We start from the raw sequence: 56,984 nt of genomic DNA, 5'->3' as shown, positions 1-56,984 counted from the left end.
CACCACCTCGCGCGGCGAGACCCTGGTCCGCGGCTTCCGCCGGGTCCTCGGCACGGTGATCGGCATCGGCCTCGGCCTGCTCGTCGCCGTCCCGCTGCACGGCGCGGTGGTCCCGACGGCCGCGCTCCTCGCCGTCTGCGTCTTCGGCATCTTCTACACGGCCGCCGTGTCCTACACCTGGATGATGCTCAGCGTCACCGTGCTTGCCGAGCTCCTCTACGGTCTCCTCGGCGTCCTCGAACCCGCCCTGCTCGCGTTGCGGCTCGCGGAGACGGCCGTCGGCGCGATCGGCGCCGTGCTGGCCGTGCTGTTCGTGCTGCCCGTCACCACGCACGCCATCACCGACGCCTGGGTCCAGCGAGCCCTGCGCTGCGTCCACGCGGCCACCGCGGAGGCCGCGGCGCGACTGGCCGGCGACGAGAGCGCCGACCCGGCGTCCCGGGTCGCCGAGCTGGAACAGCTGCTCGGCCGCGTACGGCTCTCCCTCGCCCCGCTCGTGCACCCGCTGAACCCGATGCCGGCCCGCAAGCGGCGCGCCCGGCAGGTGCTGGCCCTGCTCGACGACTGCGCGCGGGAGGTCCGCGGCCTGGCCGCCGTCGCCGCCGACCCCGTGGCCTCGCACGACGCCCGGCTCGCCGCCGCGTGCTGGCGCGTCGAGGCCGCCGTGGAGGCGCTGACCGGCGGTGCGGACATCAGCGCGCCCGCGGCCCACACAGGCGCGGCGGACCCCGCGCTGGCCCATCTGCACGGCCTGGAGCGGGCCCTTGCCGAACTCGCGCAGCCGCTGCGGGCGCCGTCGGGATCTCCGCTGGTCGCTCCACGGGTCTAGCGGTTCCCGCGAGCGCACGTCCGCGGGCGCGTCGTGGCCGGTCGCGCAGTTCCCCGCGCCCCTTTGGGGCGCTGCCCTGGCTGGTCGTGGTTCTGGCCGGGTGGTGTGTGGGGTGGCGGTAGGGGTCGTCGTGCTTCTGCGGGCGCGTCGTGGCTGGTTGCGCAGTTCCCCGCGCCCCTTTGGGGCGCTGCCCTGGCTGGTCGTGGTTCTGGCCGGGTGGTGTGTGGGGTGGCGGTAGGGGTCGTCGTGCTTCTGCGGGCGCGTCGTGGCTGGTCGCGCCGTTCCCCGCGCTCCTTTGGGGCGCTACGGAGCGTGAGGTGAACTCGCCGACGATCAGGCGACCTTGGTCTAGACCGATGATGATCCGCTGCTACCGTCAGCCCGGACGGCACTCGACCGGAAGGGGACTGCGGTGGCAGACGTCGGCAGGCGGGGCAGACGGGCCTACATCGGATCGTTCACGGCGGCCGGAGGTCATGGCATCACCACGGCGTCCGTGGCCGCGGACAGCGGTGCGCTGATCGTCCAGAGCGGTGTGCGTGACGTGCCCGACCCCTCGTACCTGGCCCTGTCGCCCGCCGGCGACACGCTCTACGCGGTCAGTGAGACCGCCGAGGGCGCGGTGGTCGCGTACCGCGTGACCGGGGGCAGGCCCGAGCTCCTCGGCTCGCCGGTCCCGGTGGACGGCAGCGGTCCGACCCACCTCGGCCTGTTCGCCGGTCACGTCCTGACCGCCAACTACGGCTCCGGCAGCGTGACCGCCGTGCCCGTGCGCTCCGACGGCACCCTCGCGGACGCCCCTCCCGTCGTCCTGCGGCACACCGGCTCCGGCCCCCACACGCCACGGCAGCAGGGACCGCACGCCCACCAGGTGCAGTCCGACCCGAGCGGCCGCTGGGCCGTCAGCGTCGACCTCGGCACCGATTCGGTGCGGGTGTGCACCCTGGCCGACGGCACGCTCGAAGTGCACCGGGAGATCGCCCTGCGCCCCGGCTCCGGCCCGCGTCACCTGGCCTTCCACCCGCACGGCCGGTACGCGTACGTCGTCAACGAACTCACCCCGACCGTCACCGTGTGCCACTGGGACGCCGAGGACGGCACCCTGAAGCCGCTCACCGAGACACCGGTGCTGCCGGGCGCCCCGGCCGGCGACGCCTACCCGTCGGGGATCGTCGCCTCGCCCGACGGCCGCTTCGTGTGGACCGCCACCCGCGGCGAGGACGTGATCTCCACGTTCGCCGTCGAGGACGAGGACCTGCGGCTGGTCGGCACGGTGCCCTGCGCCGGGCACTGGCCGCGCGCGCTGACCGAGGCGGACGGGTTCCTGTACGTGGCGAACGAACGCTCCGGAGACGTCTCCTGGTTCGTCCTCGACCCCGACCGGGGGCTGCCGCGCCACGAGGGCTCGATCGAGGTGCCCGCGGCGTCCTGCGTGGTCTTCGGACCGGGCCCGGACCCGGCCGGCTGACCCACGCCGAAGGGTCCGCTGCGGCTGTCCCACTCGGTGACCCGACGCCGTAGGGCCTGGCTTGAGGTGTCCCGCGGGGTGACCGGACGTCGAAGCGTCCGCTGCGGCTGTTCTGTCGGGAGGGCGACGCCGTAGGGCCCGGTTTCAGGTGTGCCGCCGGGTGACCCGACGTCGAAGGGCCCGCTCCGGGTGAGGAGCGGGCCCTTCCGCGTTGCGGCTGTGAGGCGCGCGTCAGCGCACCGGCGTGCCCTGCGGCTGCGGCGGGGCGATGCCCAGTGCCGTCGTGTACTTCGACAGGGCGAGCTTGCCGATCGCCGGGTACGCGCCCAGCGCCTCGGCGGCGGAGCAGCCCGCCTCCTGCGCGGCCTCCGCGACCAGGCTCGGGTCGATCTCCGGCCCTATCAGGTACGGCGCCAGCGCGAGCTGCTGCGAGCCCGAGGACCGCAGCTGCTCGGCGACGGCCGTGATCGAGCCCTCCTGGTCCAGGGCCGCCGCCATCACCGGCACGGCGAGGCGCGCGGCGAGCAGCATGCCGGTGATCCCGGCCGCCTGCACGGCCTCCTCGCCGCCGACGGACGCCAGGACGATGCCGTCCGCGGCCGTGGCCACGGTGAACAGGCGGGCGCGGTCGGCGCGGGCCAGCCCGGCCTCCGACAGCCGCACGTGCAGCGCCTCGGCGAGCAGCGGGTGCGGGCCGAGCACATCGGTCAGGTCGGCCGCGACGCGGCTGTCCATCACGGCCTGGCGGATGACGCGCAGCAGCGCGCTGTCCGGGCCGGCCAGCAGCGGCACGACGACCGCGACGGGGCCCTCGGGCTCCTTGGCCTCCACACCCGCGGCGAGCGCCTGCTCGTAGCGGGCGGTGCGCTCCTCGGCGGCGTGCACGAGCACCGACTGAAGCGTGAGGAACTCCGCGTCATCACCGTCGACGTACCCGATCCGGGCGTCGAGACCGGGGAGCTCGGAGCGCGCGATGCTCACGACCTCCTCCGCGAGGCCGCGGGTGGCGGCGCTCGGCGTGCCCGGCACCGCGAGAACGAGCGCGGGCGCGCCCTCGGGAGCCGCCAACGGCTCGGGTCGGCGGTGCCGCCCGGGCTGACGAGGTCGCGGCATTCGTACTGGCAGGCCGGACGCGGGCCCAGTGGGGGAGCTCATGGCGACGCATGTTACTGGCTTCTTGGGCTCCCCTGTTCGGGGAGGGTGCAGGTGAGCGGTATCCGTCCGCTTTTGTCTGATTGAGTTACCTGCGGGAGGGAAGGGGGTGGCGTAGTGGGATCAGTCCCCTTTTCCGATCACCACGCAGAGCATCGCCTCGTCACTCGGCAGAGTGAGTTCACCCGTCGCCAGTTCGGTCGCGATGCGCACCGACCCCTGCAACGGATCCCCGTCGGCCGGCACCCGCCGCGCGTGCGGAAGCCGCTTCGACAACTCCTCGTCCAGCGGTACGACAAGAGGGGCGCCCAGGTTCAACAGGCCACCGGTGACGGTGACTTGAGGCTCACCGGCGGCGGGGCAGACGGCGGCCGCGGAGTCGGCCATGTGCCGTGCCGCGGCCCGCAGGATGTCCGCGGCGACCGGGTCGTCGGCGCAGCAGCCGGCCACTTCCGGAGCGAAGGACGCGAGGACGGCGGGCCGGTCCGGACGGGGATAGAGCTTGCCGGGCAGCCCGCGCACCGGGCCGAACAAATTCTCCGCGCGGGCGAGCAGCGCCGCCGATCCGTCGGGGCGTCCGTCGTGCGCGCGCATCGCCGCCTCGAGCCCGGCCCGTCCGATCCAGGCACCGCCGCCGCAGTCGCCGAGCAGATGACCCCAGCCGTCCGCACGGCGCCAGCTCGTCAGGTCGGTGCCGATCGCGATCAGTCCCGTGCCCGCCGCCACGACCGCACCCGGCCGGGCGCCGAGGGCGCCGACGTACGCGGTGACGGCATCGGCGACCAGCGCGACCCGCCTGATGCCGAACTCGCGCTCCAGCGCGCCCGGCAGTTCCGCACGCAGCCCCTCACCGAGGCTGGCCAGCCCTGCGGCCCCGACGGCGACCGCACCCGGCACGGGGACCCCGGCCTCGGCCGTCGCCGCCCGCACCAGCGGCACGAGCTGCTCCATGAAATGCCCGGCGTCGATGCCGCGTTCGCCGGTGCGTACCGGCTCACGGGACGCGCGCCGGGCCAGAACTCCACGGCCGGCGGCCCCGACGGCGACCCGCATGCCGGAGCCCCCGGAGTCGACCGCGACGAAGCCGGCGCCGCCGGTCACGGCAGGCGCCAGTCCACGGGTTGGCCGCCCTGGCCGATCAACAGGTCGTTGGCGCGGCTGAACGGGCGGGAGCCGAAGAAGCCGCGGTCGGCGGACATGGGGGAGGGGTGGGCGGACTCCACCGAGGGGAGATCACCCAGCAGGGGACGGAGGTTGCGGGCGTCCCGGCCCCAGAGGATGGACACGAGCGGCTTGCCGCGGGCGGCGAGCGCGCGGATGGCCTGCTCCGTGACCCCCTCCCAGCCCTTGCCGCGATGGGCGGCCGGTTTGCGCGGGGCCGTGGTGAGCGCCCTGTTGAGCAGCAGCACACCCTGCTGGGTCCACGGCGTCAGATCGCCGCTGGACGGCGGCTGCAGCCCCAGGTCGTTGTTCAGCTCGCGGTAGATGTTGATGAGGCTGCCCGGCAGCGGACGCACATCCGGGGCCACCGAGAAGGACAGCCCCACCGCATGTCCCGGGGTCGGGTACGGGTCCTGTCCGACGATCAGGACCCGTACGTCGTCGAAGGGCTGCTGGAAGGCCCGCAGGACGTTCGGCCCGGCCGGCAGATAGGTGCGTCCCGCGGCGATCTCGGCGCGCAGGAAGTCGCCCATCGCGGCGATCCGTTCGGCCACGGGTTCCAGGGCCTTCGCCCAGCCCGCTTCGACGATTTCATGCAAGGGTCGTGGTGCCACGGGCGTCACCCTACTGCCGTAGGGGCAGCGGTGATCAACCAGTGGCCAAGGCCGGCCCGTAAGCCGCCACGGCTCATGCGATCACCGCGGCCCTGACGCACAGCACGTCCGGCAGGTGGGAGGCCAGTTGCTGCCAGCTGTCGCCGTCGTCCGCGGAGGCGAACACCTCGCCGTTGCGGTTGCCGAAGTACACGCCCGCCGGGTCCGCGTCGTCCGTGCACATCGCGTCGCGCAGCACCGTGCCGTAGTGGTCCCCCTGCGGCAGCCCCGCCGACAGCGGCTCCCAGCTCTTGCCCGCGTCCGCCGTACGGAAGACGCGGCAGCGCCGGTCGGCGGGGACGCGGTCGGCGTCCGCGTTGATCGGGAAGACGTAGGCCGTCTCGCCGCGGTGCGGGTGGGCGGCCGCCGCGAAGCCGAACGTGGACGGCAGGCCCTCGCCGATGTCGGTCCAGTGCGCGCCCGCGTCGTCGCTGCGGTACACCCCCCAGTGGTTCTGGAGGTACAGCCGGTCCGCGTCGGCCGAGTCCTGCGCGACCTTGTGCACGCACTGGCCGAACTCCGGGTTCGGATCGGGCAGGAACACCGCGGAGAGACCGGAGTTGGACGGTGCCCAGCTCGCGCCGCCGTCGGCGGTCCTGAACACTCCGGCGGTCGAGACGGCCACCGTCACCGACTTCGGGTCGCGCCGGTCGGTGATCACGGTGTGCAGGCCCTCACCGCCGCCGCCCGGCACCCACTTGGACCGGGTCGGGTGCTCCCACAGCGGGCGGATCAGCTCGAAGGTCTCGCCGCGGTCCACCGAGCGGTACAGCGCCGCCGGTTCCGTGCCCGCGTACACCACGTCCGGCTCCGCGGCCGCCGGGTGCAGCTGCCACACCCGCTCGAGAGAGGCGCCGGTGTCCTTCGGGAACTTGACGGCCGGCTGGGCCGGTTCGGTCCAGGTGCGGCCCAGGTCGTCGGAGTGGAACACGGACGGGCCCCAGTGCGCGCTGTCGCCGCCGGCCAGCAGCCGCGGACGCTCGGTCCGGGTGTCGATCGCGACCGAGTACACCGCCTGGGCGTTGAAGTAGGGACTCTCGTCGAACTCCCAGGTGTCACCTCGCCTGCGCCCGATGAACAGGCCCTTGCGTGTTCCCACGGCGAGCAATACCTCGGTCATGCCGATCACCTCCGCGACGCCTTTGTCTCAGACAGGGGCCAGTCTGCACCCAGGCACTGACAGTCACCCCCGGAAAGGAAGACGTCGCAGGTCAGCCCGGCGATGATAGCCGCGCGCCCCACTCGGCGGGCCCCTTTGGCGAAGACGCCCGCCGGGGCCGCGTGACCCGTGCCACCGTCGAGCCGGGTAGGTGCCGTGAGCATCCGCCTGCCGGCTCCCGTAAGGGAGGGAGGTCGGTACGGCATGTTCGTGCGCTCATGAGGAGGAAGCCTTCGATGGCGTTCCGTGGTCCGCAGGTGTGGCTGTGGCGTTGGCGGCGCAATCCGCTCAAGCGCCGGGCCGACGCGGTGGAGGCCTGGGTGCTGCTCGCCGCCTGGACGCTCACCGTCCTCGCCGGGGTGCTCGCGGGTCTGACGACGGCCCGCACGGTGGAGCAGGGGATGGCCAGGGAACGCGTCGAATGGCGGCCCGCGGTGGCCCTGCTCACCGAACAGGCGCCGGGCACGGCCGACTCCCGCACCGCCGCCTCCAGCAGCGCGCAGGTGTGGGCGAAGGTCCGCTGGAGCGCGCGCGACGGCTCGCCGCACACCGGGCAGGCCCGGGTCCAGCCCGGCAGCGGCGTCGGCACACCGGTCACCGTCTGGACCGACCCCGAGGGCCGCCTGGTGACGAGACCGGCCACCCCGTCCGAGGCCCGCACCCGAGCCACCCTGGTCGGCGGCCTCGCGGGCGTCTGCGCCGCGTGCGTCCCCTTCGTCGCGGGCCGGGCCCTGCGCAGCCGTCTGGAGAGCCGGCGCATCGACCAGTGGGGCTACGAGTGGGCGCGGTTCGGCCCGTTGTGGGGCGGGCGGACCAGGGGGTGATGGCCGGGCACGTCCCCGGGTGAGTACCTCCGGCCCGTTGTGGGGCGGGCGGACCGGAGGGGTGATGGCCGGGCATGCCCCCTGGGTGGGCACCTCCGGTCCGTTGTGGGGCGGGCGGACGGGAGGGTGATGGCCGGGCACGTCCCCGGGTGGGCACCTCCGGCCCGTGGTGGGGCGGGCGGACCGGAGGGTGGCGGCCGGGCACGTCCCCCCGGCGGGCACCTCACCCCTGAGCCGGCAACGCCCGCTCCAGGATCCCGTCGACGTCCGCCGAGTCCGGCAGCGTCCCGAACGCGTGCCCCCAGTCGCCGCCGAGCCGGGTCGCGCAGAACGCGTCGGCGACCGCCGCGGGGGCGTGCCGGACCAGCAGGGACGCCTGCAGGGCCAGGGCCATCTGCTCGACCAGACGCCGCGCACCGGCCTGTGAGCCCGTGGCCAGCATGTCCTTCAGCCGGACGACGGCCGCGTCCAGACGGGCGTCCGCGCCGCGCACCGAGATGAGTTCGCCGAACAGGGCCTCGGCGGTGCCCTCCTCCCGGCTCAACGCCCGCAGCACGTCCAGCGCGTTGACGTTCCCCGAGCCCTCCCAGATCGACAGCAGGGGAGCCTCGCGGTAGTGGCGGGGCATGCCGGAGTCCTCGACGTAGCCGTTGCCGCCCAGGCACTCCAGGGCCTCCGCGATGAAGGCCGGACCCCGCTTGGTGACCCAGTACTTGCCGACGGCCGTCGCGATCCGGCGGAACGCCGTCTCGGTCCCGTCCGTGTCGGCTCCGCGCACCACGCGATCGGCCGCGCCGGCCAGCCGCAGCGTGAGGGTCGTCGCCGCCTCGGACTCCAGGGCCAGGTCGGCGAGGACGTTGCGCATCAGGGGCTGGTCGACCAGCCGTGCGCCGAACGCGCTGCGGTGCCGGACATGGTGACCCGCCTCGACGAGCGTCTTGCGCATCAGCGTCGCCGAGGACATCACGCAGTCCAGCCGGGTGCAGTTGACCATCTCGATGATCGTCTTCACGCCCCGCCCCTCGGGCCCGACCAGCCAGGCGACGGTGCCGTCGAACTCGGGCTCGGAGGAGGCGTTGGAGCGGTTGCCCAGCTTGTCCTTCAGCCGCTGGATGCGGAACGTGTTGCGGCTGCCGTCGGGCAGGACGCGCGGCACGAGGAAGCAGGACAGGCCACCCGGCGCCTGGGCCAGCACCAGGAAGACATCGCACATGGGCGCCGAGGTGAACCACTTGTGCCCGCGCAGCGTGTACATGCCGGGCTCGGCGGTCGGCCACGCCGTGGTCGTGTTCGTCCGGACGTCGGAGCCGCCCTGCTTCTCGGTCATCCCCATGCCCGCGAGCAGTCCCCGCTTCTCGGTGGGCACCCGCAGCCCCGGGTCGTACTCCCGGCTGGTGAGCAGCGGTTCGTAGACCTTGGCGAGCTCGGGCTGGCGGCGCAGCACGGGGACGGCCGCGTACGTCATCGACGTCGGACAGCCGTGCCCGGCCTCGGTGTGGCCCCACACCATCCCGCCGGCGGTCCGGGCGACATGCGCGCCGGGCCGGTCGTCCGCCCAGGGCGCCGCCGCGAGGCCCTCGCCGACCGCGACCCGCATCAGGTGGTGCCAGCTCGGATGGAACTCGACCTCGTCGACGCGATGCCCGTACCGGTCGTGCGTCCGCAGCTCCGGTTCGTGCCGGTTGGCCTGCTCCCCCCACTCCTGCGCCTCGACGCTGCCGGCCCGCAGGCCGAGCCGCCGGAGCTCCTCCTCGGCCCAGCCGGCACCCTCCCGGTGCAGCCCTTCGAACAGGGCCGTGTCCTGCGACGCGTCGTACGGCGCCAGAGGCGGGGGCTGGTTGGTGACGTCGTGCGTGGCGTACTGCCCGGACTGCTCCTGCGCGCCTGTCGAGACCATGCCGTCAGTGTTGCACTATCACTGCGGTCGCAGCAATCCTGTAATACGTCGAGCCGGCACGTAAGGTACCTGGCCATGCCGAACAACGCGTCACCGCAGGCCGACGAGGTGGAACTGCGCCCGCTGTCCGCCCGCTCGGTCGTCCTCAGCCTGCTGCTCGGTCTGCATCCGCCGGAGCTGCCGGTGAAGGACCTGGTGCGCGGAGTGGAGCCGTTCGGGATCGCGGGGTCGACCCTGCGGGCCGCGCTCAGCCGGATGACGGCGGCCGGCGATCTGCGGCGCGCGGACACGGTCTACGGGCTCAGCGACCGGCTGCTGGAACGCCAGCGACGCCAGGACGACGCCGTCCACCCCGAAACCCGGCCCTGGACCGGCGACTGGGAGATGGTCGTGGTCACGGCCACGGGCCGGAGTGCCGCCGAACGCGCCGAACTGCGCACCGGCCTGACGCGTCTGCGGCTCGCCGAACTCCGCGAGGGCGTCTGGCTGCGCCCGGCCAACCTGCGCCGCACCCTGCCGGACTCCCTCGGTGAGGTGGCTCAGTGCTACACGGCCCGGCCCGGCGGCCCGGCGCGTGAACTGGCCGCGGGCCTGTGGCCGCTGGACGCGTGGGCCGGCACCGGGCGCGCCCTGCTGGCCCATGTCGCCGGCGCCCGCGGCCCGTCCGACCGCTTCACCGGCTTCGCCGCCGTCGTACGGCATCTGCTCGCCGACCCGGTGCTGCCCCCCGAACTCCTGCCCGCCGACTGGCCGGGCGAGCGGCTGCGGGCCGCGTACGCGGACTACCGGCGGGAGTTGGCGCGGGACGCGCGCGTGAGTGGCCTGCGGGCGTGACACGGCGGCCGTCCGAAGCGCCGAGCAGTCGCTTCGGACGGCCGCGTTCACCGCGGGGACCGCCTGTCCCTGCGGGCTACCTGTACGTGATGTCCGAGCTGGAGTACAGGCAGTTCGTGCTGTCGGGTCCCGTGCCGACAGCCGTGTTGTTGTTGTACTTCTGGCACGGGATGACCTTGCGGCTCGCGTCGTTGAGGATCGTGATGCCGCGCAGCGTCGCCACGTCGCCCCGGTTGACGTTGATGCCGACGAGGCGGGCCGTGGACCCGGTGCCGGTCACCTCGATGTTGCTGAGGTTGACCTTGCGCGTGTACTGCGTGGAGCAGTCGCCGCACGAGCGGTACAGCGTCTTGAACTCGCTGACCGCGAAGTTGGAGATGTTCAGCGTGCCGGGCCCGTTGTGCTGGAAGACCTTGTCGGCCGCCTTCTTCGCGCCGCCGCCCGTCACGGTGTAGGTGGAGCCGCCGCGGAAGGTGGCGGCGTCCTCGCCGACGTCCTCCCACCACACGTTCTGCAGGGTGCAGGAACCCTCGCAGTGGATGCCGTCGGCGCCGGGCGCGCCGATGATGACGTTCTTCAGCGTCGCGCCCGCCGCGAGCTCGAAGATCGGGTCCTGGCCCTCCTCCTGCCCGTCGCCGGCCAGGTCTCCGCTGCCGTAGTAGCGGACCATGCCGCCGTCCCGGACGCCGGACACCTGGATGGTGGAGCTCACCGGCTGACTGCCGGAGGGCGTCGGCCAGGTGGCGGCGCTCGCCGGCGGTACGCCGATTGTCGTGATCATGACAGAGGAGAGTCCGAGTGCGGCCAGACCGCCGGTCAGCGCGCGCCGGCGGGGGCGCGGCCTTGCTGGTGAGGTCATGTCCCGATGCCTTCTTCCGGTTGGGGGTGGTCGGAGCTCCGCGTGCCCGTGCCGCCTTCCGCCTCATGCGCATACGTGAACCGTGCGTGTCATGCGGAACGTCATGCGCGGCCAGGGCGGACATGTGGGGCTGCCGTCGAGCGGCTTGGTCACGCTGCTGAACGGAACGTATGGGGTAAGCGCTTTCTGGTCAACGCTTTGTGCGGCGGAATTCGGTCAGTTCTGATGGGGGTTCGAGGGGAAGCAAGGGCTCTCTGATCGACATCGTGGGAGCGCTTCCATGATGGACGTGTCCATGCCACGATGCACTCGCATGTGTGCCGTACGGCTCGCATGCTTTTCACGTGAGAGGACGTCCACGAGCCGCGATCGGAAGGGACAAGGACGTGCCCACCCCCCACCGCACGACCGCGAGACGACAGCTCCTGACGCTGCTTGCCGCCCTGCTGCCGCTGCTGGCGGCCCTGCTCGTCGCCGCGCCGGAGGCCGACGCCCGCACGGAGGCGGCCGATGCCCGCACGGAGGCGGCCGATGCCCGCACGGAGGCGGCCGGCGCCCGCACGGAGGCGGCCGATGCCGTCCCGGCCGCGACGCTCACCGAGGTCACCGACTTCGGCGCCAACCCCAGCAACCTGCGGATGTACGTGTACGTGCCGGAGAACCTGGCCCCGAAGCCCGCGATCGTGGTGGCCGTGCACTGGTGCACCGGCTCGGGCCCGGACATGTACAACGGCACCGAGTACGACACGCTCGCCGACCGGTACGGCTTCCTCGTCCTGTACCCGTCCGTCACCCGCAGCAGCAAGTGCTTCGACGTCTCCTCGCCGCAGGCGCTCCGACGCGATGGTGGCAGCGACCCGGTCGGCATCAGATCCATGGTCGACTGGGCCACGCGCACCTACGGTGCCGACACCGACCGCGTCTTCGCCACCGGCATCTCCTCCGGCGCGATGATGACCAACGTCCTGCTCGGCGACTACCCCGACGTGTTCGCCGCCGGTGCCGCCTTCGCGGGCGTCCCCTTCGGCTGCTTCGCCACCACCGACGGCTCCGAGTGGAACAGCGCGTGCGCCCAGGGCACCGTCAGCCGGACCGCGCAGCAGTGGGGCGACACCGCCCGCGCCGCGTACCCCGGCTACACCGGCCGGCGCCCACGGATGCAGCTGTGGCACGGCAGCGAGGACGACGTCCTGCGGTACCCCAACCTCGGGGAGATGATCAAGCAGTGGACGAACGTCCAGGGTGTCGGTCAGAACCCGGCCGCCACCGACACACCCCAGTCCGGCTGGACCCGCACCCGCTACGGCGGCACCGGTGACCGCGCTCCCGTCGAGGCGATCAGCCTCCAGGGCGTCGGGCACAACCTCTACGGCTCCGGTATGGCCGCCCGGGTCCTCACCTTCTTCGGCCTCGACGGCGGCGGCCCCGCCCCGCAGCCCCAGCCCGGAGCCTGCCGGGTGAGCGTCACGACCAACGCCTGGAACACCGGCCTCACCGCCTCCGTGACCCTCACCAACACGACCTCCGCGTCCGTCAACGGCTGGCGGCTCGGCTTCACCCTGCCCACCGGGCAGACGATCACCAACGGCTGGGGAGCCACGTACGCCCCGGCCTCGGGCTCGGTGACGGCGACCGACGCCTCGTACAACGCGGTCCTCGCACCGGGCGCGAGCGTCGCCCTCGGCTACCAGGCGAACCACACCGGCAACAGCGCGGCGCCGGGTGCGTTCACGCTCAATGGGGCGGCCTGTTCGGCGGGGTGATTCCGCGCCGGGGCTGCCGTGGCCGGGGATCGGGCCTCCTGCCGCGTCGGGACGGGCAGCAGGATCGGGCCTCTCACCACGCCGGGGGATCGGGCCTCTCGCCACGCGGGGGTGGTCTGGGGGGCGGGTCCTCTCGTGACGTGCGGGTGGGCTCGGGGACGGGCCTCTCTTGACGCCGGGGTGCGCAGGGGATGGGGCCTCTCTTGACGCCGGTGTGCGCACGGGATCGGGCCTGACGCCGACGGGCGGCGGGCTCCTCGCCGGGGAGTGCGCGCAGGCTCGGCAGGCCGTAGTGGCGCAGGGTGTCGAGGGGGCGGTAGCGGATGAGGACCTCTCGCCACGCGGGGGCCGGCAGGAGGAGCCCGCCACCCGCTACGCCGCGGGCGGCAAGGGGGCCCGGCTCCGGCCACGCCGTGGGCGGCAGAGGGGCCCGTCACACGCAACGCCGCGGGCGGCGAGGGGGCCCGGCTCCGGCCACGCCGTGGGCGGCAGAGGGGCCCGTCACACGCAACGCCGCGGGCGGCGAGGGAGCCCCTCCCGCCACGGCAGGCCGCGGCAGCCGCCGCCAGCGTCGCCCTACCTGCCCTACCTGCCCCAACGCGAACACGGCGCCGCCGATCGTGATCATCGTGTCGGGCGGATGACATGCCGTTCTGCGGGAACTCGGCGGCACGCAAGGCGAAGTCGATCCAGGGCACGGGGCACGCGATGGTTCTGTCACTGCTCAGACGTCCGACGGCCGCCGCGGCCGGGCTGGTCGCGGCCGGGCCCCGACTGCTCGCCAGAGGAGCCGCGCCCGCGGTGGGGATCGCCGCGGGGGCCGTGGCCGGCACGGCCCGGGCGGGGGTCCGGGGCGCCGACAGCGCGGTCCGGGTCGGACGGGTCGCCCGCAACACACTCGCCGTGCGCCCGCAGCCCTGGCGGTCCGGCCCACGGGCCCATCTCGCCCTGCGGCCCGAGGCACTGGACCGCGTACGGCGGCAGGGCGGCACGGAACGCGCGGCGCGCAAAGTGGCCGCGGCCCTGGCCGAACGGCCCGACGTGGCCCTCGCCTACTGGGACGGCGGGCTGCGCCGGCTGGTGGTCAAGGCCGTCGAGGACTCGGCCTGCGACGAGGTGCTGCGGAAGGCGGCCGAGATCGCGTCCCGGCACGGTCTGGCCCCGACGACCGAGGCGCTGGAGGAAGTCCCCCACCCGGCCGACCCCGCCGGAGTGAGGGCCGCCGCCACGACGCTCGCCGTCGACGGAATCGGCATCGCGGCCGCGCTGGCCGGGTACGCCCTGCGGCTGCCCGCCTCACCCAGGGCCGTGACCGCGCTGGTGACACTGCTCCGGGAGAACCCGGCCTTCCGCGGCTGGCTCCGCGCGCGAGTGGGCCCCTCGCGCATGGACGTCGCGCTGGCCGTGGCGCACGCGGCCGCGCACGGAGCGGGCCGTACCCCGACCGCCCTGGTGCTCGACGGCGCGCTGCGCTCGCTCCAGCTGGCCGAGACGGTGGCACGCGCCGCCGCCTTCGACAAGGTCCACGACGACGTCTGCACGCCCGAGCGGTCCAGCGTCGCGGGCGACGGCTTCGGGCGCCCGCCGCTGCGCACCTCCCCGGCGCAGGAGTACGCCGCGCACGCCGAGGCCGGCAGCCTGGTGGGCGCGGCGGCCATCCTGCTGGTCAAGCACGACGGCACCGAGGCCGCGGAGGCGGTGCTCGCGGGCGCGCCCAAGGCCGCGCGCTACGGGCCCGCCGCCTTCCACGCCGTACTGGGCTCCGCTCTGGCCCGTACGGGCGTCCTGGTCCGGGACATCGAGCGGCTGCGGCAGCTGGAGATGGCCGACACGATCGTGCTGCACCCGAGCGCGCTGCGGACGCAGGGGGCCGGCGCCGACCCGTGGGCCGAGGCCGTGCTGGACGCGGCGCGACGTGCGGGGCTGCGCGTCGTGATGGTGGACGACCCGGCGCTGGCCGACTTCACCGGCCTCGCCGACCAGGTCGTGCGCGACGGACGGCCCCTGGGCGAGGTCGTCGAGGAACTGCGGGGTGAGCACGGCGTCGTCGTCACCGTCGCCCGGCCCGGCGCGGACGACGAGGACGTGCTCGCCGGGCTGCTGGCCGGCGACGTGGCCGTCGCCCTCACCGACCGGGACGGCGCCCTCGTCTGGAGCGCCGACGTGCTGGCCCCGCACGGACCGGCCGACGTGTGGCGGCTGCTGCGTGCGGTCCCGGCCGCCCGCAAGGTCGGCCGCAGGTCGCAGACCCTCGCCCGGTCCGGAGCCGCGCTCTCCGGACTGCTGGTGGCCATCGGCAAGTCCCGCCGTGGCCGTCCCACGCCGTGGTCGGGCCTGCGCCAGACGCCGGTCGACGCGAGTGCGGCATGGTCCCTGCTCACCGGCGCGCGTGCGGCCGTCGGGGTGGCCGTGGCCCGTGCCCCGCATCCCCGTCCGCGCGTGGCCTGGCACGAGCTGGAGCACACCGAGGTCCGCGAACGGCTGGAGGAGGCGTCGGGTCCCGAGCCGACCCTGCGCGAGCAGGTCACCGACCGCACCCGCGAGGTGGTCCGCACGATGGGCCGCAAGCCCGTGTTCGCCCCGTTGAGCGGACCGCTGCGGCTCGCGGGCGCCGTGCGCGACGAGCTCGACGACCCCCTCACCCCCGTGCTCGCCGTCGGCTCGGCCGCCGAGGCCATTCTCGGCTCGGTGCTGGACGCCCTGTTGGTGGTCGGCGCGCTCGACCTGAACGCGCTGGTCGGCGGCGTCCAGCGGATGCGTGCCGAGCGGGCGCTGTCGGGGCTGCTGGCCAAGCAGAAGCGCAAGGCCCGCGTGACCGGCGAGGATGCGCGGTCGCGGCCGCACCTGGTGGACGCCGCGAAGCTCGGCCCGGGCGACACGATCGAGCTCCGGGTGGACGACGTGGTGCCCGCCGACGCCCGCCTGGTGGAGGAGGACGGCCTGGAGGTGGACGAGTCCGCGCTGACCGGGGAGTCCCTGCCGGCCGACAAGGCCATCGATCCGACACCGGACGCCGCCGTCCCGGACCGTCGCTGCATGGTGTTCGAGGGCACGACCGTGGTGGCCGGACAGGCCAGGGCCGTCGTGGTGGACACCGGGGACCACACGGAGGCAGCGCGGGCCGTCGCCCTCGCCGCCCGTCGGCCGCCGTCCGCCGGAGTACAGGCCAGGCTGCGCGAACTCACCGACAAGGCACTGCCGTTGACGCTGGCGGGCGGTGCCGGGGTGACCGCGCTGTCGCTGCTGCGCGGCACACCGATCCGCCGCGCGGTGAGCGGCGGGGTGGCGGTGGCCGTGGCGGCCGTGCCGGAGGGGCTGCCGCTGGTGGCGACCGTCGCGCAGCTCGCCGCCGCCCGCCGGCTGAGCCGCCGGGGCGTGCTCGTCCGGGCGCCGCGCACCCTGGAGGCGCTCGGCCGGATGGACACCGTCTGCTTCGACAAGACCGGCACCCTCACCGAGAACAGGCTGCGCCTGGTACGCCTCACCGAGGCCGACGGCACGATACGCACGCCGAACGAGACGACGGCCGACGGAACGGTGCGCACGCCGGCGGACACGGCGACCGAGGCCGACGGCACGATCCGCACGCCGGCGGACACGGCGACCGAGGCCGACGGCACGGTGCGCATGCCGGCTGACACGGCGACCGAGGCCGACGGCACGATCCGCACGTCGGACGAGACGACGGCCGACGGCACGGTCCGGACGCCGGCTGACACGGCGACCGAGGGTACGGCTCGCACGTCGGACGGGACGGAGGCGGATGGCGCGGGCCGCACGGGGGACGAGTCGGAGGCGGGTGGCGCGGTCCGTACGCCGACTGACACGGCGACCGAGGGCACGGCTCAAACGCCGGACGAGGCGGTGGCCGACGGCGCGGCCCGTACGCCCGACGAGGCGGTGGCCGACGGCGCGGGCCGTACGCCCGACGAGACCGAGGCCGGCACAGTTCGTACGCCGGACGAGGGTACGGGCCGTGCGCCCGACGAGGCGGCGCCCTGCGACACCCTGCGGTTCGCGGCCCGGGCCTGCCCCCGGCTGGACACCGGCACGGACCGGCCCGTGCACGCCACCGACGAGGCCGTCCTGGCCGCGGCCGCCCCCGACCCCGACTGGTCCCAGACCGAGGGTCTGCCGTTCGAGGCGGGGCGCGGCTATGCCGCCGCGGTCGGCCGGACGCCCGACTGCGATCCCCTGCTCGTCGTCAAGGGCGCCCCCGAGACGGTGCTCCCCGCGTGCTCCGGCCTGCCCTCGTCGGCATCCGAGAAGGCACAGGAGCTGGCCGGCGACGGACTGCGGGTCCTGGCGGTCGCCCACCGCACCCTCGACCCGTCCGACGACGCGGCGGACATGCTGGAACAGCCGCTGGAGGAGCTGGAGTTCACGGGACTGCTCGCGCTCGCCGACGTACCGCGCGACACCTCCACGGCCCTGGTCCAAGGTCTGCGCGAGGCAGGGGTACGGCCCGTCATGCTCACCGGCGACCACCCGCGGACCGCCCGGGCGATCGCCGCCGAACTGGGCTGGCCCGAGGACACCGGGGTGGTCACGGGCGACGAACTCGCCGCCGCGGACCGGGAGGGACGCATCCGGATGCTGCGTGACGTCGGTGTCGTGGCCCGGGTCGCGCCCGAGCAGAAGCTCCAGGTCGTGGAGGCGCTGCGGGACGCCGGGCGGGTCGTCGCCATGGTCGGCGACGGAGCCAACGACGCCGCGGCCATCCGCGCCGCCGACATCGGCGTCGGCATCAACGCCCGCGGTTCGGCGGCCGCCCGCAACGCCGCCGATCTCGTGCTCACGGACGGCGATCTGACGGTCCTCATCGACTCGGTCGCCGAGGGCCGGGCGCTGTGGCACAGCGTCGCCGACGCCATCGCCATCCTGATCGGCGGCAACGCGGGCGAGGTCGGCTTCGGCCTCCTCGGCACCCTGCTGTCGGGTGCGGCGCCGCTGTCCACCCGGCAGATGCTGCTGGTGAACCTGTTCACGGACCTGTTCCCGGCGATGGCGGTGGCGGTCACGCCGAAGGAGCAGGACGGGGCGGCCGCCGGGGAGCCGGACGCTCGCCCGTCGAGCGCCCCCGCCGGCTCCGACGGCACCGAACTCCTCGGCGCCCCCTTGATCCGCAAGATCAGGCACCGGGCCCTGACGACCGCGCTGGGCGGCACGTCGGCCTGGCTGTTCGGCCGTTTCACCCCGGGCACGGCCCGCCGCTCGACCACGATGGCGCTGTGCGCGGTCGTCGGCACGCAGCTCGCCCAGACGCTGGCCGACCGCCGGGGCAGCCCGCTGGTCCGCGTCACCGCACTCGGCTCCGCGGCCGTCCTCGTCGTACTGGTCGAGACGCCCGGGGTCAGCCACCTCTTCGGCTGCACGCCGCTGGGCCCGGTCGCCTGGGCCGGCGTGGCCGCATCGATCGCGGTCGCCGCGGCGGGCGGGCGTGCCGTGCCGTACCTGGAGCGGACCGTCATGCGGTACGTGCCGAACGGTCCGGGGTGACCCGACTCCGGCGAACGACCCGGGGCCGTACGAAGGATCAGGTCACCCTCGGGCGTCCTCGATCACACGGACCGGTGGTACTGGTCCGGCACGTGCACGTCCCCGCCCAGCTCCCGGGCCGCGTGCCGGGCCCACGACGGGTTGCGCAGCAGCTCGCGGCCGAGGAGGACGGCGTCCGCCTCACCGTTCGCGAGGATCTTCTCGGCCTGTTCGGCGTCGGTGATCAGACCCACGGCGGCGACCGGCAGCGACGTCTCGGCCTTCACTCGCGCCGCGAACGGCACCTGGTAGCCGGGTCCGACCGGGATGCGGACGCCGGAGGCGTTCCCGCCGGTGGAGACGTCCAGCAGGTCGATGCCGTGGGCCTTGAGGTCGGCGGCGAAGCGGACCGTGTCGTCGGCGGTCCAGCCGTCCTCCTCCAGCCAGTCGGTCGCCGAGATGCGGAAGAACAGCGGCTTGTCGTCCGGCCACACCGCGCGCACGGCGTCCAACACCTGCAGGGCGAAGCGGGTGCGGTTCTCGTACGAGCCCCCGTACTCGTCGGTGCGGTGGTTGGAGTACGGCGAGAGGAACTCGTTGATCAGATAGCCGTGGGCGCCGTGGATCTCGGCGATCTCGAACCCGGCGTCGAGGGCGCGGCGCGCGGCGTCCGCGAACTGGCCGACGACCTCCTGGATCTCGGCGACCGTCAGCTCGGCCGGCACCGGGTGCCCGTCGGCGAACGCGATCGCGCTCGGCGCCACCGGCTGCCAGCCGTAGGAGTCCGGTCCGACCGGAGCCCCGCCCTTCCAGGGCCGGTCGGTCGAGGCCTTGCGGCCGGCGTGCGCCAGCTGGATCGCCGGGACGGTGCCCTGCGACACCAGGAAGCGCGTGATCCGGCGGAACGCCTCGACCTGGGTGTCGTTCCAGATACCCAGGTCCCACGGGGAGATCCGGCCCTCGGGGCTGACACCGGTGGCCTCGACGACGATCAGCCCCGTGCCGCCGGCCGCGCGGGCGGCGTAGTGCGCGAAGTGCCAGTCGTTGGGGGCGCCGGTGTCCGGGCCCTCGGGCGCGGCCGAGTACTGGCACATCGGGGGCATCCACACCCGGTTCGGGATCGTCACTGCACGCAGGGCGTAGGGCTCGAAGAGCGCGCTCACGGCGGACTCCATTCGTCGCGGGGACCAGTGGTCGACTCGTACGATAGGCATCGTAGTACGGGAGATGTCAAACTACGAGAGGTCTCGTACAATGGCAGAGCCCCGGCCAGGTGGGCCGACCGGGAGAACCCGACGAAGTGGAGCCGCCGTGACCAGCCCCGCTGTGAGCAGCCGAGACCTCCCGCACCCGGCGAGCGAGGAGATCCGTCTCGAGGCCGTGCTGCACGCGCTGTCCGACCCGTTGCGGCTGAACATCGTGCGGGAGCTCGCCGCCGTCGGCGACGAGCTCTCCTGTTCGCACTTCGATCTGCCGGTGACCAAGTCCACGACCACGCACCATTTCCGGGTGCTGCGCGAGAGCGGCGTGATCCGGCAGATCTACCGGGGCACGGCCAAGATGAACGGCCTGCGCAAGGACGATCTAGACGGCCTCTTCCCGGGGCTGTTCGACGCCCTTCTCGACGCCGCCGCCCGGCAGGCAGCCCGGCTCGGGAACGCCTGAACCGGCCTTCGAGGGCAGGTGGTTGAAGAGCAGGTTCAGCACGATCGCCGTGAGGCAGCCCGCGCTGATGCCGCTGTTCATCACCGTCCGGAACCAGTCGGGGAACTCCTCGTAGATCGCCGGCACGCCGACCGGCAGCATGCCGACGGCCACCGAGACGGCCACCACCGTCAGGTTGTCGTTGCCCTTGAAGTCCACCCCGGCCAGGGTCCTCAGCCCGCTCGCGGCGACCGTCCCGAACATCACCAGGCCCGCGCCGCCCAGCACCGGCGCCGGTATCGCCGCCACCACCGCGCCCAGCTTGGGCAGCAGGCCGAGCAGGACCAGGATGCCGCCCGCCGTCGCCACCACCCAGCGGCTGCGCACCCGGGTCATGCCGACCAGGCCCACGTTCTGTGCGTACGCCGTGTACGGGAAGGTGTTGAAGACGCCGCCCAGCACCGTCGACAGGCCGTCGGCGCGCAGGCCGTCCGCCAGCGAGCGTGGCTCGACCCTGCGGTCGGTCATCTCGCCGACCGCGATCAGGTCACCGGTCGTCTCGGTCATCGTCACCAGCGCCACCACCAGCATCGACGCGATGGCGGAGAACTCGAAGGCGGGCGCGCCGAAGTGGAATGGCGTGCTGATGCCGAGCCAGTCGGCCTGGCTGACGCCACCGAAGTCGGTGAAGCCGAACGGCACGGCCACCGCGAGTCCGACCGCGATGCCGATCAGCACGGCGATCCGACCGAGGAACACCGGCGCGAACCGCTGCACGCCGAGCACCACGGCGAGTACGAAGGCCGCCAGCGCGATGTTCCTGGGCTCCCCGAAGTCCGCCGTACCGGCGCCGCCGGCCGCCCAGTTGCCCGCGACCGGCAGCAGCGAGAGACCGATGATCAGGATCACCGTGCCGGTCACGAGGGGCGGGAAGAAGCGCAGCAGTCGGCCGAAGACCGGGGCCAGCAGCACGATCGCCAGTCCCGCGACGATCACCGAGCCGTAGATCGCGGGCAGTCCGCCGCCCGTCGTGCCGATCAGCACCATCGGCGAGACGGCGGCGAAGGTGCAGCCCTGCATGATGGGCAGCCGTACGCCGAACCGCCAGAAGCCGATGCACTGGATCAGGGTCGCGACACCGCACACCAGAAGGTCGGCGGTGATCAGATACGCCAGGTCGGCGGGCGGCAGCTTCATGGCGCCGCCGACGATGAGGGGAACGGCGACGGCGCCGGCGTACATCGCGAGGACGTGCTGGAGGCCGAAGGCGGCGAGTTGCCGGGCGGGCGGGACCGCGTCGACGGGGTGTGCGGTTGTCATACGCGGACCGTAGACTCCTTTGACAGTTTGTTGATTTCGAGTGTGTTGCCCATTCGTTCCGAGTGCGGTTCGTGGGTGGATGCCCGCGCTTCTAAGGGGCGGTGCCGTGCACGGCGTTCATCAGTGACGGCCAGTCGGGCAGCTTCACCACGCGTCTGCCGAGCGACGCCCCCAGTTCCGCCTCGGCCCGCTCGATGGACTGCCAGCCGGACCACTCGACGGGCTCGACGCCGTCGGCGCGCAGAACGGCGAGCGGATCCCCGGGCAGCTCTCGCCCCGCGAGGACGGGAGCGTCCTCCAGCAGCGACAGCACCGTCTCCTTCGCGCACGGCCGGTTGGTGCCGATCACGCCGGTCGGCCCCCGCTTGATCCAGCCGGCCACGTACTCGCCCGGCGACACGGCGCCTTCGCGCAGCACCCGCCCGGCGAGATGCGGGACCGTGCCGGTCGCCGCGTCGAAGGGGAGGCCCTCCAGCGGCACCCCGCGATAGCCCACCGACCGCAGCACCAACTGCGCCTCGATGTCCTCGTACCGTCCCGTGCCCGTCACACCGCCCCGTCCGTCGGGCAGCGTGCGCTCGAAACGCACCGCGCCCACGCGCCCGGCGTCGGCCAGGAGTTCGACGGGGCGCAGGAAGAAGCGCAGCCGGATCCGGTGGCGGGCGCCGCTCGGCGGGGACTCGGCCCAGCCGCGCAGCACTTCCACGTTGCGGCGCTGCGGCGCGGGCAGCCCGGATGGGTCGGCGTATGCCGGGTCCAGCGCCAACTCCCTTGGATCCACGCTCACTTCGGTGTCCGGCAGCGAGCCCAGCTCCCGCAGCTCCTTGGTGGTGAAGCGGGCCTGCGACGGGCCGCGCCGGCCGACCATCTCGATGTCCGTGACCCGGCTCGCGGCGAGGGCGCTGAGCGCTCCCTGAGGAATGTCCGTGGGGCTCAGCTCACTCGCGCCCCGGGCCAGCATCCGGGTGACGTCCACCGCGACGTTCCCGACACCGATGACCACCGCGCAGCGCGCGCCGACCACGAAGCCGTCGTGGTCGCGCACGCCGTCCCGCTCGGGCTCCGGGAAGTCCGGATGGCCGCTGTACCAGGACACGAACTCCGTCGCCGACCAGCTGCCCGGCAGGTCCTCGCCGGGAATCCCGAGGTGCCGGTCGGTGGCGGCGCCCACGCAGTACACCACCGCGTGGTAGAGCTCGCGCAGCCGCGCCCCGGGCACCCCGTCCGGGCCGATCCGGACGCCGCCGAGGAACCGCACCCGCTCGTGCTCCAGGACCGTGCGCAGGTTGTTCTGGAGAGACTTGATCTTCTCGTGGTCCGGCGCCACTCCGTAGCGCACCAGGCCGTACGGGCAGGGCAGCCGGTCCAGGACGTCGACGCACACGTCGTTGTCCAGCTGTACGAGGCTCTGGGCGGTGTAGCACCCGCTGGGCCCTGAGCCGACGACGGCGACACGAAGCACGGCGGAACTCCTTGTCCGGGGATCGTCAGGAGTCGCTCTCGGGTCCAGCATCGCACCGCTGCCGCTCCGCTGACAGGGTGCTGTGCGCCGTACGGGACGCGTGTTCGTTCGTATGGAGTGTGATCATGCGGTTACGTTGCGTGTGTGCTGGAAGCATCCTTTCTTAATCTGTCCGATCGCCCCGCGACGGACGGAGCCGTGTCGGTGTGGCCCGCATGGAAAGTGCGGGACGGTGGCGGCGCCACTGTGTGGTTCGGCGTCCGGCTGGAGTTCGGTGACGGCGCGCGGGTCGACGCGGTGGCCGTGGTGTCCGAGGGGAGCGTCTCCATCGAGGACGTACGCGCGGAACCGGCGCTCTCCCTCGACGACCTGGCGGCGCTCGCCGACTGGATCGAGGGTCCGCTCTCCGACGCGTGCGGCATCGGGACCGGCCGGGGCGCCGACGGGGGTGAGGACGGCGAGGATGCCGAGGGCGGGGACGCCGGGTCCGGCCGTGTCCGGTCGGCCTGGCCGCGCGGCGTCGAGGGGCAGTGGCTGGTCGCGCAGAAGTACCGGGCGGCGCAGGAGGCGGGCACCGATCCCGTGCTCGCGGTGATGAGCGCGACCGGGCACAGCCGCCGCAGATCGCTCAGGCTCATCGGGCAGGCGCGCGACGCGGGCTTCCTGACTCCGCGCCGCGCGCGCCGCTGAACACGGTCCGGGCGGGGATCCGCCGGAGCCCTCAGAGCATGTCCCGCATCCGGGCGATCTCGCTCGTCTGCTGAGCGATCACCTCGTCCGCCATCTCCTCGACCCGGATGTTGTTCCCCTGCCCCTTCACGTCGGTGGCCATGGTGACCGCCCCGTCGTGATGGGTGATCATCAACGTGAGGAAGAGCTGGTCGAACGCCTTCCCGCGTGCGGCGCGCAACTTCTCCAGCTGTGCCTCCGTCGCCATGCCGGGCATCGAGACGTGCTCGTGACCGTCGCCGTGCTCGGCCTTGCCGTGGGTCTTGAGCCACCCCTTCATGGCGGCGATCTCCGGCCCCTGCGCGGCGGCGATCCGCTCGGCCAGCTTCGTCACCTTCTCCGACTCGGCTCGGCTCGGGGCGAGTTCGGTCATCTCCAGGGCCTGGGCGTGGTGCGCGATCATCATGCGCGCGTAGTCGACGTCCGCGGAGTTGGGGGAGTCGTCCTCGGCGCGCTGCTCCGCGGCCTCCTCGGCGGACAGCATCCGGTTCGACTCGCCGGGCTTGCCCGGCACGATCACCGAAGGCCCCCCGCGGGCGGGCGACTTGGCCTCCGAGTCGTCGCAGCCGGCGAGCGCGAGCACGGCCAGGACAGCCAGAGCGGCGGTTCCGGTCATGACGCGGGACGCGCGGCGGGTCGGCGTCTCAGTTACATGTTCATTGCCCCCTGTTGATATGTGCATGACCGTGACGATACTCGTGCGTGTGTGAACCGTTCCAGTGCGAACGGAACAAGGGAGGAAACAGTGATCCTGTTCAGCAGTCCCCGAACACGACGCAGACGCCTGGGAGTTGCCACCGCCGCCGCCGGGCTCCTGGCCGCACTGCTCAGCGCACAGCCGGCTGCCGCGACCCCCGACCCGGGGGACGGCCCCGTGGCGGAGCAAAAGGTCTCCGAGCGCACCCGGTCCGAGGTGCGCGAGGCGCTTGCGGACGGCGAGATACCGGGCCAGAACGAGATCGTCCACTCCGACAACATCCAGCACCTGGCGTCCGTCCCCAAGGACGCGCTCCAGGGCACCAACTCCGACCTCGCCTTCCAGGGCAAGTACGCCTTCGCCGGCAACTACGACGGCTTCCGCGTCTTCGACATCAGCGACCCGACCGCGCCGAGGACCGTCGCCCAGGTCCTGTGCCCCGGCTCGCAGAACGACGTCTCCGTCTCCGGGAACCTGCTGTTCCTGTCCACCGACTCCTCGCGCAGCGACAGCAGTTGCAACAGCACCACCCAGCCCGTGACCGAGAAGTCCTCCTGGGAGGGCATGAAGGTCTTCGACATCAGCGACAAGAGCAACCCCCGGTACGTCGCCGCCGTCGAGACCGCCTGCGGCTCGCACACCCACACGCTGGTGCCCGAGCGCCGCAACGTCTACGTCTACGTTTCCTCGTACTCGCCGGACGCCACCTACCCGGACTGCCAGCCGCCGCACGACGGCATCTCCGTGATCAAGGTGCCGCGCCACGCCCCCGAGAAGGCGGCCGTGGTGAACTTCCCGGTGCTCTTCCCGGGTGAGGGCCCGGACGGCGGCGGCAACCCCGGCCCGCCCGGCGGTGTCCGCAAGACCACCGGCTGCCACGACATCACGGTGCTGCCCTCGAAGGACCTGGCAGCGGGCGCCTGCATGGGCGACGGCATCCTGATGTCCATCGCGGACCCGGAGCACCCGAAGGTCATCGACCAGGTCCGGGACGACGTCAACTTCGCGTTCTGGCACTCGGCGACCTTCAACCAGAAGGCGAACAAGGTCGTCTTCACCGACGAGCTGGGCGGCGGCAGCGCGGCCACCTGCAGCGCGGAGATCGGCCCGGACCGCGGTGCCGACGGCATCTACGACATCGTCGGCAAGGGTGACAAGCGCAAGCTGGTCTTCCGCAGCTACTTCAAGATCCCTCGCCACCAGGCCGCCACCGAGAACTGCGTCGCCCACAACGGCTCGCTGATCCCGGTCAGGGGCAGGGACATCATGGTCCAGGGCTGGTACCAGGGCGGCATCTCCGTCTGGGACTTCACCGACTCGCGCAACCCCAAGGAGATCGCCTACTTCGACCGCGGCCCGCTCACCACGGACGTCCTCAGGTCGGCCGGCTCCTGGTCGGCGTACTACTACAACGGCTACATCTACTCGAACGAACTCGCGAGGGGCTTCGACGTCCTGAAGCTCGACGACCGGCGCACGGACCCGGCCCGCCGGGTCCACCTGCGTGAACTCAACGTCCAGACCCAGCCGGACTACTTCGACTGACCCGACGGATCCGACCGGTCGTCCGCGCAGTCGGATGCGGACCCGGTCGCGAAGAACCGCGACAGATCCATGTCGCACGTCCCGCCGGACACGGCCTCCGCGTCCGGCGGGACGCCCTGCTCCCAGTCCAGCCGGTAGCGCTTGAACAACTCCGCCCGCAGCACCGGCACCGGCATCGGAACCCCCGGCACCAGCGCCGCGTAGACCGCGCCCATGAGCAGGGCGCGCAGCATCGGATAGTCGGTGTCGGCCGAGCCGTGTCCCACGCAGGTCTCCCGCAGCAGTTCGGCGAGCCGCCGCTGCTCCGGGCACTGCACGAAGCCCTCGGCCTGGAGGATGCCCGCCATGTGCTGGCGCATCAGCACGGGCCGGTCCCGGGCCAGGCCCAGGATCGCGTCGATGGCCCGGGCCATCCGCTCCCGGCCGTCCTCGGTACGCGGTTCGCGCTCCAGCGCCTCCTCCAGCGTGCGGTGCATCAGCCGGTGCACGGCGGACTGCACCAGCTGGCGCTTGCCGGGGAAGTAGTACGACACCAGTCCGCGCGCCGAGCCCGCCCGGTCCGCGATGTCGCCCAGCGTGGTGGCGTCGAAGCCACGCTCGCCGACCAGCTCGAGCGCCGCCTGGAGAAGCCGCTCCCGGGATCGCCGCCGCAACTCTTCATTGACCGAGGCGCTGCGCGGGGACATGCTGTAACTCCTGCGTTGACTGGCTGCCAGCCAACTATACTCAACGCGTCCGGCCCGGCCTCGGCGAGGCCGGTCGGGGCTGTCGTCTGCCCCGGGCGACACGGGGGATCGTCCGGGGCGGGCTCCATCCCGCGGAATCGTCGCCGGAGGCTACTTGTTCAGCGGGTCTGCGGTGCGACGCCGTTCACGCGCGCCCCGGCACCCACCAGATCCAGCACCGGCCGCAGTCCCTCCGGCCGCTCGGCCGCCGGCAGATGATCCACGAAGTGGACCGCACAGCCCAGGGCCGCCGCGCCGCCGTCGGCCCGCCGGTCGTCCCCGACCATCACGACGTCGCGCGGATCGACGCCGAGCGCCGCGCACGCCGTCCGGAACAGTCGCGGGTCGGGCTTCTGCACACCGTGCTCGTACGACAGCACATAGGTGTCCACATACGGATCGAGGCCGTGCTCCCGGAACACCGGGCGGATGTCCCAGCCGATGTTGCTGACCACGCCCACCCCGATGCCGCGCTCGCGCAGCGACGCCAGCACCTCGGCGGTGTCGGGATACGGCACCCAGGCGGCTGGGGACATGTGGCGGTCGTACAGCAGGTCGTGCAACCCGTCGTCGGGGAGCGCCACATGCCGCGAGAGTGCGGTGTAGGCGGCCCGGTGCAGAGCCGCGCTCTTGTCGCGCACCCCCCAGACGCTCGCCACGTCCTCGGGCAGCCAGGAGGGAGCGCTCCCGCCCGGCAGTGCCCCCATCACCTCCAGCGCCCGCGCCGCCTCGGCCACCTCGGCCTCGGCGAGCTCCATCCGCATCTCGGCGAGCCCTCCGCGCAGCCAGGACTCGGTGGACTCGACGCGGAAGAGGGTTCCGGAGAAATCGAACAAAACAGCGGTCATGGTGGGATCCTACGGGGCCGTGATCCGACGCGCGGGGACATCGCCGTGATGGCGCGGGGGTCGCGGGGGCCGGTTCACGGCTCGACTCGGGGGTTCGGGCAGGGGGCGGCCAGTTCATGGCTGCGGGCAGGCGCGTTACGCCTTCCGGCCTCCGCGCGCGGGGTGAGCTCAGCTTCGCCAGTGGGCGTGTGCCCGTACCGCCAGCGCCACCACCATCGCGCCCAGGAGCCAGCCGCCGAGCACGTCCGTGGTCCAGTGGACGCCGAGCCAGATCCGGGTCAGGCCGACGCCGACCACGGAGAGCGCACCCACGGCCACGGCCGTACGCCACACGACGCCCCGGACGCCGTACCGGTGCAGGAGCCACAGCAGGAGGCCGCAGACGACCGTGGCCGTCATGGCGTGACCGGAGGGGTAGGCGGCGTAGTGCGCGGAGTCGACCGGGTCGGGCCAGACCGGGCGGGGGCGGTCCACCAGGGCCTTCAGGGTCTGCTGGACCAGTGTGGCGAGCAGACATGTGGCCACCAGCCACAGAGCCGTCCAGCGGGCGGCTCTGCGCCACACGAGCCAGATCGCGACCGCGAAGATCAGTATGCGCATCGTCCATGGATCCCAGACCCAGTCCGTCAGGATGCGGAACGCCTGCGTGAGCCCGGGCTCGTCCACCGCCCATCGGTGTGTGGTGTCGGCGATGCCGTCGTCCACGGTCATCAGCGGGTACCAGCGCACCGCGACCAGGGCGAGCAGCAGCGTCGAGCACAACGCCAGGGCACCGGCCCAGCGGGAGGTTCTGCGCTCGGCCGGTGGGCGGGGCGGGGACTCGACGGACTGGGTGTGCATACTGCGATCGTCGCCGACCAGTGGGGCCTGAGGCCAATGCGGGGGACGGGTTTGCGACGCCCGCCACAGGTGAACCGGGTGGTGTCCCGGAGCGACATCACCCGACCGGGCCCGGGTACCCGGAGCGGGAGCGGGCTATCCCAGCGCCCGCAACCCCGGTACGACCGCCACCAGCACCGGCACCGCCGGAACGAGCGCGGCCGCCGCCGTCAGACGCAGTCGGCGGCCAGCGGTGAGGCGGTCAGGGGGAGTCAGCAGCCGGTTCACGCGCTGCGGCACGTGCGTGTGCGCGGTCGGGCAGGGGCCGAAAACGCCCCGGTCCTCGTTGAGTTCGACCAGGGCGAGGGCGGTGGTCAGGCGGCCGAAGCGGCGGGAGGCCATGTCGTCGGCGGCGAGTTCGACCAGGCGGTGCATCTCGTCGCGGAACGCGGCGAACACCGGCACCTGCGGAAACCCGCCCGCGAGCGCCCCCGAGCAGTGCAGCAGCCAGTCGTGCCGGGCCTGCGCGTGCCCCTGCTCGTGCGCCAGTACGGCGTCCAGTTGCCGCCCCTTGAGGCGGCGCAGCGCGGCCGTGGTGATGACGAGGCGGGGCGCGGTGCCGGGCAGCCACCAGGCATCCGGCCGCTCGCCTTCCAGGATCACCAGACGGTCGTTGCCCGTCTCCTCACCCGGCAACAGCGGCGCGTGGACGAGGAGTTCGGTCCGGCCCTTGCGGCGCCGCGCACGCGCGCGTGCCACCTCGCGCACCAGCATCGCCCCGGTCCACAGCCCGCCGCACGCGAGCGTCACGGCGGTGGTCGCCGCCCAGGAGCCGCCCACGCCGAGCGCGTACGCCTCGACGACGGCACTCGGCGCCGGCGCGAACACATGGCCCCGCACCGCCTGCCACGCGGCCGCCGCGCTGAGCGTCATCGACAGCGCGCAGCACAGCAGGACGGCCGCGACCACGCACTGCCACACCCACAGGGCGACCACCGGTTCACGGTCCGGCCAGTCGGCCCGCGCGAGCAGCCGAGGGGCGAGGACGGCGGTCAGGGCGCCGAGCAGCAACAGTGCCGCGGTGACCATCATGGGAAGCACCCTATGAGCGCCGAATCGCTCAGGGGTACGCACACCCGCGGCAAGTGACGCAGACCACGGGAGCGCCTGAGCGCTCGCGACAAACAAGGCCGACCACCGGAGTGCCTGAGCGCTCGCGGCAAGCAGGGCCGACCGCCGAAGCGCCTGAGCGCTCGCGCCAAGCAAGGCCGACCACGGGAGCGTACGGACGCTCGCGGGCGAGCAGGGCCGACCACGGGAGCGTACGGACGGCCGCGGGCGAGCAGGGCCGACCACGGGAGCGTACGGACGGCCGCGGGCGAGCAGGGCCGACCACGGGAGCGTACGGACCAGGGTCCTTGGCGACGCCCCGCGTCAGAGGGTCAGCAGCATCGCCACCATCGCGATCCCCATCGCCAGCCGGCAGGCCCGCGCCAGCTCGGGTCGGTCGCCCCACCCGGCGCTCCCCCTGGCGCCGACGGCGACCGGCACCAGCCGGACCCCGGAGAGCAGCACGTATCCGGTGAAGTACAGGAGCAGTGCGCCCGTGACGAGCGGGACCCCGGAGCCGCCGTGGCCACCCGCGTGGCCCGGCGTCGCGGCCATCGCGATCGCCATGTAGACCATGGCCGAGGCGCCCACCATGTGGTGCAGATGGTGGGAGCCCGCCCGTGCGCACCACAGGGCGTGCAGGGCCGCCCCTCCGAACACGGCGGCATACAGGGGCCAGGCCCACGACGGCGGTGTGAACACCGCGGCGGGCACCGCCATCGCCGCCATGCCGAACCCCATCAGTGCCTCGCCGCCCGCGGTGCGGCGTTGTTCCTCGACATGACTGCGCATGCGCAGCAGGCAGTAGACCCCGGTCGCCGCACACAGCGCGACCAGCAGCCAGCCGGGCGAAGCCGGTCCGTGCACGCGCACCTCCCCGCTCGACGGTCTCGGACAGTCCGTCGATGCCCCGGCCGTGCGGCGCGCACGCGAGCGCAAGGATGTACACGGGGAGCATTCGACGGAGCACGGCTGGTCACGGCGACGCGGATCACGAGGTGTTTTACGAGTAAAACACTTGCTAAGGTAATGGCCATGAGCAGTCGTCCTCCGCTCGCCGGTGTGCTGCGCCTCGGCCGGCCCTCCGACATCTGGTTCAAGCCCGCCCTCAGCGTGGTCGCCGCCGTCGCCCCGCCGAACCTCACTCTCCTGGCGCTGGGGCGCCTGGACCTGGCCATGTACACGATGGCCGGGTCACTGTGTGCGCTCTACGCCCACAACCGCCCCTACGCCGCCCGGGCCCGCGCCCTGGCCTGGGTCGTGCTCGGCATGCTCGGCGGTCTTGCCGTCGCCCTGCTCGCGGCCTCCCTCACCCGCAGTGCCGTCGTCCTGGTCACCGTCGGCGCGGTGCTCGCGGCCGCGCAGAAGGTGCTGTGCGACGCGACCCGGGTCGGCCCGCCCGGCAATGTCGTCCTCACGTTCATCAGCTCCGCCGCCCTGTTCGTCCCGCAGTCCCCCGACCGGATCCCGGGCCACCTCGCCCTGGCCGCGGCGGCCGCCGCCTGGGCATGGCTCGTCGGCATGGCCCCCGGCCTGCTGCGCCCGCACGGCCCCGAGCGCCGGGCCACCGCCGGAGCCCTGAACGCGGCCGCCGCGCACGCCGAGGCCCACGGCAGAGGTGAGGCCCCCGCTCGGACGCGCGCCGCCGCCGTCGACGCCGTGCGGGCCGCCCGGCAGGCGCTGCACGCTGCCGCAGGCACCTCGGGCACCCGTGGCGCCCTGCAGCGCCTCGTCGTCCGGGCCGAGGTGGCCCTCGCCGCACCCGCCGACGCCGACCCCGCGCCGCTGCGCGTCTGGGCTCGCCAGGTGCGCGGCAACCGGCCCGTCCCCGAGGTCGCCGACCTCACCGGCGCCGGGTCCGAACTCGCCGCGCGTCCCGGCCCGTTGTGGCACCGTCTGCGCCCCCTGGCCCCGCTCGCCGCACGCACCGCCCTCGGCTGCGCCCTCGCCGGCTACGCCTCCCTCGCCCTCGGCGTCGGCCGCCCCTACTGGGCCCTGGTCACCGCCGCCTCCCTCTACCAGGCCGACCTCGCCCTCACCTGGGGTCGCGGCGTCCAGCGTGTCGTCGGCAACCTCCTCGGCGTCCTGTTCTTCGCCGCGCTGGTGCCGCTCGCCCACACCGGTGGGATCGCGCTGGTCCTGATCTGCCTCGCCCTCAACTTCGGCGCCGAAGCGCTCATCGGCCGCAACTACTGGCTCGGCAGCGTCTGCGTGACCCCGATGGCGCTGCTGATCACCGAGTTCGCCGGGTTCCAGGAGCCGGGCCGGCTGATCACCGAACGGGTCGTGGACACCCTGGTCGGCGCGCTCGTCGGGCTCGGCGCCGCCGTCGTCGTGCCGCATCGGAAGCGGGTCGTGCGTGCCGAGGGTGACGGACCACGTACGCTCGCCGCTACGGGTCGCAGCCGACCGCACCCGGACCAGCGCACGGGCAACACGACGGAGGGCGTACGGCCATGACGGCGACCAGCGGCGGGCCGACCGGGACGAGACGCGACACGGTGGCCGCCGTGGTCCGGCAGTGGCAGACCGTCCACCCCGACCTCGACACCGCGCCGATGGAGATCATCGGCCGGATCAACCGCTGCGCCGCCCTCCTGCAGCAGGCCGAGGACGCCCCGCTGCGCCGGGCGGGTCTCAGCCGCGCCGAGTTCGACCTGCTCGGCGCGCTGCGCCGCACCGGCCACGAACTGACGCCCAGTGAACTCGCCCGCGAGACCTTCTCCTCGGGCGCCGCCGTCACCAAACGCCTCAAGCAGCTCACCGAACGGGGCCTGGTCGAGCGCCGTGGCGACACCCGCGACCGGCGCGTGGCCCACCTCCGCCTCACCGACGAGGGCCGGGACCTCGTCGACGGCATCCTGCCGGAGCAGCTCGCCTACGAGACATCCGTACTGTCCGAGCTCGACTCCGAAGGACGCGGCGAACTCGCCTCCCTGCTCGGCGAGTTGCTCGGCCGGCTGGAGGGCCGGCTCGGCGCGGTGCGTGCCTGACCCGCGGAGCGGTCAGCTCCCGTCGGCCGTCCGGTACACACCGAACACCGCGCCCTGCGGATCCCGCAGCACGGCGATGCGCCGCACCCCGCCCGGGAGAGAGGTGGGCTCCATCAGGATGGTGCCGCCCGCCCGGGTCGTGTCCGCGGCCGTCGCGTCGACGTCCACCACGGCGAAGTACGGCAGCCAGTGCGCCGGCACCTCGTGCGGGAACTTGTCGTCCATGGTCATCATGCCGCCGAAGTCGTCGCCGGCGATGCCCCACTGCGTATAGTGCTCCGAGGCGTTGACGGTCCAGCCGAACAACGTCGTGTAGAACTCGACGGCCCGCTGGGGCGCCCGGGTCATCAGCTCCACCCAGCCCAGCGCGCCGGGCGCGTTCAGGACTCCCGCCCCGGCGAACGCCCGCGCCTGCCACATCTGGAACACCGCTCCCGTGGGGTCCACGGCCACCGCGAAACGGCCCACGTCGAACACGTCCATCGGGCCCACCAGCACCGTGCCGCCGGCCTGCGTCGCCCGCTCGGCGGCGGCATCGGCGTCCGGCACGGCGAACGAGACGTTCCACGCCACCGGCTGGCCCTCCTGATAGAGCGGGGTCAGCGCGGCCACCGCCGCGTCCCCGAGGTGCGCGACCGTGTAGCCGCCCGCCTCCTGGCGCGGATCCGTCTCGGCGCGCCAGCCGAACAGTCCCTCGTAGAACTGCTTGGCCCCGGCCAGATCACTGGTGCCGAGCTCGGTCCAGCAGGGCCCGCCGGTCACCGGCTTGTCGAGCTTCATGGCGTTCCTCCCGCGACGCAACCCCCTCCAGCACGCTAAACCCCGCCCAGGGCCGCGGCCATCCGGCGGACGGCTCCCGGAACCCGCCGGGTCCCGGGAGCACCGCCCTAAATACCGGGGCGGTACCGCAGCGGATGGTCCGCCGGCACCTCCACCAGCACGATCGGCGTCCCGTCCGGATCGGCGATCCACATCTCCACCAGACCCCAGGGCTCCTTCACCGGAGGCCGCACGATCCCGACGCCCTTCGCCACCAGCTCCTCGTGCGCGGCGGCGACGTCCGGGACCTGCATCCACAGCCGTACGGCGGGTGAGGGCGGCGCCTCGGAACGCCCGGAGACCTCCAGGAAGCCACCGCCCAGGAAGTAGACGGTGCCGCGCTCGGGTCCGGTCCCGAACTCGCGGTAGACGGCGAGGCCGAGCTGCTCGCCGTAGAAGACACGGGACCGTTCGGGATCGGTGGGCCGCAGCAGGGTGCGGCTGCTCAGTACGTGCACCATGCAGCGGGAGCCTAGTGGCGCGTTAGGCTCAGCGGTGCCCGAGCCGCGCCCGAAGGGGAGAACCGCACCATGGACACCGCCGCGCCCGACGCCTCTGCCGGACTGGTCTTCCGCGACGCCACCGACGGCGACGTGGACACGCTGGTCGCGCTGATCGAGTCCGCCTACCGCGGCGACTCCAGCCGGGCCGGATGGACCACCGAGGCCGACATCCTCGAAGGGCAGCGGACCGACCCGGAGGGCGTGCTGCAGGTCATCAAGTCGTCCGACAGCCGGCTGCTCACCGTCGAGCGGGACGGGCTTATCGTCGCCTGCTGCCAGCTCGAACACCGCGGAACCCACGCCTACTTCGGGATGTTCGCGGTCAGCCCCGCACTCCAGGGCGCCGGCCTCGGCAAGGTGATCATCGCGGAGGCGGAGCGGCAGGCCCGCGCGACCTGGGACGCCACCGAGATGCACATGACCGTGATCTCCGTGCGCGAGGACCTGATCGCCTGGTACGAGCGGCGCGGCTACCGCCGTACGGGCCGGATGACCCCGTTCCCGTACGGCGACGAGCGCTTCGGCATCCCGCAGCGCACCGACCTTCAGTTCGAGCTGCTGGTCAAGCAGCTGGTGTGACGTTCATGCGGTGAAGCGGCCGGTGCGTTTGATCTCCGGATAGTCGGTGGTCGCGCCGTCCAGCTCCAGAGCCCGTACGAGCCGCAGATGGTCCTGCGTGTTCACCACCCAGCCGATGATCCTGAGGTCCGCCTTGCGGGCGTGCTCCACGACCTCCAGGGTCAGCCGGCGGATGTTGAGGCACACCGTCGCCGCGCCGGCCGCGACGGCCCGGTCCACGATGTCGGTGCCGTAGCGGCTGGCGATCAGAGCGGTGCGCACCCCGGGCACGAGGCGTGCGATCTCGGCGACAGCCTCGTCATGGAACGAGGACACCTCGACCCGGGGCGCCAGGTCCCGGTCGTTCATCACCTCCGCGAGCGCCCGGGCGGCCGCGACGTCCTTGATCTCGGCCTGGAGCGGTGCCCGCACGGCTTCCAGGACCTCCTCGAAGACCGGTACGCGTTCGCCGCGGCCCGCGTCCAGGGCGCGCAACTCCGCGAGGGTCTTGTCGGCGATCGGGCCGGTTCCGTCGGTCGTGCGGTCCACATCGGTGTCGTGCATGACGACGAGGGCGCCGTCCTTGCTGAGGTGGAGATCGAGTTCGATGACATCGAGGCCGGCCTGTTGGGCGGCGGCGAAGGAACGCAGGGTGTTCTCGGGTTCGACACCCATGACTCCGCGGTGACCGATGGTAAGGAAGTTCAAGGTTCAACTCGCTTCCGTCGACGGCGGCGGGGGAGCTCGCGCGAACCGGAGCGGACTGTTCGCGTGGGCCGAGCCGCAGCCTAGTGGCCTGTGCGCGTGATGAACCCCACGTGTACACAGGGTTTGCGGGGAGGGACATGTCGTGCCTGGTTCGCACCCCTATGGGTGGTCACCCTGGCGTGGGCGAGTCCTCCGGGCATTGACCGGATGTCGCCGGTGGGCTTCGCGTATGCCCGCTGGATGCCGGACTAATCGCCGTCGAGACATCCAACAGGAAAAAGTTCGGTGACCTAGGGGGTGCGCAGGATAATTTCCCGAGCTTCCTCTTGCTGAGAGAAACCCCGTACGCATACGGTGTCCATACGCGAGGTTCTCCCGTGGAGGATGGGACATGACGGAAATTCTTGTGCAGGCGGCTTCGGAGGAGCAGGTTCCTCCCGTGACCAGGGTGGTTGAGCACCCGGCCTGGCCGGTGCTCAAGGATGCCGTGGAGCTGATCCGGCCATGGCAGTCCAAGGACGGGTCGATCGACTTCGACGCCGAGGGCGCGCCCGCGCGGGCCGACGCCGAGGCGGCCGTTCGGCGTGTCGTGACCGCCGTAGAGGAGCTGAGCCCGCTCCTGCCGCACGACGCCGCTTATCACGCGGCCCTCGTGAAGGACCTGGCCCGCTGGGCCGAGGGCGGCTTCGAGGTGCCCGACTTCCTGGACTCGCTGCTGGCCTTCCAGCCCGCCGCGAGCCGTGCGGACGGTCTGCAGCACCTGGTCGTCTTCGCGATGTACACGCAGAACGGCAACCCCGACCGCAACCTGGAGGCGGTCGTCCTGCGCATGGTCTGGCCGGACTGGCTGGCCGAGCTGGAGCGCACCCGCTACGACAACCCGCTGTTCTGCGGCATCAAGTTCGAGGACTTCACGGCCGGGTACGACACCAACTCCGCCGTCCTCTTCCCCGAGACGATCGCCGTGCGCCAGGCGCCCGAGCGCTTCACCTGGGGCGGTATCTTCTGCGACCGCGAGGCCGCCCGCTTCCGCCGCGTCACCGACGCCGCCGTCGACATCCTCGGCCTCGAGCTGCCCGAGGACATCGCCGCCATGGTCCACGACCAGAAGCGCACGGAGGAGGCCTTCGTGCTGTGGGACATGGTCCACGACCGCACCCACAGCCACGGTGACCTGCCGTTCGACCCGTTCATGATCAAGCAGCGCCAGCCGTTCTGGATGTACGGCCTGGAGGAGCTGCGCTGCGACCTCACCGCCTTCAAGGAGGCCGTCAAGCTCCAGGCCGACGGCGTCCCGCAGGCCCGTGACGTGCAGTACGCCGTACTGTTCGACCGCATGTTCCGCTTCCCGGTCACCGGCGAGCGCGTGCGCAACTACGACGGCCTCGGCGGCCAGCTGCTCTTCGCCTACCTGCACAAGCACGACGTCGTCCGCTGGACCGACAACAAGCTGCACATCGACTGGGACCGCGCCCCGCAGGTCACCAACCAGCTGTGCGCCGACATCGAGAAGCTCTACCGCGACGGCATCGACCGCCCGAAGCTGGTGCACTGGTTCGCCGGCTACGAGCTCGTCTCCACCTACCTCGCCCCGCACCCCGGATCCAAGTGGGCCAAGGGTCCCGACGCCCTCGACCTGACCCAGCCGCCGCGCAAGCTCGTCGATGACGTGCTTCCGGACGAGTTTCCGCTGAGCATGTTCTATGAGGCCCTTTCCAAGAAGCTGAAGAACGTGATCGCCTCGACCAAGGGCATCACGGCGGAGAGCGCCGAGCGAGTCGCCGCGTGAGCGACAGCGGCACCGAGAACACGGCTCAGCAGGAGGCGAAGAAGATGGCGGGGAACGGAGCTCTCAGCGGTGCGGTGATCGCGGTGGCCGGCGCGGGCGGACCCGCGGGCCGGGCGGCACTGCGGCGACTCGCGGAAGCGGGCGCCACCGTGGTCGGCGCGGACAACGACCCCGAGCGGCTGGCGGAAGCCGTGGACGCCGCGCGCTACGCCTCCGGCGGCGCGGCGGTCACCGGCGAGACGGTCGACCTGCTCGACCTGGAGTCCACGCGTGACTGGGCCCTGCGCACCGAGAAGGAGTTCGGCCGCGTCGACGGCCTCGTCCATCTCGTCGGCGGCTGGCGCGGCAGCGAGACCTTCATCAAGACCAGCCTCGACGACTGGGACTTCCTGGAACTGCTGCTCATCCGCACCGTGCAGCACACCTCGCTCGCCTTCTTCGAGCCGCTGCAGCGCAGCGAGCGCGGCCGGTATCTGCTGATCAGCGCCGCCGGCGCCTCGAAGCCGACCGCCGGCAACGCCTCGTACGCCGCCGCCAAGGCCGCCGCCGAGGCGTGGACGCTCGCGCTCGCCGACGCCTTCCGCAAGGCCGGGGGCGCCGAGGAGCTGACGTCCGCGGCTGCCATCCTGGTGGTGAAGGCGCTGGTGCACGACGCGATGCGCGCCGACCGCCCCAACGCGAAGTTCGCGGGCTTCACGGACGTCAAGGACCTGGCCGAGGCCGTCGTCGGCGTCTGGGACAAGTCCGCCGCCGAAGTGAACGGAAACCGCCTGTGGCTGACCGAGAAGCCGTGAACCCTCCGAAGACCGACGCCCGGCGCCACCACGACCCGGACGTCCGCGGCTTCGCCAGTGACAACTACGCCGGCGCCCACCCCGAGGTGCTCGCCGCCCTGGCCCTGGCCAACGGCGGACACCAGGTGGCGTACGGCGAGGACGACTACACCGAGAACCTCCAGCGGATCGTGCGCAGCCACTTCGGCGCCACCGCCGAGGCGTTCCCGGTGTTCAACGGCACCGGCGCCAACGTCGTCGCGCTCCAGGCGGTCACCGACCGCTGGGGCGCGGTGATCTGCGCCGAGAGCGCGCACATCCATGTCGACGAGGGCGGCGCCCCGGAGCGCATGGGCGGCCTCAAGCTGCTCACCGTGCCCACCCCCGACGGCAAGCTCACCCCCGAGCTGATCGACCGGCAGGCGTACGGCTGGGACGACGAGCACCGGGCGATGCCCCAGGTCGTCTCGATCACCCAGAGCACCGAGCTGGGCACCCTCTACACCCCGGACGAGATCCGCGCGATCTGCGACCACGCCCACGCGCACGGCATGAAGGTGCACCTGGACGGCTCCCGGATAGCCAACGCCGCCGCCTCGCTGAACGTGCCGATGCGCACGTTCACCAACGCGGTCGGCGTCGACATCCTCTCCCTGGGCGGCACCAAGAACGGCGCCCTGTTCGGCGAGGCGGTCGTCGTCCTCAACCAGGACGCCGTCAGCCACATGAAGCATCTGCGCAAGCTGTCCATGCAGCTCGCCTCCAAGATGCGCTTCGTGTCGGTGCAGTTGGAGGCCCTGCTCGCCAAGGACCTGTGGCTGCGCAACGCCCGGCACGCCAACGAGATGGCCCAGCGCCTCGCGGAGGGCGTGCGCGCCGTGCACGGCGTGGAGATCCTCTACCCCGTTCAGGCCAACGGTGTGTTCGCCAAGCTGCCCCACGACGTGAGCGAGCGCCTTCAGAAGAAGTTCCGCTTCTACTTCTGGGACGAGGCGGCCGGCGTCGTGCGCTGGATGTGCGCGTTCGACACCACCGAGGACGACGTGGACGCCTTCGTGGCGGCGCTGAAGGAAGAGATGGCGCGCTAGCGGCCGCCGTCCGGTCGGTCGACCACGATCTGCGCCCGGTTGTTGCGCAGGTCGGGGTCGAACCTGCTGATGGGCAGCTCCGGGTCGTCGTTGAGGGTCTCGACGGTGGTGCGCGCCCCGCGCACCACCTCGTCGGTCCTCAGCCGCACCTCCATGGTGTGGGACGCCCCGTCGTGCAGGTGGATCGGCGTCCGGCAGAAGTACGTCGGGACGGGCTCGTCCTCCTCGGACGGTGTCCAGCACTCGTCCGGCACGCCGACGATCGTCGTGCCCTCGGGCGCCTGGACCGGCACCGTCGCCACGGCCGCGCCCGCACCCAGGGACGCCACCCATGCCGGGCCCTTGTTGCGGACGCTGACAGAGGCGGTCACCGTGTCGCCCGCCGCCCCGCGCACCCTGCTGCCGGTGAGCCTCAGATCGGCGGTGTTCTTCGCGTCGAGGACGACGGCCCGGTAGTTGTCCGACAGATCGAGGTCGTCCTTTCCGGCGTCCGCCCGCGCCGCGACCACGGGGCGCAGGTCCAGCTCGTCGCCCTTGCCCGGCGTCCAGGTCCATTCACCGCGAGCCTCTGCCAGTGCCTGGTCCGAGTACGGCAGTACGGAGTGGTCGAACCGCTCGTACAGCGCGTTGCGCCCCACGCGCAGACCGGTCGTCAGGGCGTACCGCTCGCCCGGAGCCACGGCCTCGTCCAGCACGCACAGCGCGGACTCTCCGGTCTCGTGCCGCCGGTACTCACAGTTGGAGTGCCGTTCGTCGAAGCGCAGTCCGTAGGACGCGTTGAACCACAGCAGCGTCCGCAGCACCGCCCGGTTGCCGCTGTTGCCGAGAGTCGCGCTCACCCGGGTGTGCGCGCCGGGCCTGAGATCCCGCTGGTTCTCGGCCTGGCTCAGACCGAGGTCAGGACCGTCGCCCAGGCTGACCCGAGTCTCCGCGGGGAACGACGTCAGCTCGCCGGCGCTCGCGCCGTAGCGGACGTACCCGGAGGCGGTGAGATCGGCGTCCGGCAGCGCGCTCAGGCCGAGTCGGGCCGCCGTCACGAGGTCCGTCCCGGCCGGCATGCCCGGGAAGTCGCAGACCGCCTTCGCCGCCGACTCCGGCACGCAGTTCGAGGGCCAGGACACCCGCGCGAAGGAGGCGACCTCGCTCGCGTCCACGGTCAGTCGGCCGGGCGCGACCTCGCTCCCGGTGTTGTCATGGCTGACCCGTACCGTGAGCGTGCGCTCGGCCGGGCCGCCCGGGCCCGGCAGAACGGTCTCCGACGGTACGTCGAGCCACAACTGGTCGGACGCGGTGTGCACGGGCGGTCCGGCCCCGACCGCGGCAAGGGCACAGCCGGCGAGCGCGGCTCCGAGCAGACGATGCTTCATGGATTCCCCCTGGTCGATGAAAACGCCGGCGATCTCGTCGGTGACCGGTCGCTGACGCAGACCGGCGGTGCGGGGGAGGGGTTGTGACGAGGCGCAAGGGTTGCGGCGATGTTCGGCGGTTCTGCCGTGAGGTTGCATAGCTATGCGTTAAACCGCAATTCGATTGACCTCCGACTCGGCTGCCGCCTACTCTCCCGTCATGCAGATGATCCAGGAAACCGCAGATCTCTCCGCCTACTTGGCCGCCGATGAGGTGATCGACCATCATCATCCCCTGGTGCGCGAGACGGCCGCGAGGCTCGCCCGTGGGGTGGCAGACTCGTATGGATATGCGCGAGCGGCTTTCGAGTTCGTCCGCGACGCCATTCCGCACTCGCAGGACTCCGGAGATCTCCGCGTCACCTGGCGCGCCTCCGACGTCCTGGAGCAGAGGACCGGCATCTGCTACGCCAAGGCGCACGCGCTGGCCGCGCTGCTGCGGGCCGAGGACATCCCGACCGCGCTGTGCTATCAGCGGTTCGACGTGTTGCACGGCCTGATCGCCGTACGGTTCGACGGGGCCTGGCATCGGCAGGATCCCCGGGGCAACAAGCCGGGTGTGGACGCGCAGTTCTCGCTCGACGGGGAGCGGCTGGCCTTCGTCCCCGACCCGGAGTCCAATGAGCTGGACCATCCGGTCCTGTATGCTGCACCGCATCCGGTGGTGCTCGATGTCCTCAAGGCCGCCCCCGACCGGCCGCACCTGTGGCGGACACTCCCCACCGCGCTCTGATCCCCGGGAGAAGGCGGACGATGACTCTCACGCTGACCGTGTCCGACGAGGTCCGCGCGCTCGTGCCCGGCTTCACGCACGTCGCCGTCGAGGCGCACGGGCTGGTCAACGGCCCGAGCACGGAGGCCAGTTCGGCGCTCCTCGACGACGCGGCCCGGCGCCTGGCCGTACGTCTGGCCGGGCGCGCCCCGCACGAGGACCCGCACATGGCGGCCTGGCGGGAGGCGTACACGGCGTTCGGCTCGAAACCCTCACGCACCCGCAACTCCGCCGAGGCGCTGGCCAAGCGCGCGCTGACGGAGGCGGGCCTGCCCCGGATCAACCTGCTGGTGGACGTGTACAACGCCATCAGCGTCGCCCATCTCGTCCCCGTGGGCGGCGAGGACATCGACCGCATCGAGGGTGGCATGCGCCTGGTGCGCGCCACCGGCGCGGAGGACTTCGTCACGGTGGCCGGCGGCGAGGAGGTCGTCGAGCACCCGGACGCGGGCGAGATCGTGTGGCGCGACGACGCGGGCGTCACCTGCCGCCGCTGGAACTGGCGCCAGGGCCCACGCACCCGCCTCACCGAGGAGACGGTGTCCGGCATCTTCCTGCTGGAGAGCCTCACACCGATGCCGGTGGCCGACGTCGAGAGCGCGGCGAGGGAACTCGCCGACCTGCTGGAGAAGTTCAGCCCCGGCGCACGGATCGAGGTCCGGCCACCGGTGCCGGGCGCCTGACGGCTTACCGGTCCGGTCAGGCCCGGCGTACGAAGTTCACCTCACGGCGGGCCCAGGCTCGCAGGACCTCGTGGAACGCGCCCGGGACGGGGAGATCGGGGAGATGGGCGCCGTCGCCGCCGTACCGCGCACTCACGTACGGCTCCAGCGCGGCCAAGGGGCCGAGTTCCGGGACGATCCGTTCGACGGAAGGTTCACGGCTGGCCTCGAGGGAGCCCAGAAGCATCACTGTCGCCCCGAGATAGGCCTCGGGGGTGAGGTCGGGCAGGCGCTGCCCTTGCCGCGCGGCGAGGGATTCGGCGATGGTGATCAGGAAAGCGGACACGTCGTCGGCGTGATCGGCCCAGGGCGGCTCGGGATGCCGGACGAGCCACGCGCCGACCGCGGAGCAGTCCTGCATAGTCGTCTCGAACAAGGGACGGCACCCCTCGGTCCCCAGGAGCAGCACGAACACACAGCGAGAAGCGTAGGGATACCAGGCCCCAGGCCCGAAGATTCCCATCTGCCACCCTCGCCAGAGCGAGCCGAAGTCCAGGTCGCAGCGCCGGAAGCAATCCCAGAGGTCGGTCAGGCCATGGCCGAGACAGACGTCCATCAGGCCAGTGTGATCGGGCGCGATCGCCAGGAACTCCGCGGCGTAGCGGGCGATCATCCGCTTGGAGAACTCCTCCCAGTGCGCATGGGCCGAAGAGGAAGAGTCGCCCCAGAACGCAGCCCCGGCATAGCCCGCCAGGAGCAGCGCGGCGCGGCGGCGCGCGGGGTCGCCCGAACTCACGGCCTCGGCGACGGCGTGGCTGAGTTCGTCCGTGACGATGTCGAGGCAGTCGCTGCTGCTGCGCAGCAGCGCGGCCAGCGGAGCGCTGCACTCCGTCGCCGGATCGCCGAGCATGAGGTGCTCCACTGTCGCTCGAGCAAGCCGACGCACCGTGCGAGGTGGCGGATCCACACAGGTGAGGCAGCGTGCGAGGAACGCGAGCAGGTTTCCGCGGCCGGCCAACGACCTGCGGCGACGGTCGTTGAGCAACGCGGTGAAGACGCGCGCGGCTCCCGCGTCCGTCGTGCGGTCCTTAATCTGCACCGCCAGCTGGCCCACGACGTCCCATTCCTGGCGGGTCACTCTCGGCGCCAGCCGCCGTGCCAGCACCTCCGGGGTGTCACTCGTGCTCGCGAGTTGCGCAGCGGCGAAGTACTCCAGGAAGGTGCGGTGTGTGAAGGTGTAGAGGCTCTCGCCGTGTGCGTCGGTGCCGACGTCACTGAACACCCAGGCGCGTCCTCGGCAGAACCCGACGAACTGCTGCGCCGCAGCCCTTGCGTCAGTCGGGTCCTCGAAGCCGCGTTCGTCCAGAAAGTCCATGACGCGGTCCACCAGTTCGCGCTCCGCCACGGCGGCCACCTCGCCGTGCCGCGTCAACAGCCAGAACGCGAGGTGCCGCAGGGCGGGTTCGACCAGGCGCGCCATCGACAGCTCCACGTGGATCCTGCGCCGGACGTCCCATTTGCGGAAGAGCAGGGAGGCACACTGCTCGTACACCTCGGGTCGATTGCGCGGAAGGGAACTCGTGCCGCGGTACAAGATGCACATCAGCGCCAGCATCAACGGGTTGGCGCACAGGTCTGGCAACCCGGAGCTCTCGGTGAGGAAGGACGACGTGCTGCGACGGGCGTCCTGCGGAGTTGCTTCCTCCTGCGCGAACCACTTCTCGACATACTCCCGGCTCTGCTCCGCATCGAACGGCCCGAGCTGGTAGCACTCGAAGAGACGGTCGTCGAGACGCGCCTCGTCGTACCCCACGGCGCGGGACGTCACCAGGACAGGAGTCAGGGGGTACTGGGCGCAGAAGAGCTCGACTATCTCGGTCACCTCGCGGCGCCGGGTGGTGTCGACCAGCTCGTCGAGGCCGTCGAAGACCACGACAGCCGCACCGCTCAGCAGGAGCCGGTCGACGGCACCTGGAGGTGCCGGGCACTGGTAGTACGTCTCCAGGCGGTACTCGATGTGATCGACCACCGACCGTCGGCCCTCGTCCGTGAGCGCGAACTCGCGCAGGACGACGAGGAACGGCACGCGCGCCCCGGGGTCGGAGGCATGCCGGTGCAGCAGGACCTGGCAGGCGGTCGACTTGCCGCAGCCGGGGTCACCCAGCAGGACCGTCCGGTCGAGAGCGCGCTGTAGATCCGTCAGGCCGAGCGTGCGTCCGTCGTACTGCGCCGCCCGGTTCTCGAGGAGCGCGGTGATGCCGGGGGACACATACAGATCGCCGATCGGCACGCGCCGACGTCGCTCGAAGTCGGGTGGCTCCAGGTACCCGTGGGCGAATGCGGCTTGTCGGCGATAGGCCGAGACGAACGACTGGTCCGCCGCCAGGGAACTCGAGTCCCGTAAGGACAGCGCGTGTGTGTGCCGTTCGATGGCCCCGAGGACGGCGATGACCCGAGCCGAGTAGGCCTCCTGACGGATCCGGTCGAGCAGCGTGGAGTCCGCGTCACTCAACCGCCCGACGAAACCGGCGATCTCGAGGTCGCAATGATCGAAGAATTCTTCCGCCAGGCTGCCCGCCGCCGCTTCGGGAGCGTCGAGTCCGATGTGTGTGAACGCCGGGCCCAGCGCGGCGCGAGCACAGGAGGCGTAAGCCTCGCGCAGCTTGGTGATCACGGCTTCCGGGGCGTCTGTGAGACGGGACGCCATCAGCTCGTGGAGCAGAGCCTGGCTGTCGACGTGGCGGAAGAAGTCCTGCACGACAGCGGTGGGGACACCGTCCGGCAGAGTCGGGCCGACGTCCTGGGAGGGTTCCAGCGCGTAGGTGTCGAACCATCGCAGCAGGGCCCGTTCGGAGTCTTCCCCACCTGTTGTCTCACGCCTCAGCCAGCGCGCGGTACTGACGACGGCCTCGACGATCACTCCGGCCGCGACCTCGGCAAGCACGCAGCCCGGCCCCCTTTCCCGGGCGCGGGCCCGGTACGGGGAACGTAGCCATGAGCGGGCCGTGCGTCCAGAGCACAGAAGTGTGCGGGTGTGCGGAGGCGGCGCGACGCTGGGGCGTCAGTGCGCCTCCGCCGCGCGTACCTGCTCCGGTGTGGGGGCCGTGCCGCCGAGGTGGGCCGGCATCCACCAGGTGTCGGTGGCGTCCTTGGGGCGGACGGGGTAGGCGCGCTGGGCGGCCTCCAGGAGTTCCTGGACGCGTTCGCGCAGCTGGCGGGTGATGGCGCCGGCGTACTTGTCCTTGGAGGCCTCGATCGCCTCGCCGACCCGGATGGTGATCGGGGTGTGGCTGCGCTTGAAGTTGCGCGGGTGGCCCTTGGTCCACAGGCGCTGGGTGCCCCAGACGGCCATCGGGATCAGGGGGACGCCCGCCTCCTGCGCCAGCCGGGCGGCGCCCGACTTGAAGCTCTTCAGCGTGAACGACTGCGAGATCGTGGCCTCCGGGAAGACCCCGACGATCTCGCCGGAGCGCAGCGAGTCCAGGGCGTGCGCGTACGCCGCCTCACCCTGCTCGCGGTCCACCGGGATGTGCTTCATGCCGCGCATCAGCGGACCGGAGATCCGGTGCCGGAAGACGGACTCCTTGGCCATGAAGCGCACGAGTCTCTTCTGCGGCAGTGCCGCCAGGCCGTTGAAGACGAAGTCCAGGTAGCTGATGTGGTTGCTCACCAGCACGGCGCCGCCCGAGCGCGGAATGTTCTCCGACCCCTTGCAGTCGATCTTGAGGTCCCACGCCTTGAACAGGGTCTGGGCGAAACCGACGACGGGACGGTAGACAAGCTCTGCCATGGACGGGGTGGACCCTTCCTTCTCTGCCTGGGAAGGAGGCTCCCAGAGGCTCCCGGTGGGGAAAAGTTACGCAGCCGTAGGTTTACGGCTTGTCGCAGATCGTGCCCCAAGAACGCCCGAGGGCCAAGCCCAAGTGCCGGGGAAGGGCGAGATCCTCGTCACGTCGTCCCTTGATCCACCTCGGATTTTGGCGTTGCCTTTACCCGGCGCGCACCGTCAGTCGCCGCAGGAGCAGATACATCTCGCACCCCAGGCAGTAGCCGAAGCCGGCGTTGAGGAAGGCGGCCGCGAGCGCGGCCCCGGTGGCGGCCAGTCCCAGCCAGTTGGGACCGAACGCGTAACCGACCAGCCCGAGCCCCGCGAAGACCAGTCCCACCGCCTGCGCGAACCGCGGCGGCTCCGGCGCCTCGAAGGCGGTCGGTGGCCCGATCCGGGGGCGGACGGCGGTGCGGAAGAGCCAGCCGTACGGCGAACGGCCCACCCCGCTGGCCGCGCCCAGGGCGAATGCCAGCGTCTGCCAGGCCAGCAGCCAGGCGCTCCCGGTGACCAGAACGACCGCCAGTACGACGGTCGTCACGGCCGCCCCGAAGCGCGGCCCCCTCACATCAATGTCCATGAATCAAGCATTCCGCAACGGAAAGGCTTACGGGGAGTCGGGAATCTTTGCAGTCTCGTGAACGCTTGAGCAGGGTGATGACCGGAATCGTGGTGTGCGTGGCGGTGCTCGCGGCGGCGAGCGCCTACGGAGTGCTGCAACGGCGGCGGAGCGGGAGAGTAAGGGTGCGCGGGCGCGACGACGGAAAGCGGCTCGACGCGGCCGAGTTGGGCGGAGAACTCGGCGAGCGCGCCACCCTCGTGCAGTTCTCCAGCGCCTTCTGCGCCCCCTGCCGGGCCACCCGCCGCGTCCTCGGCGAGGTCGCCGGCATGGTCCCGGGCGTGACCCACGTCGAACTCGACGCCGAGGACAATCTGGACCTCGTACGCCGGCTCGACATCCTCAAGACCCCGACCGTGCTGGTCCTCGACGCCGACGGCCACGTGGTGCGGCGGGCCACCGGACAGCCCCGCAAGGCGGACGTGATCGCCGCTCTGGGGGAGGCCGTCTGAGGGCGTGTGACCCCGAGGGTGAGTCATCTCCCACATCCCGGAACGTACTTGACTGTGCGTGCCACCTATCGTCAGCCTGACCGTATGCCTGAGGAACTCCTTCTCTTCGGACGGGCCCACGTCGATCTGGCCCGTACCGCGAGCGCGTGCTGTCCGAGCCGTTGAACGGCCATCGATCCGCACGCCACCTCTCGCAGAAGGACAACTCCATGACGGTCGTCCCCGGTCTCGAATCCCCTCGGCTCGCCTCTGCCGACCTGCTCCGCTCCGTCTTCCGGCGGCACGCCGCCGGGGTGGCCGTGATCACCGCCCGCGGTGAGTCGGGCCCGGTCGGCTTCACCGCGACGTCCCTCACCTCCGTCTCCGCCGAGCCCCCGATGCTGTCCTTCGGCATCGGCACCGGGGCCTCCAGCTGGCCGGCCATGTCCGCGACCGAGCACGTCGGGGTCCACCTGCTCGGTGAGCACCAGGAAGACCTGGCCGCCACGTTCGCCCGCAGCGGCGCCGACCGCTTCGGACCGCCCACGGCCTGGCGCGAGGGACCCGAGGGCGTCCCCCTGCTCGGCGGGGTTCCCGCCTGGATGGTGTGCCGGGTCGTGACGCGCGTGCCCGCCGGCGATCACCGCATCGTGCTGGCCGAGGTCGTGCTCGGCGACCCCGGCGGTCCGGGGCGCCCGCTGGTGTACCACCAGGGCCGGTTCACCGGGCTGCGTGACTGACCTCACGGAACGTATGTGACCGAACCCGCCTTCGGAGGTTCTGCGAAGCGATCGGTTTCCGATTACGCTGCGTTGCAAAGGTCACAGTTCAAAGCGCTTGCTTAGCGGGAACGAACTGGGTGTACTGACGAGTAATATTTCGCTCGGAGCGCGGGTCGCCCCGAACGGGATCGGCCGCTTGGGGCGCCTATGCTGCCTGCAAGTAGGCAGCAGAGAAATGTCGACGCAGTAGGAGAGCCGGCGTGAGCTTGAGGATCGTTGTCACTGTGAAGTACGTGCCCGACGCCACTGGCGACCGGCACTTCGCCGATGACCTGACCGTCGACCGGGACGACGTGGACGGTCTGCTCTCCGAGCTCGACGAGTACGCGGTCGAGCAGGCGCTGCAGATCTCCGAGAACTCCGACGACGACGTCGAGATCACCGTTCTGACGGTGGGTCCCGAGGACGCCAAGGACGCCCTGCGCAAGGCGCTGTCCATGGGTGCCGACAAGGCGATCCACGTCGAGGACGACGACCTGCACGGCACCGACGCCCTGGGCACCTCGCTGGTGCTGGCGAAGGCGATCGAGAAGGCCGGCTACGACCTGGTGATCTCCGGCATGGCCTCCACCGACGGCACCATGGGTGTCGTTCCGGCCCTGCTGGCCGAGCGCCTGGGCGTCCCGCAGGTCACCCTGCTGTCCGAGGTCTCCGTCGAGGACGGCACGGTCAAGGGCCGCCGGGACGGCGACGCCGCCTCCGAGCAGCTCGAGGCGTCCCTGCCGGCCGTCGTGTCGGTCACCGACCAGTCGGGCGAGGCGCGCTACCCGTCCTTCAAGGGCATCATGGCCGCCAAGAAGAAGCCGGTGGAGTCCTGGGACCTCTCCGACCTGGAGCTGGAGGCCGAGGAGGTCGGCCTGGAGGGTGCCTGGACCGCGGTCGAGTCCGCGACCGAGCGTCCGGCCCGCACCGCCGGCACGATCGTCAAGGACGAGGGCGAGGGCGGCAAGCAGCTCGCCGAGTACCTCGCGAGCCAGAAGTTCATCTAAGGCTCAACACCCTTACGCCCCCTCAGACTTCGCAATCCGCAGGAGAGCAATCCCATGGCTGAAGTTCTCGTCTACGTCGACCACGTGGACGGTGCCGTCCGCAAGCCCACCCTGGAGCTGCTGACCCTGGCCCGCCGCGTCGGCGAGCCGGTCGCCGTCGCGCTCGGCAACGGCGCCGGTGACACCGCCGCCACGCTCGCCGAGCACGGCGCGGCCCGGGTCCTCACCCACGAGGCCGCCGAGTACGCCGACTACCTGGTCGTCCCGAAGGTCGACGCCCTCCAGGCCGCCGTCGAGGCCGTCTCCCCGGCCGCCGTGCTGGTGCCGTCCTCCGCCGAAGGCAAGGAGATCGCCGCGCGTCTGGCGCTGCGCATCGGCTCCGGCATCATCACCGACGCCGTCGACCTCGAGGCCGGCGACGAGGGCCCGGTGGCCACCCAGTCGGTGTTCGCCGCCTCCTTCACCACCAAGTCCCGTGTCGCCAAGGGCACCCCGGTCATCACGGTCAAGCCGAACTCGGCCGCCGTGGAGGCCGCCCCGGCCGCCGGTGCGGTCGAGGCCCTCGCCGTCACCTTCTCCGCCCAGGCCACCGGCACCAAGGTGACCGCGCGCACGCCGCGTGAGTCGACCGGGCGTCCGGAGCTCACCGAGGCCGCGATCGTGGTCTCCGGTGGCCGTGGCGTCAACGGCGCGGAGAACTTCTCGATCATCGAGGCCCTCGCCGACTCCCTCGGTGCGGCCGTCGGTGCCTCGCGTGCCGCGGTGGACGCGGGCTGGTACCCGCACACCAACCAGGTCGGCCAGACCGGTAAGTCGGTCTCGCCGCAGCTGTACATCGCCTCCGGCATCTCCGGCGCGATCCAGCACCGTGCCGGTATGCAGACCTCGAAGACGATCGTGGCGATCAACAAGGACGCCGAGGCCCCGATCTTCGAGCTGGTCGACTACGGCGTCGTCGGCGACCTGTTCGACGTCGTCCCGGCCCTGACCGAGGAGATCAAGACCCGCAAGGGCTGATCCCGAACGGGCGCGTCGAGGCCCCCGTGACCGTCCTGACGGTCACGGGGGCCTCGTCTCATCCCAGGGTCAGCGTCGCCTGCACCGGCAGATGGTCGCTCGGGAACTGGCCGTCGGCGGAGAACGTGTTGATCGACGCCCGGTGCGCGGTGACTCCGGGCGTGGCGAGGATCCAGTCGATGCGGTCGCCGTTCGGCGTGAGCGGCTTGTAGCCGTGGAACGTGCCGTACAGGTCGCTGCGCTCGGCCGCGGTGTCCCAGGTGTCGGCGAGACCGGCGCCGAGCAGCGTGTCGTACACCCCGTTCCGGTGCGCGGCGACATTGAAGTCCCCGGTCACCACGACCGGCAGCGAGCGGTCGAAGCCGGCGATCCGTTCGGCGATGAGCGCCGCGCTGCGCTCGCGCGCGTACTGGCTGACGTGGTCGAAGTGGGTGTTGAGGGCGTAGAACTCCCGCCCGCCGTCGGCCAGGTCGCGGAAGCGGACCCAGGTGACCATGCGGGCGAAGGCCGCGCCCCAGGTGTTGGAGCCGATCACGTCCGGGGTGCCGGAGAGCCAGAAGTGGTCGTACTCGGTCGGGCGCAGCCGGTGGGAGTCGTAGAAGATCGCCATCGACTCGTCACGGCTTCCGTGCAGCCGGCCGGTGCCCACCCAGTCGTAGCGCGGGCCGAGGTCGGCATCGATGTCGAGGAGCTGCGAGAAGATCCCCTCCTGGGTGCCGAGGACGTGCGGGGCCTCGTGGCGCAGCAGGTCGCGCATCACCGGTCTGCGCACGGTCCAGCTGTTGGGCTCCACGGTGCTCGCGAAGCGCAGGTTGAAGGACATCACCCGGAGCTGCCGGCGAGGCGGGCGCTCGCCCGCCGAGGCGGTGGACGTGGGCAGTGCTGTACTGGAGAGGGGCGCGGTGACCGCGGCGGCCAGTGCGGCTTTCAGACCCAGGCGGCGCGTGACTCGGCTGTGGTTCGGCACTGCGTGCTCCTTCGGTGGGAACGGGCCGGACGAGTCGTGCGGGGCGTGCGTATGGAAGTGTGATACCGCGTCCTGAGATGGGCGTGAACATGGCGAGATGGTGGGGTGACTCCCCGTGGACATGGTGTTGACCATCCGGAAGGTCCCCGGATAACTTCATTCTACGGATTGTTGATTCCGTAGAGCGGAAAACAGGAGGGTGTGGGAATGGGTCAGGGCCAGCAGGAGAACGTGGCGACGAGCCTCGCGGGCGCCGTCAGCGAGGAGATCAGCGCCTCCCTCGCGCCGGTCGACGCCGAGCTGGAGCGCCGTTACCCCGGCGACCCCGGCACCCGTCAGCCCGTCCACACCGTCTATGTACCCGGCGACGTCTTCGCCGCCGACACCATCCGCTCCTGGGGCGACCAGGCACTCGCCGCCCTCGACGAACACGCCCCCGACGCCGCCTCCTTCGCCGCCGTGCTCGGCCTGTCCGACGAGCTCGCCGAACCGGTGTACTCCCGCGTGCGCGCCAAGCTGGAGCGCGAGCCCATCGAGGACCTGCGCGTCGACTTCGAGGACGGCTACGGCCCCCGTCCCGACGCCGAGGAGGACCGGACTGCCGCCCGCGCGGCCCGCCTGATCGCCGAGGCGTACGCCGACGGCACGGCGGCCCCCTACATGGGCATCCGCATGAAGTGCATGGAGGCGCCGGTGCGCGACCGGGGCATCCGCACCCTCGACATCTTCCTCACCGCCCTGATGGAGACCGGTGGCCTGCCCGACGGGCTGGTGCTGACCCTGCCCAAGGTGACCTACCCCGAGCAGGTCACCGCCATGGTGCGGCTGCTGGAGGCCTTCGAGAAGGCGCACCGGCTCGACCCCGGCCGGATCGGCTTCGAGATCCAGATCGAGACCAGCCAGTCCATCCTCGCCGCCGACGGCACCGCCGGCGTCGCCCGGATGATCCAGGCCGCCGAGGGCCGCGCCACCGGCCTGCACTACGGCACCTTCGACTACAGCGCCTGCCTCGGCGTCTCCGCCGCCTACCAGGCCAGCGACCACCCGGCCGCCGACCACGCCAAGGCGGTCATGCAGGTCGCCGCCGCCGGCACCGGCGTACGCGTCTCGGACGGCTCCACGAACGTGCTCCCGGTCGGCCCGACCGAGAAGGTCCACGACGCCTGGCGCCTGCACTACGGCCTCACCCGCCGCGCCCTGGCCCGCGCCTACTACCAGGGCTGGGACATGCACCCCGGCCACATCCCCACCCGGTACGCGGCCGTCTTCGCCTTCTATCGTGAAGGTTTCGAGCAGGCCGCGGACCGCCTCGCCCGCTACGCCAACCGGGCGGGCGGCGACGTCATGGACGAGCCCGCAACCGCGAAGGCCCTGGCCGGCTACCTGCTGCGCGGCCTGGACTGCGGCGCTCTCGACATCGGCGAGGTCGCCCGCCTGACCGGACAGACCCGTGCCGATCTGGAGGGGTTCGCGGCACCGCGACGCGGTGACCTCACGGTCTCCACCAAGTAGCGGGCCGGTCACAGCACTCCGCAGCGGCTGGTGCCGTCACCCGGGCCCCGTACTCTGTACGGACGCAACGACGGTCCACAGGAACGGGGCAACGGTGTCTTCGGGGGAGAACGGACAGGCGGACGAGACCGGCCGGCTGCTCGCGGGACGCTATCGCGTCGTCGCCCAACTCGGGCGCGGCGGCATGGGCGTGGTGTGGCGGGCCGTCGACGAGGTCCTGGGCCGCGAGGTCGCCGTCAAGGAACTGCGCACCTACTCGGACGCGGACGGACCCGAACTCGCGGATCTGCGGCTGCGCATGCAGCGCGAGGCCCGCGCGGCGGCCCGGGTCCGGCATCCCGGTGTGGTGGCCGTCCACGACGTCACCGAGGTCGACGGGCGCCCGCTGATCGTCATGGAGCTGGTCGACGGCCCCTCCCTGGAAGCCGTGTTGCGCGAGCGCGGCACGCTGGACCCGCGGGAGGCGGCCGGGATCGGCGCCAAGGTCATGGACGCGCTGGCCGCCGCCCACAAGGCCGGCGTCCTGCACCGGGACGTCAAGCCCGGCAACATCCTGCTCGAAACCTCCGGCCGGGTCGTCCTCACCGACTTCGGCATCGCCACCATGGACGACCCGGGCGACGGCTCGGCCACCCATCTGACCCGCACCGGCCACCTGGTCGGCTCCCTGGACTACCTCGCCCCCGAACGCGCCCAGGGCGCCGAACCGGGCGCGTCCTCGGACGTCTGGGCCCTCGGCGCCACGCTGTACGCGGCCGTGGAGGGCTCCGCCCCCTTCCGCCGTACGTCGACGTTCTCCACGCTCACCGCGATCGTCACCGAGGCCCTGCCGGAACCCGCCAACGCGGGCCCGCTCGGTCCCGTGCTGCAGCGGCTGATGGACAAGCGACCCGAGTCCCGGCCCGAGGCCGACGAGGCCCGCGCACTCCTCCAGGCGGTCGCGGACTCCGGCGGCGACCTGCCGACGACGGCGCTGCGCGGACCGGCGGACACCGGCCCCGGAGAGACGGAGCGCAGCGTCCCGGCGGTGCCGCCCGGCTTCGGACCCACGGCGGCGGTGAGCCCGCCCGGACAGGGATCCGGCCCGACGCCCGCCGGTCAGCCGTACGGCGCCCCGGTCGGCGACACACCGGTGCAGGGCGTGCCCGCGTCGGACCTCCCCGGGGCGCCGGTCTTCGGAGCGCCGGCACCGCCCGCGCAGGGACCGGCGACCCCCGGCCAGGGCATCGCGCCGGCCCAGGGCTTCGGTGCCGCCGGCCATCCCGGCCCCGGCGAGCCGCCCGTGCCGCCGTACGGCGCCGGACCGGGCCCCGCCGCCCCGCACCCGTACGGCTACGGGAACTCCGTCCCGCCCCAGGACCCGGACTCCACCGGCCCGATGGTCACCTCCTCCGCGACGCCCGCCCGGCGCAAGGGCCGTGCCGTGCTGGCCGCCGTGGCCGTCACCGTCGTCCTCGCGGCGGCCGGGGTCACCGTCGCCCTGGTGAACAACAAGGGCGACGCCGGGAACGAGGCACGGGACAACGCGTCCGTCGCCGCCGCGGACGGCACGTCCGCCCCCGCGAGCGGCAGCCCCGACGCCGACCGCACGGGCGACTCCGGTCTGACCGAGAAGGACAAGGACAAGAAGTCGCCCGGCGCGACCGGATCCCCGAGCCGATCCGCGGACTCCGAGCCCTCGGACCGGCCGCCCACCTCCTCCCCGACCAGGACCTCGGGCGGGGGCGGCACCAACGGCGGCACCACGGGCGGTGGTTCGGGCGACGGCGGCAGCACGGGCGGCGGAGGAACGACCGGCGGCGGGGGCACCACCGGCGGCGACGGGGGCAGCACACCGACGCCGTCCTGCTTCTCCATCGGCGGCGGCAAGTACAACTGCAAGGTCTGGAAGCAGGCCACGTCGTACACCGCCACAGGCGCCCAGGTCGGCGTCCTCAACGCGGGCACCAACTACTTCTACTGCCAGCAGAACCTGGGCCGCCGCGAGACGTACGGCGAGTGGACCAACGTCTGGTGGGCGAAGACCGACGACGACAGCGGCAACACCGGTGTCTTCGTCAGCGACGTCTACATCGAGGGCGGCAACAACGACGAACCGGTGCCCGGACTGCCGGTCTGCTGAGCTCAGACCGGCTGAGCGCGGCGGTACCCCTCCAGTCCGGAGGCCGTCACCAGCTTCTCCTCCGCGAACAGCCGGGTGCCCTGCCGGCAGCGGGCCGGGCGCCCGCGCGCCCGCGCGCAGAACTCCTCGGGAGTGACACCGAAGAGATCCCTCAACCCGGCCGACGCCAGGAGGAGTTCGGTGAGCAGCGCGCGCTGGCCGGGGTGGGTGCGCGGGGTGCTCGTGCCGTCGTGCAGGACGCCGTGGCGGTTGACGTACGCGAAGGCGCCCGGGAGCACGGTGCCGTCCGCCAGCTCGACCCGGACGTCGGGCGCGGGCAGCCAGGCGCGGCTGAAGTGGCCGTGCGGCACCGGCGCACCCTCGCTCGCGTCGATCACCGCGAGCTGCTCGGCGTCCAGCCAGGTGAGGAACAACTCCCGTACGTGTCCCGGGGCCCGGAACGGCGACGCGGACACGTACCCCATGAAGCTCACGTGCGCGGACACACCGACGTCGAGGCCGGTCACCCGAGCCTTCACCATCGGCACCGGCGAGGCGATGCCGAACTCGTCCATCTTGTGGCGCAGTTGGGCGGGACAGGCGTTGGAGCCGACCGCGAGGACGGGCGTACGGTCGTCGTGGACGAGGCGGTCCAGGGGCAGCAGCCGGTCCCCGTCGAGGAGCCCGGAGTCCGAGGGCCAGGCGCCGGGGTAGAGCAGCGGATGGTCGCGCGGCGCGTCCGCCAGGCCGAGCGTCCGGAGGCTGCGGTCGTCGTCCACGGGCCGATCGGTCCTCTCAATGCGCCGGCGGCAGTTCGCCCGAGCCGCGGGTGATCAGCCGCGTCGGCAGCTCGATGCGCTCCGGGGTGACCAGGGTGCCGTCCAGTTGGCGGAAGAGCCGCTCGGCGGCCGTGCGGCCGAGGGCCGCGGCGTCCTGGGCGACGACGGTGACGCCCGGCTGGAGCAGATCGGCGAGTTCGATGTCGTCGAAACCGACGAGGGCGACCGGTCGGGAGTGCTCGGCGAGGACCCGGATCACGGTGACCGTCACACGGTTGTTGCCCGTGAAGATCGCGGTCACGGGGGAGGGGCCGGCGAGCATCTCCTCGGCCGCCCGGCGCACCCGCTCCGGGTCGGTGACCCCGAGGGACATCCAGGAGTCCGCCACCGGTATGCCCGCGTCCTCCATCGCCGCCCGGTAGCCGCGCAGTCGCTCGGCGGCCGTGTGGATGCGGGGCATGTCGCCGATGAAGCCGATACGGCGGTGGCCGTGGGCGATGAGGTGGGCGACGCCGTCGCGGGCACCGCCCCGGTTGTCGGCCAGGACGCAGTCCGCGTCGATGTTCCCCGCCGGACGGTCGACGAACACCGTGGCCACGCCCGCCTTGAGCTCGGGCTCCAGATAGCGGTGGTCGTCACCGGCCGGAATGATCACGAGCCCGTCCACCCGGCGCGCGCACAGCGCCAGCGCCAGTTCCTGCTCGCGGTCCGGGTCCTCGGCGCTGGACCCGTTGATCAGCAGGGCCCCGTGCGCCCGGGCGACCTCCTCGACCGCGCGGCTGAGCGGACCGTAGAAGGGGTCCGCGAGATCCTCCAGGACCAGGCCGATGCTCGCCGTACGGCCCTTGCGCAGCACCCGCGCGCTGTCGTTGCGGCGAAAGCCCAGCGCGTCGATGGCCTCCTGGACGCGCCGCTCCGTCTCCGGGGTGACACCGGGCTCACCGTTGACCACGCGCGAGACGGTCTTCAGACCGACTCCGGCACGCGCGGCGACGTCCTTCATGGTGGGACGGTTGCCGTAGCGGTTCTCGGGCGCGCGGTCGGCTCGGCGGATGGTCTCGGGCACGATGCGGTGTCCTGTCCTGTCGTCGTCCACGGGGATACGGCGTTCCATGGGGATGCGTCGGTCCATGGGTTTGTATGAGGATGTGGCGTCGAGCATAGAGCCTGGACAACGTTGTCAGATCCGGGAGACACTGTCCACCGCAATCTCCGGCCTGCGTCCCCACCGCGAGACCGGCTCTTCCAGTTCCCGTGGTTGACGGGGAGTTCCGAATGGTTGACGGGGAGAACTGACACTGATGCACACCGACCTCGTGGCTGCGCTCGACATCGGCGGCACCAAGATCGCCGGAGCGCTGATGGACGGCCACGGCACGATCGTGGCCCGGGCCCAGCGCGCCACACCGGCGCGGGAGGACGGCGAGACGGTGATGCGGGCCGTCGAGGAGGTCGTCGGCGAACTCACCATGTCGCCCCTGTGGGGGCGGGCCACGGCCGTCGGGATCGGCAGCGCGGGCCCGGTGGACGCCTCCGCGGGCACCGTGAGCCCGGTGAACGTGCCCGGCTGGCGCGACTATCCCCTGGTCCGGCGAGTCCGCGAGGCGGCGCACGGCCTGCCCGTCGAACTGATCGGCGACGGGGTGGCCATCACGGCGGCGGAGCACTGGCAGGGGGCGGCACGAGGGCACGACAACGCGCTGTGCATGGTCGTCTCCACGGGCGTCGGCGGCGGTCTGGTGCTGAACGGACGGCTGCATCCCGGCCCCACGGGCAACGCGGGCCACATCGGTCACATCAGCGTCGATCTGGACGGCGATCTGTGCCCGTGCGGGTCGCGCGGCTGCGTGGAGCGCATCGCGAGCGGTCCCAACATCGCCCGGCGGGCGATCGAGAACGGCTGGCTCCCCGGGTCGGACGGCGACACGTCCGCCGCCGCCGTGGCCGCGTCCGCGCAGGCCGGTGATCCGGTCGCCGTGGCCTCCTTCGAGCGGGCCGCGCAGGCCCTGGCCGCCGGGATCGCGGCGACCGCGACCCTCGTCGAGATCGACATCGCGGTGATCGGCGGCGGAGTGGGCAAGGCGGGCGACGTCCTGTTCACACCGCTCCGCAAGGCCCTGGGCGACTACGCCACCCTGTCCTTCGTCCAGCGCCTGACGATCGTGCCGGCCCAGATGGGCACGGACGCGGGTCTGGTGGGCGCGGCGGCGGCTGCGCTGGCGCGGAAGGCGGACGCGGCGGCGGGGGTGTGAGGCCGAGGACGGAACGTTCACTCACACCCACGGCGGCTGCGGGTCCGCAGGGGCCGATCGCGCAGTTCCCCGCGCCCCTAAAAGTAGAGGGGATTGCAGCGGACCTGCCCCGTCCGTGCCCCCAGCCGTCGCGACCCTTGCGCAGTTCCCCGCGCCCCTGAAGGAAGGGGGCTGCAGTGGCCTGCGCCAAGCCGTGACCGCGGCCCTTACGACCGTTGCGCAGTTCCCCGCGCCCCTGAAAAGAGGGGGGTGTGGTGGGCCTGCGTCCGCCGTGACCGCAGCCGTCGCGACCGTCGCGCGGTTCCCCGCGCCCCCAAGAGAAGGGCGTGGTGGTGGGCCTGCGTCCGCCGTGACCGCAGCCGTCGCGACCGTTGGGCAGTTCCCCGCGCCCCCAAGAGGTGGGCCTGTGCCACGAAGTGCCCGCGGGCGCCGGCGGCGTGAGGGGGCGTGCCGGGGGGTGTCCGCCCGCAGCGGCGGGCGTCAACGCAGGGAACTCTACTGAGACACGGCAACCGCCCGACCGAGGACGGACACCCCCCGGTCGAGGCGGCCTTGGCACCGTCCGCCCAGATCTCGAAGGCGACGGTGCCGGCCGCGCCCGCCTCGTCCTCGCCCCCGACCTGCGGGGTCACCGCCTCGCACGCCCCGCCGGCGTAGTACTC

The 56,984-nt window shown here is 72.4% G+C and carries 50 protein-coding genes (1 of these 50 running past the window's edge); 24 read left to right on the top strand and 26 right to left on the bottom strand.

Annotated features, from left to right (window positions below; all coding sequences use genetic code 11):
* Positions 1–829, top strand: the 3' portion of a protein-coding gene (locus tag ACGFW6_RS37865) for an FUSC family protein (RefSeq protein ID WP_393520584.1). Its footprint begins 668 nt before the window's first position; only the last 829 of its 1,497 coding nucleotides appear in the window; its start codon lies off the left edge, out of view; the stop codon is at positions 827–829.
* 412 nt (positions 830–1,241) lie between these two features.
* The gene (locus ACGFW6_RS37860) at positions 1,242–2,297 is read left to right on the top strand and encodes a lactonase family protein (protein WP_393520582.1); all 1,056 of its coding nucleotides are present in this window, start codon (positions 1,242–1,244) and stop codon (positions 2,295–2,297) included.
* A 231-nt stretch (positions 2,298–2,528) separates the two neighbouring features.
* On the opposite strand, the gene ACGFW6_RS37855 is transcribed toward ACGFW6_RS37860, so the two are convergent.
* The 4 genes from ACGFW6_RS37855 to ACGFW6_RS37840 form a co-directional block, all read right to left on the bottom strand.
* A complete protein-coding gene (locus ACGFW6_RS37855; RefSeq protein WP_393520581.1) occupies positions 2,529–3,452 on the bottom strand; it encodes a sirohydrochlorin chelatase in 924 nt (307 codons plus the stop codon).
* A gap of 120 nt (positions 3,453–3,572) precedes the next feature.
* On the bottom strand, positions 3,573–4,550 hold the full coding sequence (locus tag ACGFW6_RS37850) for an N-acetylglucosamine kinase (protein WP_393520579.1): 978 nt from the start codon (positions 4,548–4,550) through the stop codon (positions 3,573–3,575).
* The gene (locus ACGFW6_RS37845; protein ID WP_393520577.1) at positions 4,547–5,224 is read right to left on the bottom strand and encodes a uracil-DNA glycosylase; all 678 of its coding nucleotides are present in this window, start codon (positions 5,222–5,224) and stop codon (positions 4,547–4,549) included. Before ACGFW6_RS37845 ends, ACGFW6_RS37850 begins: the two co-directional genes overlap by 4 nt.
* A 73-nt stretch (positions 5,225–5,297) precedes the next feature.
* A complete protein-coding gene (locus tag ACGFW6_RS37840; protein ID WP_393520575.1) occupies positions 5,298–6,383 on the bottom strand; it encodes a WD40/YVTN/BNR-like repeat-containing protein in 1,086 nt (361 codons plus the stop codon).
* Positions 6,384–6,658: 275 nt separating this feature from the next.
* On the opposite strand from ACGFW6_RS37840, the gene ACGFW6_RS37835 reads away from it, so the two are divergent.
* On the top strand, positions 6,659–7,246 hold the full coding sequence (locus ACGFW6_RS37835) for a hypothetical protein (RefSeq protein WP_393520573.1): 588 nt from the start codon (positions 6,659–6,661) through the stop codon (positions 7,244–7,246).
* A gap of 223 nt (positions 7,247–7,469) precedes the next feature.
* On the opposite strand, the gene ACGFW6_RS37830 is transcribed toward ACGFW6_RS37835, so the two are convergent.
* Positions 7,470–9,143 carry an acyl-CoA dehydrogenase family protein gene (locus ACGFW6_RS37830; protein ID WP_393520571.1) on the bottom strand — a complete coding sequence of 558 codons (1,674 nt, stop codon included), beginning with the start codon at positions 9,141–9,143 and terminating at the stop codon, positions 7,470–7,472.
* Positions 9,144–9,218: 75 nt separating this feature from the next.
* Here ACGFW6_RS37830 and ACGFW6_RS37825 point away from each other — a divergent pair, with 75 nt between their 5' ends.
* Positions 9,219–9,977, top strand: coding sequence for a PaaX family transcriptional regulator C-terminal domain-containing protein (locus ACGFW6_RS37825; protein WP_393520569.1), 759 nt, complete (start codon positions 9,219–9,221; stop codon positions 9,975–9,977).
* A 76-nt stretch (positions 9,978–10,053) separates the two neighbouring features.
* Here ACGFW6_RS37825 and ACGFW6_RS37820 read toward each other — a convergent pair whose 3' ends face one another.
* On the bottom strand, positions 10,054–10,836 hold the full coding sequence (locus tag ACGFW6_RS37820) for a pectate lyase (protein ID WP_393520567.1): 783 nt from the start codon (positions 10,834–10,836) through the stop codon (positions 10,054–10,056).
* Between the two features lie 386 nt (positions 10,837–11,222).
* Between ACGFW6_RS37820 and ACGFW6_RS37815 the strand changes: the two genes are divergently transcribed.
* Together ACGFW6_RS37815 and ACGFW6_RS37810 are read left to right on the top strand one after the other, a co-directional pair.
* Positions 11,223–12,599 (top strand): PHB depolymerase family esterase, encoded by a 1,377-nt coding sequence (locus tag ACGFW6_RS37815; protein WP_393520565.1) that lies wholly within the window; start codon positions 11,223–11,225, stop codon positions 12,597–12,599.
* Between the two features lie 708 nt (positions 12,600–13,307).
* Positions 13,308–18,098: an HAD-IC family P-type ATPase gene (locus tag ACGFW6_RS37810; RefSeq protein ID WP_393520658.1), complete on the top strand. Its 4,791-nt coding sequence runs from the start codon at positions 13,308–13,310 to the stop codon at positions 18,096–18,098.
* Between the two features lie 62 nt (positions 18,099–18,160).
* On the opposite strand, the gene ACGFW6_RS37805 is transcribed toward ACGFW6_RS37810, so the two are convergent.
* On the bottom strand, positions 18,161–19,240 hold the full coding sequence (locus tag ACGFW6_RS37805) for an NADH:flavin oxidoreductase/NADH oxidase (RefSeq protein WP_393520563.1): 1,080 nt from the start codon (positions 19,238–19,240) through the stop codon (positions 18,161–18,163).
* Positions 19,241–19,388: 148 nt separating this feature from the next.
* On the opposite strand from ACGFW6_RS37805, the gene ACGFW6_RS37800 reads away from it, so the two are divergent.
* On the top strand, positions 19,389–19,742 hold the full coding sequence (locus tag ACGFW6_RS37800; protein WP_393520561.1) for an ArsR/SmtB family transcription factor: 354 nt from the start codon (positions 19,389–19,391) through the stop codon (positions 19,740–19,742).
* Here ACGFW6_RS37800 and ACGFW6_RS37795 read toward each other — a convergent pair.
* Together ACGFW6_RS37795 and ACGFW6_RS37790 are read right to left on the bottom strand one after the other, a co-directional pair.
* Positions 19,662–21,041: a nucleobase:cation symporter-2 family protein gene (locus ACGFW6_RS37795; protein ID WP_393520559.1), complete on the bottom strand. Its 1,380-nt coding sequence runs from the start codon at positions 21,039–21,041 to the stop codon at positions 19,662–19,664. The genes ACGFW6_RS37800 and ACGFW6_RS37795 overlap by 81 nt on opposite strands.
* Before the next feature lie 91 nt (positions 21,042–21,132).
* The gene (locus ACGFW6_RS37790; RefSeq protein ID WP_393520557.1) at positions 21,133–22,503 is read right to left on the bottom strand and encodes an FAD-dependent oxidoreductase; all 1,371 of its coding nucleotides are present in this window, start codon (positions 22,501–22,503) and stop codon (positions 21,133–21,135) included.
* 198 nt (positions 22,504–22,701) lie between these two features.
* Here ACGFW6_RS37790 and ACGFW6_RS37785 point away from each other — a divergent pair, with 198 nt between their 5' ends.
* The gene (locus ACGFW6_RS37785) at positions 22,702–23,193 is read left to right on the top strand and encodes a DUF6214 family protein (RefSeq protein WP_393520656.1); all 492 of its coding nucleotides are present in this window, start codon (positions 22,702–22,704) and stop codon (positions 23,191–23,193) included.
* A 31-nt stretch (positions 23,194–23,224) separates the two neighbouring features.
* Here the strand turns inward: ACGFW6_RS37785 and ACGFW6_RS37780 are convergent, their stop codons facing one another.
* On the bottom strand, positions 23,225–23,848 hold the full coding sequence (locus ACGFW6_RS37780) for a DUF305 domain-containing protein (protein WP_393520555.1): 624 nt from the start codon (positions 23,846–23,848) through the stop codon (positions 23,225–23,227).
* 129 nt (positions 23,849–23,977) lie between these two features.
* Between ACGFW6_RS37780 and ACGFW6_RS37775 the strand changes: the two genes are divergently transcribed.
* Positions 23,978–25,474 (top strand): LVIVD repeat-containing protein, encoded by a 1,497-nt coding sequence (locus ACGFW6_RS37775; protein ID WP_393520553.1) that lies wholly within the window; start codon positions 23,978–23,980, stop codon positions 25,472–25,474.
* Here ACGFW6_RS37775 and ACGFW6_RS37770 read toward each other — a convergent pair.
* The 5 genes from ACGFW6_RS37770 to ACGFW6_RS37750 form a co-directional block, all read right to left on the bottom strand.
* Entirely contained in the window at positions 25,462–26,160 is a 699-nt protein-coding gene (locus ACGFW6_RS37770) for a TetR/AcrR family transcriptional regulator (protein WP_393520551.1), read from the bottom strand. The two genes, ACGFW6_RS37775 and ACGFW6_RS37770, sit on opposite strands and share 13 nt — an antisense overlap.
* A 158-nt stretch (positions 26,161–26,318) precedes the next feature.
* On the bottom strand, positions 26,319–27,047 hold the full coding sequence (locus tag ACGFW6_RS37765) for an HAD family hydrolase (protein WP_393520549.1): 729 nt from the start codon (positions 27,045–27,047) through the stop codon (positions 26,319–26,321).
* 168 nt (positions 27,048–27,215) lie between these two features.
* A complete protein-coding gene (locus ACGFW6_RS37760) occupies positions 27,216–27,887 on the bottom strand; it encodes a phosphatase PAP2 family protein (protein WP_393520547.1) in 672 nt (223 codons plus the stop codon).
* A 135-nt stretch (positions 27,888–28,022) separates the two neighbouring features.
* On the bottom strand, positions 28,023–28,958 hold the full coding sequence (locus ACGFW6_RS37755) for a M56 family metallopeptidase (RefSeq protein ID WP_393520545.1): 936 nt from the start codon (positions 28,956–28,958) through the stop codon (positions 28,023–28,025).
* Between the two features lie 342 nt (positions 28,959–29,300).
* Positions 29,301–29,843, bottom strand: coding sequence for a DUF5134 domain-containing protein (locus tag ACGFW6_RS37750; RefSeq protein WP_393520543.1), 543 nt, complete (start codon positions 29,841–29,843; stop codon positions 29,301–29,303).
* Between the two features lie 168 nt (positions 29,844–30,011).
* Here ACGFW6_RS37750 and ACGFW6_RS37745 point away from each other — a divergent pair, with 168 nt between their 5' ends.
* Positions 30,012–31,436, top strand: coding sequence for an FUSC family protein (locus ACGFW6_RS37745; protein WP_393520541.1), 1,425 nt, complete (start codon positions 30,012–30,014; stop codon positions 31,434–31,436).
* The gene (locus tag ACGFW6_RS37740) at positions 31,433–31,969 is read left to right on the top strand and encodes a MarR family winged helix-turn-helix transcriptional regulator (RefSeq protein WP_393520539.1); all 537 of its coding nucleotides are present in this window, start codon (positions 31,433–31,435) and stop codon (positions 31,967–31,969) included. The genes ACGFW6_RS37745 and ACGFW6_RS37740 overlap by 4 nt, the downstream gene beginning before the upstream one ends.
* A gap of 12 nt (positions 31,970–31,981) precedes the next feature.
* Here ACGFW6_RS37740 and ACGFW6_RS37735 read toward each other — a convergent pair whose 3' ends face one another.
* Together ACGFW6_RS37735 and ACGFW6_RS37730 are read right to left on the bottom strand one after the other, a co-directional pair.
* Positions 31,982–32,749 (bottom strand): VOC family protein, encoded by a 768-nt coding sequence (locus ACGFW6_RS37735; RefSeq protein WP_393520537.1) that lies wholly within the window; start codon positions 32,747–32,749, stop codon positions 31,982–31,984.
* A 107-nt stretch (positions 32,750–32,856) separates the two neighbouring features.
* On the bottom strand, positions 32,857–33,249 hold the full coding sequence (locus ACGFW6_RS37730) for a VOC family protein (protein ID WP_393520535.1): 393 nt from the start codon (positions 33,247–33,249) through the stop codon (positions 32,857–32,859).
* A gap of 69 nt (positions 33,250–33,318) precedes the next feature.
* On the opposite strand from ACGFW6_RS37730, the gene ACGFW6_RS37725 reads away from it, so the two are divergent.
* Positions 33,319–33,870: a GNAT family N-acetyltransferase gene (locus tag ACGFW6_RS37725; protein WP_393520533.1), complete on the top strand. Its 552-nt coding sequence runs from the start codon at positions 33,319–33,321 to the stop codon at positions 33,868–33,870.
* 3 nt (positions 33,871–33,873) lie between these two features.
* Here ACGFW6_RS37725 and ACGFW6_RS37720 read toward each other — a convergent pair whose 3' ends face one another.
* Positions 33,874–34,557 carry a glycerophosphodiester phosphodiesterase gene (locus ACGFW6_RS37720; protein WP_393520531.1) on the bottom strand — a complete coding sequence of 228 codons (684 nt, stop codon included), beginning with the start codon at positions 34,555–34,557 and terminating at the stop codon, positions 33,874–33,876.
* Positions 34,558–34,948: 391 nt separating this feature from the next.
* Between ACGFW6_RS37720 and ACGFW6_RS37715 the strand changes: the two genes are divergently transcribed.
* The 3 genes from ACGFW6_RS37715 to ACGFW6_RS37705 are packed head-to-tail and all read left to right on the top strand — an operon-like array spanning position 34,949 to position 38,207.
* Entirely contained in the window at positions 34,949–36,346 is a 1,398-nt protein-coding gene (locus ACGFW6_RS37715; protein WP_393520529.1) for a DUF6421 family protein, read from the top strand.
* A 44-nt stretch (positions 36,347–36,390) separates the two neighbouring features.
* Positions 36,391–37,140 (top strand): SDR family NAD(P)-dependent oxidoreductase, encoded by a 750-nt coding sequence (locus tag ACGFW6_RS37710; RefSeq protein ID WP_393520654.1) that lies wholly within the window; start codon positions 36,391–36,393, stop codon positions 37,138–37,140.
* Positions 37,137–38,207: a threonine aldolase family protein gene (locus tag ACGFW6_RS37705; RefSeq protein ID WP_393520527.1), complete on the top strand. Its 1,071-nt coding sequence runs from the start codon at positions 37,137–37,139 to the stop codon at positions 38,205–38,207. The genes ACGFW6_RS37710 and ACGFW6_RS37705 overlap by 4 nt, the downstream gene beginning before the upstream one ends.
* On the opposite strand, the gene ACGFW6_RS37700 is transcribed toward ACGFW6_RS37705, so the two are convergent.
* The gene (locus ACGFW6_RS37700; protein ID WP_393520525.1) at positions 38,204–39,574 is read right to left on the bottom strand and encodes a hypothetical protein; all 1,371 of its coding nucleotides are present in this window, start codon (positions 39,572–39,574) and stop codon (positions 38,204–38,206) included. The genes ACGFW6_RS37705 and ACGFW6_RS37700 overlap by 4 nt on opposite strands.
* Before the next feature lie 199 nt (positions 39,575–39,773).
* Between ACGFW6_RS37700 and ACGFW6_RS37695 the strand changes: the two genes are divergently transcribed.
* Positions 39,774–40,346: a transglutaminase domain-containing protein gene (locus ACGFW6_RS37695; protein ID WP_393520523.1), complete on the top strand. Its 573-nt coding sequence runs from the start codon at positions 39,774–39,776 to the stop codon at positions 40,344–40,346.
* Positions 40,347–40,366: 20 nt separating this feature from the next.
* The gene (locus ACGFW6_RS37690; RefSeq protein ID WP_393520521.1) at positions 40,367–41,068 is read left to right on the top strand and encodes a B3/4 domain-containing protein; all 702 of its coding nucleotides are present in this window, start codon (positions 40,367–40,369) and stop codon (positions 41,066–41,068) included.
* Between the two features lie 16 nt (positions 41,069–41,084).
* On the opposite strand, the gene ACGFW6_RS37685 is transcribed toward ACGFW6_RS37690, so the two are convergent.
* The 3 genes from ACGFW6_RS37685 to ACGFW6_RS37675 form a co-directional block, all read right to left on the bottom strand.
* A complete protein-coding gene (locus tag ACGFW6_RS37685; RefSeq protein WP_393520519.1) occupies positions 41,085–43,991 on the bottom strand; it encodes an NACHT domain-containing protein in 2,907 nt (968 codons plus the stop codon).
* Positions 43,992–44,108: 117 nt separating this feature from the next.
* Complete coding sequence (locus tag ACGFW6_RS37680; RefSeq protein ID WP_030947078.1) at positions 44,109–44,837, bottom strand: 1-acyl-sn-glycerol-3-phosphate acyltransferase; 729 nt, start codon at positions 44,835–44,837, stop codon at positions 44,109–44,111.
* Positions 44,838–45,036: 199 nt separating this feature from the next.
* Complete coding sequence (locus ACGFW6_RS37675; RefSeq protein WP_393520517.1) at positions 45,037–45,453, bottom strand: DUF4395 domain-containing protein; 417 nt, start codon at positions 45,451–45,453, stop codon at positions 45,037–45,039.
* 77 nt (positions 45,454–45,530) lie between these two features.
* Between ACGFW6_RS37675 and ACGFW6_RS37670 the strand changes: the two genes are divergently transcribed.
* From ACGFW6_RS37670 to ACGFW6_RS37655, 4 genes are all read left to right on the top strand, one after another.
* Positions 45,531–45,944, top strand: a complete 414-nt coding sequence (locus tag ACGFW6_RS37670) for a TlpA family protein disulfide reductase (RefSeq protein ID WP_393520515.1) — start codon at positions 45,531–45,533, stop codon at positions 45,942–45,944.
* A 209-nt stretch (positions 45,945–46,153) separates the two neighbouring features.
* Positions 46,154–46,663 (top strand): flavin reductase family protein, encoded by a 510-nt coding sequence (locus tag ACGFW6_RS37665; protein ID WP_393520513.1) that lies wholly within the window; start codon positions 46,154–46,156, stop codon positions 46,661–46,663.
* Between the two features lie 242 nt (positions 46,664–46,905).
* Positions 46,906–47,694: an electron transfer flavoprotein subunit beta/FixA family protein gene (locus ACGFW6_RS37660; RefSeq protein WP_393520511.1), complete on the top strand. Its 789-nt coding sequence runs from the start codon at positions 46,906–46,908 to the stop codon at positions 47,692–47,694.
* Positions 47,695–47,748: 54 nt separating this feature from the next.
* Positions 47,749–48,711, top strand: coding sequence for an electron transfer flavoprotein subunit alpha/FixB family protein (locus ACGFW6_RS37655; protein WP_393520509.1), 963 nt, complete (start codon positions 47,749–47,751; stop codon positions 48,709–48,711).
* 58 nt (positions 48,712–48,769) lie between these two features.
* Here ACGFW6_RS37655 and ACGFW6_RS37650 read toward each other — a convergent pair whose 3' ends face one another.
* Entirely contained in the window at positions 48,770–49,678 is a 909-nt protein-coding gene (locus tag ACGFW6_RS37650; RefSeq protein ID WP_393520507.1) for an endonuclease/exonuclease/phosphatase family protein, read from the bottom strand.
* A gap of 207 nt (positions 49,679–49,885) precedes the next feature.
* On the opposite strand from ACGFW6_RS37650, the gene ACGFW6_RS37645 reads away from it, so the two are divergent.
* A complete protein-coding gene (locus ACGFW6_RS37645; protein ID WP_393520505.1) occupies positions 49,886–51,190 on the top strand; it encodes a DUF6986 family protein in 1,305 nt (434 codons plus the stop codon).
* 94 nt (positions 51,191–51,284) lie between these two features.
* Positions 51,285–53,312: a protein kinase gene (locus tag ACGFW6_RS37640; RefSeq protein ID WP_393520503.1), complete on the top strand. Its 2,028-nt coding sequence runs from the start codon at positions 51,285–51,287 to the stop codon at positions 53,310–53,312.
* 2 nt (positions 53,313–53,314) lie between these two features.
* On the opposite strand, the gene ACGFW6_RS37635 is transcribed toward ACGFW6_RS37640, so the two are convergent.
* Together ACGFW6_RS37635 and ACGFW6_RS37630 are read right to left on the bottom strand one after the other, a co-directional pair.
* Complete coding sequence (locus ACGFW6_RS37635) at positions 53,315–54,070, bottom strand: hypothetical protein (RefSeq protein WP_393520501.1); 756 nt, start codon at positions 54,068–54,070, stop codon at positions 53,315–53,317.
* A gap of 16 nt (positions 54,071–54,086) precedes the next feature.
* Positions 54,087–55,184, bottom strand: a complete 1,098-nt coding sequence (locus tag ACGFW6_RS37630) for a LacI family DNA-binding transcriptional regulator (RefSeq protein ID WP_393520652.1) — start codon at positions 55,182–55,184, stop codon at positions 54,087–54,089.
* 187 nt (positions 55,185–55,371) lie between these two features.
* On the opposite strand from ACGFW6_RS37630, the gene ACGFW6_RS37625 reads away from it, so the two are divergent.
* Positions 55,372–56,322 carry an ROK family protein gene (locus ACGFW6_RS37625; RefSeq protein ID WP_393520499.1) on the top strand — a complete coding sequence of 317 codons (951 nt, stop codon included), beginning with the start codon at positions 55,372–55,374 and terminating at the stop codon, positions 56,320–56,322.
* Positions 56,323–56,528: 206 nt separating this feature from the next.
* On the opposite strand, the gene ACGFW6_RS37620 is transcribed toward ACGFW6_RS37625, so the two are convergent.
* Positions 56,529–56,954 (bottom strand): hypothetical protein, encoded by a 426-nt coding sequence (locus ACGFW6_RS37620; RefSeq protein ID WP_393520650.1) that lies wholly within the window; start codon positions 56,952–56,954, stop codon positions 56,529–56,531.
* Positions 56,955–56,984 lie beyond the last annotated feature (30 nt).

This window comes from Streptomyces sp. Y7, from assembly GCF_043195415.1.
In the GTDB taxonomy this organism is placed as follows: domain Bacteria; phylum Actinomycetota; class Actinomycetes; order Streptomycetales; family Streptomycetaceae; genus Streptomyces.
The sequence above is the reverse complement of the archived record's forward strand: the minus strand, read 5'-3'. Positions and strand labels throughout refer to the sequence as shown.

Coding starts and splice junctions, on each gene's coding strand:
- ACGFW6_RS37855 (WP_393520581.1), bottom strand. CDS start 3,452: ATGAGCTCCCCCACTGGGCCCGCGTCCGGCCTGCCAGTACGAATGCCG.
- ACGFW6_RS37840 (WP_393520575.1), bottom strand. CDS start 6,383: ATGACCGAGGTATTGCTCGCCGTGGGAACACGCAAGGGCCTGTTCATC.
- ACGFW6_RS37835 (WP_393520573.1), top strand. CDS start 6,659: ATGGCGTTCCGTGGTCCGCAGGTGTGGCTGTGGCGTTGGCGGCGCAAT.
- ACGFW6_RS37830 (WP_393520571.1), bottom strand. CDS start 9,143: ATGGTCTCGACAGGCGCGCAGGAGCAGTCCGGGCAGTACGCCACGCAC.
- ACGFW6_RS37825 (WP_393520569.1), top strand. CDS start 9,219: ATGCCGAACAACGCGTCACCGCAGGCCGACGAGGTGGAACTGCGCCCG.
- ACGFW6_RS37820 (WP_393520567.1), bottom strand. CDS start 10,836: ATGACCTCACCAGCAAGGCCGCGCCCCCGCCGGCGCGCGCTGACCGGC.
- ACGFW6_RS37810 (WP_393520658.1), top strand. CDS start 13,308: ATGGTTCTGTCACTGCTCAGACGTCCGACGGCCGCCGCGGCCGGGCTG.
- ACGFW6_RS37795 (WP_393520559.1), bottom strand. CDS start 21,041: ATGACAACCGCACACCCCGTCGACGCGGTCCCGCCCGCCCGGCAACTC.
- ACGFW6_RS37780 (WP_393520555.1), bottom strand. CDS start 23,848: ATGACCGGAACCGCCGCTCTGGCTGTCCTGGCCGTGCTCGCGCTCGCC.
- ACGFW6_RS37770 (WP_393520551.1), bottom strand. CDS start 26,160: ATGTCCCCGCGCAGCGCCTCGGTCAATGAAGAGTTGCGGCGGCGATCC.
- ACGFW6_RS37765 (WP_393520549.1), bottom strand. CDS start 27,047: ATGACCGCTGTTTTGTTCGATTTCTCCGGAACCCTCTTCCGCGTCGAG.
- ACGFW6_RS37760 (WP_393520547.1), bottom strand. CDS start 27,887: ATGCACACCCAGTCCGTCGAGTCCCCGCCCCGCCCACCGGCCGAGCGC.
- ACGFW6_RS37755 (WP_393520545.1), bottom strand. CDS start 28,958: ATGATGGTCACCGCGGCACTGTTGCTGCTCGGCGCCCTGACCGCCGTC.
- ACGFW6_RS37745 (WP_393520541.1), top strand. CDS start 30,012: ATGAGCAGTCGTCCTCCGCTCGCCGGTGTGCTGCGCCTCGGCCGGCCC.
- ACGFW6_RS37740 (WP_393520539.1), top strand. CDS start 31,433: ATGACGGCGACCAGCGGCGGGCCGACCGGGACGAGACGCGACACGGTG.
- ACGFW6_RS37735 (WP_393520537.1), bottom strand. CDS start 32,749: ATGAAGCTCGACAAGCCGGTGACCGGCGGGCCCTGCTGGACCGAGCTC.
- ACGFW6_RS37730 (WP_393520535.1), bottom strand. CDS start 33,249: ATGGTGCACGTACTGAGCAGCCGCACCCTGCTGCGGCCCACCGATCCC.
- ACGFW6_RS37725 (WP_393520533.1), top strand. CDS start 33,319: ATGGACACCGCCGCGCCCGACGCCTCTGCCGGACTGGTCTTCCGCGAC.
- ACGFW6_RS37715 (WP_393520529.1), top strand. CDS start 34,949: ATGACGGAAATTCTTGTGCAGGCGGCTTCGGAGGAGCAGGTTCCTCCC.
- ACGFW6_RS37710 (WP_393520654.1), top strand. CDS start 36,391: ATGGCGGGGAACGGAGCTCTCAGCGGTGCGGTGATCGCGGTGGCCGGC.
- ACGFW6_RS37700 (WP_393520525.1), bottom strand. CDS start 39,574: ATGAAGCATCGTCTGCTCGGAGCCGCGCTCGCCGGCTGTGCCCTTGCC.
- ACGFW6_RS37695 (WP_393520523.1), top strand. CDS start 39,774: ATGCAGATGATCCAGGAAACCGCAGATCTCTCCGCCTACTTGGCCGCC.
- ACGFW6_RS37690 (WP_393520521.1), top strand. CDS start 40,367: ATGACTCTCACGCTGACCGTGTCCGACGAGGTCCGCGCGCTCGTGCCC.
- ACGFW6_RS37680 (WP_030947078.1), bottom strand. CDS start 44,837: ATGGCAGAGCTTGTCTACCGTCCCGTCGTCGGTTTCGCCCAGACCCTG.
- ACGFW6_RS37675 (WP_393520517.1), bottom strand. CDS start 45,453: ATGGACATTGATGTGAGGGGGCCGCGCTTCGGGGCGGCCGTGACGACC.
- ACGFW6_RS37670 (WP_393520515.1), top strand. CDS start 45,531: ATGACCGGAATCGTGGTGTGCGTGGCGGTGCTCGCGGCGGCGAGCGCC.
- ACGFW6_RS37665 (WP_393520513.1), top strand. CDS start 46,154: ATGACGGTCGTCCCCGGTCTCGAATCCCCTCGGCTCGCCTCTGCCGAC.
- ACGFW6_RS37655 (WP_393520509.1), top strand. CDS start 47,749: ATGGCTGAAGTTCTCGTCTACGTCGACCACGTGGACGGTGCCGTCCGC.
- ACGFW6_RS37645 (WP_393520505.1), top strand. CDS start 49,886: ATGGGTCAGGGCCAGCAGGAGAACGTGGCGACGAGCCTCGCGGGCGCC.
- ACGFW6_RS37630 (WP_393520652.1), bottom strand. CDS start 55,184: ATGGAACGCCGTATCCCCGTGGACGACGACAGGACAGGACACCGCATC.
- ACGFW6_RS37625 (WP_393520499.1), top strand. CDS start 55,372: ATGCACACCGACCTCGTGGCTGCGCTCGACATCGGCGGCACCAAGATC.